Here is a 57671-nt window from a genome sequence, read left to right as displayed (position 1 = left end):
GCACCCAGACAAAATGCCAACAGTCTTGGGTGCGCCAAAGCCACCGGAACCAGCCTAAGCAAGATGTTCTCCCTTTCCCCTCATGGGGAGAGGGCCGGGGTGAGGGGTGGTCTAGCCAGGATCCGCATCAAGCGGCGCCTTCGGTTTTATCCATCACAATGGCCGTTGAAGTGCGAGGATCCGGAATTCGTGAGGCTGCGTTTTCCGGAAAATCAACCACTTATCAGTGAATTCGGCCAGCGCTTTCCCGTATTAGAAGCGGAAATAGCGAGACTGCACTGACTTGAGCGCGAATTCGTTGGACTGGTTCGCGCAGGTGCTCACTGTCCCTTGCCCGAGACGACGAGAACCCGTACACGTTGACGGGGGTATGCCGGATCCGGCGTTTCCTCTGGCATGCACGAGAAGTCAGCACTGGCGCGGGTTGACGCAACGGGCTTCTGATTCGGCAGTGCGGGAGTCCATCGTACACGAACGGCCATGGGGCGGCGGTGAACGGTGCATTCGGAAATGGCAGAGGCGGGCAATCCGATTAGCGGCGATCATGCAGTCTGATCCTGTCCGCATCCCGAGCCACCATGCACGTCCATCTGCAGTCCCACATGCACGTCAGCCTGCAGCGGCTGTTGCTGGCTTTCCCGCTGGCGGTCTCTGCGGCCCACGGCAGGCTGGTGCTCAGGCGCCGCGGCTATGAGCGTGTGCTGCTGCCGGGCCAGCAGCTCACCATCGAACCGTTTGAAACCTTTGCGCTGCACCTGGATGGCAGCAGCACTCAGCCGGCCGCGTGCACCCTCGAAATCCAGCGCATGATCCCCGCGGCGCAGCAGGAATGCCTGCACCACCGCATCTGCAAGCGGGTCTTCCTGCAACCCCATTACGCCTGGAATGCCGCGTTTATCGCGGAACGGCTGGGCATGTCCACGGCACAGCTGCGCCGCATGCTGTTTTCGCAGGGCACGGCGCTGACCGAGCTGTGCCGCACGCAACGGCTGATGCGGTTGCTGTTCGAGGTCATGGCCGGTGATGCCGGCATTGGCGATGCCCGGCGGCGCGTCGGCTGGCCAGCCAGCAGTGATCTGGACTGCGCTTTCTACGACCGCTTCGGCTTATCGATGGAAGCTGCCAGCCGGTTGGCGGTCGCGCGCGCAGCGCAGCGGCGGCGCTCCGTCGCCTGACTCGTTCCCAAAAATCTACCGGACGTTCGCAAGGATCCGGGATCAGGTCCCGGATGCGAGGGTGCCGGCCACTGCGAATTGCGCCCGCCAGAGTGTACTGAACGCCGCGCTTTGCGAGATAATCCGCCCTTACGCTGCGGAATGATGTCATGCGCTTTGATCTGGTCGACCTGAAACTGTTCACGCATATTGCGGAGGCCCAGAGCCTGACCGGCGGTGCGCAACGCTCGCACCTGTCGCTGGCCGCGGCCAGCACGCGCATCAAGAACCTCGAGGAACACGTCGGCGTCAAGCTGCTGAGCCGCAGCAGCCAGGGCGTGAAGGTGACCGGGGCGGGGGAGACCCTGCTCGCCCACGCGCGCCGCGTGCTGCGCCAGCTGGAGCAACTGAGCGGCGATCTGCAGGAATATGCGGCGGGCGTGAAAGGCCATGTGCGCGTGTTCGCCAACACCACCGCGATGAGCGAATTCCTGCCGGCGGTGCTGCGCAGTTATCTCGTCAGCCATCCGGACGTGACCATCGACATGCACGAGCGCCTGAGCCCGGATATCGTGCGCGCGGTGCAGGAGGGCATGGTGGATATCGGCATCATTGCCGGCAACGTGCGCACGGAAGGGCTGGAGGTGATGCCGTACCGGCGCGACCGCCTGGTGCTGGCCACCGCGCTGAGCCATCCGCTGGCCGAGCGCGGCAGCGTGGATTTTATCGATACGCTGGACTACGACTTCATCGGCCTGCCCGAGGCCAGCGCGATCCACAATTTCCTGTTGCGGGCCGCGACCGACCTGCAGCGCACGCTGCGCTGGCGCGTGCAGGTCAGCAACTTCGAGACCGCGTGCCGGATGATCGAGGCCAATGTCGGCGTCGGCGTGTTGCCGGAGACTACCGCCAGCCGCCATGCGAAGACGATGGCGCTGCGCATCGTCCAGCTCAACGATGAATGGGCCGAGCGCAAGCTGCAGATATGCGTGGCCGACCTCGGCGCCTTGCCGCTGTTTGCGCGCAAGCTGGTGGACCTGCTGGTCGAGGACGGACTCGGGCGCCAGGACTGAGGGCGCCCGGCGGACTAGGCCTTGTCCGCCAGCATCTGCCGTAGCTGGTGCTTCAGCAGCTTGCCGCTGGCCGTGGTGGGGATCGAGGCAACGCGCAGGATCCGCTCCGGGCGCTTGTACGGCGACAGGCGGTCGACCAGGTAGTCGTGCAGCGCCTGCGCGTCAAATTTCTCGCCATCCCTGATCTCGACGAAGGCGATCACTTCCTCGTTGCCGTCCGCGGTGGGCTGCCCGATGACGGCTGATACGCGCACGGACGGATGCGTGTTGATGACCGATTCGACTTCGATCGGGTAGACATTGAAGCCCGAGCGGATGATCAGGTCCTTGGTGCGGCCGACGATGAACAGCGCGCCGCCGAGGTCCAGCCGGCCGATGTCGCCGGTATTGAGCCAGCCGTCGGGCCGCAGGGCCTCGGCGCTCAGGTCCGGTGCGCGGTAGTAGCCGCGCATCACGCCGGGCCCCCTGATCCATAGCTCGCCGGGTTGCCCCTGCGGCACCGGCTTGCCCTCCGGCCCGACTACCCGCAGCTCTGCACCTTCGACGATCTCGCCCGCCGAGCAATCGGTGCGCGGCCGGTCCATGCGGGTCACGAACAGCGACCCCGCATATTCGGTCATGCCGTAGCCATGGTGCAGCGGCTGGCCGAACATCGCCTCGACGTCGTGCTTGAGCGTCGGATCAAGCGGCCCGCCGCCGGTGTAGAGATAGCGCAGCCGCGGCGAAGCCTGCAGGGGCGTGCCCGTTGCCCGCACATGGGCGACGATGCGGTTGAACATTGTCGGCACGCCCTGCAGCAGCGTGATCGCACCCTGCCGGATCGCGGCGGTGACATCAGCGGCATTGAAACGCGCGCTCAGGTACAGGCTGGCGCCGGCCTGCAGGGTCGAGACCAGCAGCGTCCCCAGCCCGAACACATGCGACATCGGCATGACCGCATAGGCGCAGTCGTCTGCCTGCATGCGGCGCGACTCGACCGTGACGCGCGCAAAGTGCAGCAGGCCCCGGTGGGTGACCATCACGCCCTTGGGCTGTCCGGTGGTGCCGGAGGTATAGATCAACGCGGCGACATCACGCGCGAGCGCTTCAGGCTCGCGCTCGCCGGCCTCGTCGACAGCGCCCGCCATCAGCGGGCCGAGGCCGGCCGGGGCAATCTCCCTGGCCCGGTAGCGCACGCCGTGCCGCAGGGCATCGGGCGACACCGCGTGGGTGAACAGCATCAGGCGCGGCTGGCAGTGGGCGCGGATCACCTCGATTTCCCGCTCCGACAGGCGGGCGTTGACGACGACCGGCCACGCGCCCAGTTCCGACAAGGCGAACACCAGCGTGATCACCGCCAGGCAGTTCTCGGCCGTGATCAGCACCCGATCGCCGGTGCCCACGCCCTGCGCTTGCAGGTAGCGCTGCGCATCCTCGATGCCCGCCCACAGCTGCGCATAGGTGGTGGTCCGGCCTTCCTCGAAGACGGCCACATGGCCGGGGGTCTCGGCGGCCCAGCGGCGAGGGATGTCGCTGATCCGTGGTGGGGTGTCTCGGTCCGGTGGCATCTCGCGGGAATCCTTGTGCTGGAAAAACCGTTCGGCGAGGCGGGGGCCAGCCGAACGGCGCCAGTGTATGTGCGCCCGTTGCACGGTGCAATCGGTAATCGGCAAAGGCGGATTTCTTGTCTGCCGAAAGCCGCCTGGCCGCTTACACCACGCGCCTGGCGCGCAGTGCTTCCAGTTGCTGCGGGCTCAGCTTCAGGTAGTCGCGCAGCACCTCGTCGGTGTGCTGGCCCAGCGCGGGCGGGGCGTAGCGCAGCGTCGGGGGCGTCTCTGACAGGCGCAGCGGGCTGGCCGTGGTGACCACGTGGTTCACTGGCTCGCCGGCGGGCGGCTGGGCTCCCGGATAGCGCTCTTGCTCGACGCGCAGGCCACGGTGTTGCACATGGGGGTCGGCGTGGGCCTGGGCGATATTGTTGATGGGGCCGCAAGGCACGGAATTGGCTTCCAGCAGCGCGACCCATTGCGCCGTGGACCGGGTGCGCGTGAGCTCCATCATCATCGCGATCAGCGTCTTGCGGTTGTTGACGCGGCCGGTATTGGTGGCATAGCGCTCGTCGCGCGCCCAGTCCACGCCCGCGGCGTCGCAGAAGCGTGCGAACTGCCCGTCGTTGCCGATGGCCAGCAGCATATTGCCGTCGGCGGTCGGGAAGTCCTGGTAGGGCACCACGCTAGGGTGGATATTGCCTTGGCGCCGCGGCACGTCGCCGGCGTTCAGGAAGCCCGCGCCCTGGTTGGCCAGCACCGCCATCGCCACATCCAGCAGGGCGATGTCGATATGCTGGCCGCGGCCGGTGAAGTGGCGCGCTTCCAGCGCGCTCAGGATCGCGGTGGTGGCGTACATGCCGGTGAACAGGTCGATCACGGCCACGCCTACCTTCATCGGGCCGCCGCCGGGCTCGCCGTCGGCGTGGCCGGTGATGCTCATCAGGCCGCTCATGGCCTGGATCAGCAGGTCGTAGCCGGGCCGCGCCGCGTAGGGTCCGGTGTGGCCAAACCCCGTGACCGAGCAGTAGATCAGGCGCGGGTTGAGCGCGCTCAGGCTGTCATAGTCCAGCCCGTAGCGCTTGAGGCCGCCGGTCTTGAAATTCTCCACCACCACATCGCTCTGCCGGGCCAGCTCGCGGATCAGCTCCTGTCCCTCGGGCGTGGCCATGTCCACGGTGACCGAGCGCTTGTTGCGGTTGGCGGCGGTGAAATAGCAAGCCTGCCGGGTCGGCGCGCCGGCCTCGTCGGCGAGGAAAGGGGGCCCCCAGTGGCGCGTATCGTCGCCTTCGCCGGGTTTTTCGATCTTGATCACGTCGGCGCCCATGTCCGCCAGGTTCTGGGTTGACCACGGTCCGGCCAGCACGCGCGAGAGATCGAGCACGCGCAGGTGACTCAGGGCGCCGGTGCGGGCGGAGGGGGGAGGAAGGCCAGCGGCCGGCGTAGCGGTGGAATCTGTCATGTCAGGTCAGGCGGTCTCAAGGCAGGCTGCCCGTCCTGGGGACGGGCAGCGTTGCACGCGGGCATGGTTCAGGTGTATTGGCGCGGGGCGCGGTGCTTACGCGCCGCGGGCCTCACGGATCATGTTGCGCGCGATGATGACCTGCTGGATCTGCGTGGTGCCCTCATACAGGCGGAACAGGCGCACATCGCGGTAGAAGCGCTCGATGCCGAACTCGGAAATATAGCCGGAACCGCCGAGAATCTGTACCGCGCGGTCCGCCACGCGGCCCACCATCTCGGTGGCGAACATCTTGCAGCACGAGGCTTCGGTGGAGACGTTCCTGCCTTCGTCGCGGCGGCGCGCGGCGTCGATCACCATGCATTCGGCGGCATAAAGCTCGGCCTGGCTGTCGGCCAGCATGGCCTGGATCAGCTGGAACTCGCAGATCGGCTGGCCGAACTGCTGGCGCTCCAGTGCGTAGTTCAGCGCGTCGCGCAGCACGCGCCTGGCCACCCCGACGCTGACCGCCGCAATGTGCAGCCGGCCCTTGTCGAGCACCTTCATCGCCGTCTTGAAGCCCTGGCCTTCCTTCAGGCCGATCAGGTTCTCGGCCGGTACGCGCACGTTGTCGAAGATCACGTCGCAGGTATGCGCGCCTTTCTGCCCCATCTTCACGTCGCGCTTGCCGAAGCTGATGCCGGGCGTCCTGGCATCGACGATAAATGCCGAGACGCCGGCCGAGCCCTTGATTTCAGGGTTGGTACGCGCCATCAGCGTGAACATGCCGGCCTGCGGCGCGTTGGTGATAAAGCGCTTGGTGCCGTTGACCACGTAGTGGTCGCCATTCCTGACCGCGGTGGTGCGCAGCGAACCGGCGTCCGAGCCGGCATCCGGTTCGGTCAGGGCAAAGGAGGCCAGGATCTCGCCGGTGGCCAGGCGGGGCAGCCACGCGGCCTGCTGCTCCGGCGTGCCATCCATCAGGATGCCCTGCGAGCCGATGCCCACGGTGGTGCCCAGCAGCGAGCGGAAGGCCGGCGAGGTCTGGCACAGCTCCATGACCACGCGCACTTCCTCCTCCATGGTCAGCTCCAGGCCGCCAAAGCGCTCGGGGATGGTCATGCCGAACAGGCCCATCTCGCGCATGTCCTGCACGATATCCTGCGGGATTTCGTCGGTCTCGGCGACCAGCGCCTCGGCGGGCACCAGGCGCTCGCGCACAAAGCGGCGCACGCTGTCGAGCAGGGCTTCGAGGATGTCGTTATCGCGGATCATGTCGGTTCTTCCTGGGTGTCGGGTCGGTGTCGGTTCGAGGGGGCGGGACCATCAGTCCAGCGTCACGCCCTTGAGCACGCTGGCCCACTGCGTGCGCTCGCGCGCGGCGGTGTTCACGACATCCTGCGTGGTGCCGCTCCACTGTTCGTAGCCCAGTTCGGCATAGCGCTTCCTGAGCTCAACGTCTTCCACGGCCTGCCGCACTGCTGCGGCCAGCTTCTGGGTCTGCTCGGGGGTTACGCCCTTGGGGGCGTAGATGGCGTACCAGCCGCCGGCTTCGTAGTCCTTGAGGCCGGCAATCCCGGATTCGCGGAAGGTGGGCACGCCGGGCAGCGATGCGCTGCGCTTGGGCGAGCCCACGGCGATGGGCTTGACCTTGCCGCTCTGCACATAGCCGCTGGCGGTGCTGATGATATCGAACATCACGTCGATCTGGCCGCCGATGGTGTCGGTCATGGCCGGGGCATTGCCCTTGTAGGGAATATGGTTCAGCTGGACCTGCGCCTGCCGGGCGAACAGGGCCATGGCGACGTGGTTGGAGCTGCCGACGCCCGAGGAGCCGTAGCTGAGCTTGCCGGGATGCGCCCTGGCGTAGGCAACCAGGTCCTGGGTGCCCTTGAACGGCTCCTTGACGTTGGCCACCAGCATGTTGTAGTAGCGCGCCACCGGTGCCACCGGGGCGAGGTCCTTGGCCGGGTCGTACGGCAGGCTCTTCATGATGTTGGGCGCGACCGTCAGCGCCGCGCTGGCGGCGAACCACAGCGTGGCGCCGTCGGGCCTGGCGCGGACCACTTCATAGCCGGCCAGCGTGGCATTGGCGCCGGGCTTGTTGTCGACGATGACGTTGGCGTTGAGCGCCTTGCCCAACGCCACCGCAAACAGGCGCGCGGCCTGGTCGGCGGGGCCGCCGGCCGCGTAGCCGACCACGAGGCGCACCGGCTGGCCGTTGGGCTGTGCCGAGGCAGGGGGAGTAGCCAGGGTTGCGCCGCACAGAGCCAGGGCGGCCAGCATGGCGTGGCGGCGTGAGGTGGAAATCAAGATACTTCTCCTACGTAAAGCAAAGAGCCGATGGCAAAAGCCGAAAAGCAAAAGGCAAAAGGCAGGCTCAGCCCCCGCCGTCGCGCACGGGGGCTGTACGGTGAATGGAGTGGGTTTTCTCAGTAGCGTTCGAAGACCGCGGCAATACCCTGGCCGCCGCCGATGCACATGGTTTCCAGGCCATAGCGGCCGCCACGGCGCTGCAGTTCATGCAGCAGCGTGGCCAGGATGCGCACGCCGGTGGCGCCGATCGGATGGCCCAGCGAGATGCCCGAGCCGTTCACGTTCAGCTTCTGCTCGATCGCATCCTGGTCATGCCATTCCCAGCCCTTGAGCACGGCCAGCACCTGGCAGGCGAAGGCTTCGTTCAGCTCGACCAGGTCCATCTGGTCCAGCGTCAGGTTCAGGCGCGCCAGCAGCTTCTTCACCGCGGGCACCGGGCCGATGCCCATGTGCGAGGGCTCGCAGCCGGCCGCCGCCCAGCCCACCAGCGAGGCCATGGGGGTCAGGCCCAGTTCGGCCAGCCTGTCTTCGGCCACGATCAGGCAGGCGGCCGACGCGTCATTCTGCTGGCTGGCGTTGCCAGCGGTGACGGTACCGTTCGGCATCAGCGTGCGCAGCTTGCCAAGGCTTTCACGCGTGGTTTCCGGGCGGAAGCCTTCGTCGCGCGCGAACCGCACCGGATCGCCCTTGCGCTGGGGCACCTGCACGGGCACGACCTCGGCATCGAAGCGGCCGGCCTCCCAGGCTGCCGCGGCGCGTGCGTGGCTGCGGGCGGCGAAGACATCGGCCGCCTCGCGGCTGATGCCGTAGTCGCGCGCCAGGTTCTCGGCCGTCTCGATCATCCCGGAGATCTTGCCGAAGCGCTCGACCGGCTGGGAGCGTTCACGGCCACGGTCGAGGCGGTCGAAGAAGCGCACATTGCCCGAGCGCGCGCCCCAGCGCATGTCGGTGGTGTAGTACTCGATATTGCTCATGCTCTCGACGCCGCCCGCGATCACCACGTCGGCGGCGCCGCTTTGCACCATCATCGAGGCCGTGACGATGGCCTGCAGGCCGCCGCCGCAGCGGCGGTCCAGCTGCATGCCCGGCACCTCGACCGGCAGGCCGGCCTGCAGCGCGGCCCAGCGGCCGACGCAGGGCACTTCGCTGTTGGCGTAGGACTGGGCAAAGACCACGTCGTCGATACGCGCGGGATCGATGCCGCTGCGTTCCACCACGGCGCGCACGGCGGTGGCGGCCAGTTCCTCCACAGGCACCGGGCGCAAGCTGCCGCCGAAGGTGCCGACGGGCGTGCGGAGGGGAGTGACGATTGCAGCTCTGCGCATGGAAGTCTCCTTGGAACTCTGTGTTGGGATGAACAAGTAAGTCAGTTGGCCAGCGTGTGCCCGGGAAGGGCCACGAAGGCCGCGCCGCACTGACGCAGCAGGGCGTGGGCCTGGCGTTCCAGGTCCGCGCGGTGTTCGGGTGCGGCAATGTCCAGCATGCGGCGCACGCGCTGCGACAGCGTCTGGCCGCGCAGGTCGGCCACGCCGTGTTCGGTGACGATCAGGCCCGCGTCCGAGCGGGGCGTGCTGACCGGGCCGGACAACTGGGCCACGATGCGGCTCGCGCCCTTGGCGGTTGCTGGCAGCGCGACTATGGGCAGGCCGCCGCGGCTGCGCGCGGCGCCGCGCAGGAAGTCCACGGCACCGCCGACGGCGCCGACATAGACGCCGGCGGCAACTTCGGCGTTCACCTGGCCGGTGAGGTCGACCTCGATGGCGGAGTTGATGGCGGTCAGCTTGTCGACGCTGGCCAGCACCTCGGGGTGATGGGTATAGGCGGTCTCGCGCAGCTGCAGCTGCGGATTGCGGTGGGCCCAGCGCCGCAGCCGTTCGCTGCCCATCAGGATGCCGGCGATGCCCACGCCCGTATCGATGCTCTTGCGTGCGTTGGTCAGCACCCCGGCTTCGGCCAGCGCCGCAATGCCGTCGCCGATCGCGCCGCTGTGCAGCCCCAGGTCGCGGTGGCCATTCAGCGCAGCGACCACGGCCTCTGGCAGGTTGCCGATGCCCATCTGCAGGGTGGCGCCATCCTCCACCCAGCCGGCGATGTGGCGAGCGATAGCCTGTTCGGCCGGGCCGGGCGCGCTGCGGTCAAGGCTGATCGGCGGGTGCAGCGCTTCGACCTGCAGGTCGATATCGTCCGCGCTCAGGTAGCGGCTGCCGTGGGTCCACGGCACCTCAGGGTTCACCTCGGCGATGATGACGCGGGCGCGGTCGAGCGCCGCGGGGAGGTATTCATGCACCAGCCCCAGGCTGTGGCGCCCCTGCTCGTCGGCGGGCGAGACCTGCACCAGCGCCACGTCCGCCCGCAGCGTGCCCTGGCGGATCAGCCCGGGCAGGTGCGAATAGTGGCTGGGCACGATGTCCAGCACGCCGGCCCTGGCCAGTTGCCGGTGCGGGCCGCTGGTGGCGTAGCCGAAGAAGTCGAGCACATCCGCCTGGGCCGGCTGCAGCGTGTCTGACTGCCCGATGCCGACAAAGACACTGAGCCGTCCGCCCTGGGCGATGGCGTGGCGGTGCTCCACCAGTGCGCGCGTCAGCGTCAGCGGCTCGGCGGTGGCTTGCCCCCACCAGATATGGTCTCCGGGGCGGATCAGGGCTTGCAGGCGGGAGGCGAGGGTGTGCATGTCCACGGGGCAGCGGTCAGTCGGCGCATGCGCCGGATAGCCCGGAGCATGTTCCCAAAGCGTGGTTTGCGCTATTTGACAATGCCAATGGCGGACTTTGGCGAAAGCGAAAGGCCTTAACCGTCGCCAGGACTTAACCCCGGTGGAAGGCGCGCTTTCGGAAAGGCTGATTGTCCAACCGGCCGAACGCCGCGACTATTGCGGTTATCACAAGGAGGCGGCCGTCCGCCAGAGACCGAACGCAAGCCAAGCGCCATGATCGAACAGACCCAATCGAACAACTTCCAAGAAATCCGCGACGCCATCCGCGCGCTTTGCGCGGAGTTTCCCGATGAGTACTTCCGCAAGGTGGACGAGCAGCGCGCCTATCCCGAGGCCTTTGTCAATGCGCTGACCGCGGCGGGCTGGCTGGCGGCGCTGATTCCGCAGGAGTACGGTGGTTCCGGCCTGGGTCTGACCGAAGCCTCGGTCATCATGGAAGAGATCAACCGCTGCGGCGGCAACTCCGGCGCCTGCCACGGCCAGATGTACAACATGGGCACGTTGCTGCGGCACGGCTCCAGGGCACAGAAGGACAAGTACCTGCCGAAGATTGCCTCGGGGGAATGGCGCCTGCAGTCCATGGGCGTGACCGAGCCCACCACCGGCACTGACACCACCAAGATCAAGACCTCGGCGGTCAAGAAGGACGGACGCTACGTCGTCAACGGCCAGAAGGTCTGGATCAGCCGCGTCCAGCACAGCGACTTCATGATCCTGCTGGCGCGCACCACGCCGCTGGCCGACGTGAAGAAGAAGAGCGAGGGGATGTCCATCTTCATGGTGGACCTGCACGAGGCGCAGAAGAAGGGCCTGACCGTGCGCCCCATCCCCAACATGGTCAACCACGAGACCAATGAACTGTTTTTCGAGGACCTGGAAATCCCCGAGGAAAACCTGATCGGTGAAGAGGGCAAGGGATTCAAGTACATCCTCGATGGCCTGAACGCCGAGCGCACGCTGATCGCGGCCGAGTGCATCGGCGACGGCTATTGGTTCATCGACCGCGTGACCAAGTACGTCAGGGAACGCGAGGTCTTCGGCCGCCCCATCGGCCAGAACCAGGGCGTGCAGTTCCCGATCGCCGAGTCCTTTATCGAACTGGAAGCGGCGAACCTGATGCGCTGGAAAGCCTGTGAGCTGTTTGACAAGCACGAGCCCATGGGGGCCCAGGCCAACATGGCCAAGTACCTGGCCGCCAAGGCGAGCTGGGAAGCCGGCAACGCCTGCCTGCAGTTCCACGGTGGTTTCGGCTTTGCCTGCGAATACGACGTGGAGCGCAAGTTCCGGGAAACGCGGCTGTACCAGGTGGCACCGATCTCCACCAACCTGATCTACTCTTTCGTCGCCGAACACGTCCTGGGCCTGCCGCGCTCATTCTGAGCGATGGACGGCGCGCCAGCCCCAACAATCAAGGGGCTGGCCAGATGGAACCCCGGCAGCAACGGCGCCGGGGTTCCTGCTTCGCCCAGGCCCCGAATTCCCCTCCCTGTCTCCTCTCTTCGCCCGCGCAGCCGGATCCAGCCCGATCCTCAAATCGGAAACTGCGTCGTCGACAGCACCTGCTTGAGCACCATGAACGAGCGAATCTGCCGCACGCCCGGCAGGTAGAGCAACTGCTCCGCGTGGAGGCGGTTGAAGCTCTCGCTGTCCTTGGTCCTGAGCATCATGATGTAGTCGAACTCGCCGGTGACTTCATGGCATTCCATACAGCCTGATACCTTCTGCGCCGCTTTCTCAAAGGCGGCGAAGGACTCGGGCGTGGACCGGTCCAGCACGACCCCGATGATGACCAGCATCCCCGCGTCCAGGGGAGCCGGGTTCAGCAGCGCCACGACGCCGCGGATCAGGCCATCCGCTTTCAGGCGTTCCACGCGGCGCAGGCATGCGGGCGGGCTGAGGCTGACCTTGCCCGCCAGGGCCAGGTTGGAGATGGACGCATCGCGCTGCAAGGCGCGCAGGATGGCCTTGTCCGTGCGATCCAGCACCGGCGCGGGCTGTGCGGAGGTCTCGGATTTCGAACGAAATTTTATTCTGCTTGTTGCCATTTCTACGAAATAAAGAGAATTTCTGGGTGCTTGCTGTCTATTTATCGTGCAAGAAGTCGCAGATCTTTGCAAGCACCTTTCGCCCCAGCCTTCTTATGATGATTCCAGATGCGGCGTCGCGCAGCGTCCGTGCGAATGCCGGGCTTTGCGGCTGCAAGGCGCCCGCATGCCAACCGCAACCTGGAGCCAGTCATGAACCTGAAGCAATTTCCGCGTCATTCCCTGACCTTCGGCCCGACGCCGATCCATCCGCTATCGCGGCTGAGCGAAAGCCTGGGTGGCAAGGTCGAGCTCTATGCCAAGCGCGACGACTGCAACAGCGGGCTCGCCTTTGGCGGCAACAAGACGCGCAAGCTCGAATACGTCATTCCAGACGTGCTGGCGCAGGGCGCCGATACGCTGGTCTCGATCGGCGGGATCCAGTCGAACCACACGCGCCAGGTTGCCGCCATCGCGGCCCACCTGGGGCTGAAGTGCGTGCTGGTGCAGGAGAACTGGGTCAACTACTCCGACGCGGTTTATGACCGCGTGGGCAACATCCAGATGTCGCGCATCATGGGGGCCGACGTGCGCCTGGTCAGCGAAGGCTTCGACATCGGTATTCGCCCCAGCTGGGAAGAAGCCATGGAGAGCGTGCGCAAGGCGGGCGGCAAGCCCTACCCGATTCCGGCAGGCTGCTCGGAGCATCCGCTCGGCGGTCTCGGCTACGTAGGCTTCGCCGAGGAAGTGCGGGAGCAGGAAGCCGGACTCGGCTTCAGGTTCGACTACATCGTGGTCTGCTCGGTCACCGGCAGCACGCAGGCGGGCATGGTGGTCGGATTCGCTGCCGACGGCCGCGCGGACCGGGTCATCGGCATCGATGCATCGGCCAAGCCGGAACCGACGCGCGCGCAGATCCTGCGCATCGCCCGCCATACCGCGGAGCTGGTCGGCCTCGGCCGCGACATCACTGAAGCGGACGTGGTGCTGGACACCCGCTATGGCGGACCCGAATACGGCCTGCCTTCGGCCGGCACCCTGGAAGCCATCCGCCTCAGCGCCAGGCTGGAGGGCATGATGACGGACCCGGTCTATGAGGGCAAGTCCATGCAGGGCATGATCGACATGGTCCGTCGCGGCGAGTTTCCGCAAGGATCGAAAGTCCTCTTTGCACACCTGGGCGGGGTACCGGCATTGAACGCCTACAGCTTCCTGTTCAAGGACGGGTGATTCCATGCGCAGGTGCGCAGCCGGGATTCCCCGGATGCCCGGTTAATCGTTGCCCGCCTGCGCGCCCGCCCCAAAGCGCAGGCGCAGGCTCCGGTTGGCATCGTGCAGCGAACCGTCCGCCGCTTCCACCACGCGGTGCAGGTAGTCTTCGCTGGCGTCTAGCAGCGCCCCGTACAGGGTGTGGCACAAGCCGCGCGCGGTGCGGCCGGGCCAGTCTTGCGGCAGCATCGCTTCGGGCAGGTTGGGGTCGCGCAGCAGCACACGCCGGTATTCGTGCACCAGGAGCGTCCGCACGAAGAAAGCATCGGCCGGAGCAAGCCCGGCGGCCTCTTCGGCCAGCGGCGCAAAGCGGCGCAGCAGTGCCTGCCAGGCAGCGGCCACGTCGCCGAGCTTGAAGGTCTGGTGCATCAGCGCCTGCAGTGGCCGGATGGAAAACGCCTCGAGGCTGCTCGCTTCCATCACCGCCACATCGTCCTGCGCGCGTGCGGCCTGGAGGATTTCGCGCAGCGAGGCGAGGTCCGCTTGGGGGTGGGCCATCACCCCCGGCGCGATGGCGCCGAAGCCCTCCCACAGCAATTCCCGCTTCAGCTTCTGCCGGACCGTGGCGCGTACGTCACCGCGCACCATCACCAGGGTCCAGCGGCCGTCCCATTCGGATGCCTCACCCGCATAGATGCGCTTGCCGGCGTGCAGTACACGCTGCAAACCGGCGTCTGACAGCCCGTAGTAGCTGCGCCGCCCCATCCTGGTCGCGGCCAGCCAGTCGTCGGCGGTAAGGCGGAAGGTGGCGGTGCGCACCAGCCGGTCATTGATGCCGAACGGCGCCGCCAGCCGGATCAGGCTGCCCAGCCAGATGGCCTGCGGCCGCGGCGCCACCACATCGCCGAACAAGGTCACCAGCATGGAATTGGCGCCCAGCTTCAGCCCGCGTGCCAGCCGCGCCACGCGGGGAGAAACCGGATCTGTGCCTGGCGTCGCCATCGGCCCGCTCCCTGAAGTGATACACAAATGCAGATTGATTGAATCAAATTGTATCACTACCATCCGTTGCAACTGACGATGTTGATGCAGGTCAAGACCCCGATTCAGAGCAACCAAGAGCGGAGCAAAGGATGTACGCACAGCTGGTGGAGACAGGAGCGACGAGGCTTCGCGCCATGGAAGAAATGGAGCCGCAGGAGCGCGAGTTCCAGGCGCGCGTCGATGCCGGGATCAAGATCGAGGCCAAGGACTGGATGCCGGAGGCCTATCGCAAGACCCTGGTCCGCCAGATCTCGCAGCATGCCCATTCCGAGATTGTGGGCCAGCTGCCGGAAGGCAACTGGGTCACCCGCGCGCCGACGCTGGAGCGCAAGGCAGTCTTGCTGGCCAAGATCCAGGATGAGGCCGGCCATGGCCTGTATCTCTACAGCGCGGCCGAGACCCTGGGCGTGTCGCGCGACCAGATGCTGGGCGACCTGCACACCGGCAAGGCCAAGTATTCCAGCATCTTCAACTACCCGACGCTGAGTTGGGCCGACATCGGCATGATCGGCTGGCTGGTCGACGGCTCGGCCATCATCAACCAGGTGCCGCTGTGCCGCTGCTCGTTCGGGCCCTATGCGCGCGCCATGGTGCGCGTGTGCAAGGAAGAGTCGTTCCACCAGCGCCAGGGCTACGACATCCTGCTGTCGCTGTGCAACGGCACCCCCGAGCAGAAGCAGATGGCGCAGGACGCGCTCAATCGCTGGTGGTGGCCGGCGCTGATGATGTTCGGCCCGTCCGACGGCGATTCGCCCAACAGCGCGCAATCCATGCAATGGCGCATCAAGCTGTTCTCCAATGACGAGCTGCGCCAGAAGATGGTCGACCAGACCGTGCCGCAGGCCGAGTACCTGGGCCTGGCCATTCCGGATCCCGAACTGAAGTGGAACGAGGAGCGCGGCCACTATGACTTCGGCGAGATCGACTGGTCCGAGTTCTACAACGTCATCCAGGGCAACGGCCCCTGCAACCGCGAGCGCCTGCGCACCCGCGTCAAGGCCTGGGAAGAGGGCGCGTGGTTCCGCGATGCCCTGGTGACCCACGCCGACAAGCAGGCCCAGCGCGCCGCCGCGTGACCCCGCGGCGCCCGGCGCCGCCATCCATCCAACGCAATGACACAGGAGGTTGCCATGAAAGAGTGGCCGCTTTGGGAGATCTTTATCCGCAGCCAGCACGGCCTGGCCCACAAGCACGTGGGCAGCCTGCACGCGCCCGACGGCGAAATGGCGATCAACAACGCGCGTGACGTCTATACGCGCCGCAACGAGGGCGTCAGCGTCTGGGTGGTGAAGGCCGGCGACGTGGTCGCCAGCAGCCCCGGCGACAAGGGCCCGCTGTTCGAGCCGGCCAACAGCAAGGTCTACCGCCACCCGACGTTCTTCCCGATGCCGGAAGCCGTCAAGCACATCTGATACGGCCCGCATGATGGACAACCACAAGCTCGAATACCTGCTGCGCCTCGGCGACGCCACGCTGGTCCTTGGCCAGCGCTTGTCGGAATGGTGCGGCCGCGGCCCGGCGCTGGAAGAGGACATCGCGCTGACCAATGTCGCGCTCGACCTGATCGGCCAGACCCGGCTGTGGCTGGGCTACGCCGCGGAAGTGGAGGGCGCCGGCCGCAGCGCCGACCAGCTGGCCTACCTGCGCGACGCGCACCAGTTCCGCAACCCGCTGCTGGTGGAGCAGCCCAACGGCAGCTATGCCGATACGCTGGCGCGGCAGTTCCTGTTCGACACCTGGCACTACTTCCTGCTCGACGGGCTGCAGCGCTCGACCGATGCCCGCATCGCCGAGATCGCCGCCAAGTCGCTCAAGGAAGTGACCTACCACGTGCGCCGCAGCGCCGACCTGGTGGTGCGCCTGGGCGACGGCAGCGAAGAGAGCCACCGCCGCATGCAGGATGCCTTCAACGACCTGTGGATGTTCAGCGATGAGCTGTTCGAGTCCGACGCGGGCGACGCCGCGCTGGTGCAGGCCGGCCTGGTGCCGGATCCCGCATCACTGGCCGAACCGTGGCAGCGCCACGTGGCCGCGGTGCTGGAAGAAGCCACGCTGCAGCTGCCTGCGGGCACGTGGTCGCAGAGCGGCGGCCGCCACGGCCGCCATACCGAACACCTCGGCTACCTGCTGGCCGAAATGCAGTTCCTGCAGCGCGCCTATCCGGGCGCCAGCTGGTGAACGCCATGACTGCGCAAGCGATCGCACGCCCGGCGCTCGGGCAGGTCTGGACCTGGCTCGATACGGTGCCCGATCCCGAGATCCCGGTGATCTCGGTGGTGGATCTCGGCATTGTGCGCGACGTGGCATGGGAGGACGACGCCTGCGTCGTCACCATCACCCCGACGTACTCCGGCTGCCCGGCCATGACCGTGATCCGGGAGGAGATCGAGCGCACGCTGGCTGCGCAGGGCATTGCCAGCGTGCGCGTGCGCACGCAGCTGGCGCCGGCCTGGACCACCGACTGGATGACGCCGCGCGGCAAGGCCAGCCTGGGCGGCTACGGCATTGCGCCGCCGGCCCAGCAGGTGATCGACATCAGCGGCATCAGCCGCAAGGCGGCGCCGGCGCTGGTGGTGGCGTGCCCGCACTGCGGCTCGCAGCACACGCGGCTGGTGAGCCAGTTCGGCTCGACCGCCTGCAAGGCCCTGTACCGCTGCGGCGACTGCAAGGAACCGTTCGATTACTTCAAGGCGCACTGAGCCTGACCGGGGTAGTGAGATGAGCAAATTCCATGAACTGACCGTGGCCTCGGTCACCCGCGAAACCCGCGATGCCGTGGCCGTGACCTTTGCCGTGCCGGATGAACTGGCCGACACCTACCGCTACATCCAGGGCCAGCACCTGACGCTGCGCACCGGCATCGGCGGCGAGGACGTGCGCCGCTCGTACTCGATCTGCTCGGCGGTGCAGGACGCGCAGCTGCGCGTCGCGATCAAGCGCGTCGACGGCGGCCTGTTCTCCAACTGGGCCAACGAACAACTGCAGCCCGGCATGAAGCTGGAAGTGATGCCGCCATCCGGCCACTTCCACGTGCCGCTGTCTGCCACGCAGGCGAGGCACTACGTGGCCTTCGCCGCCGGCAGCGGCATCACGCCGATGCTGTCGATCATCAAGACTACGCTGGAGGCCGAGCCCCAGAGCCGCTTCACGCTGTTCTACGGCAACCGCGCCTCGTCTTCGGTGCTGTTCAAGGAAGAGCTGGAAGACCTGAAGGACACCTACCTGCAGCGCTTCAACCTGGTGTTCGTGCTCAGCCGCGAGCAGCTGGATATCGACCTGTTCAACGGCCGCATCGACGGCGAGAAGGTCAATGCCTTGCTCAAGCACTGGGTCAAGCCGCAGGACATCGACATCGCCTTTATCTGCGGCCCGCACTCGATGATGGAAGAGGTGTCGCAGGCGCTGCTCGACAACGGCGTGGACAAGGCCCGCATCAAGCGCGAGCTGTTTGCCACCAGCATTCCCGCGGCCCGCCCGGCGGCGCATGCGCACAAGCAGGTGGGGCAGCAGCAGTGCGAGGTCACGGTGATCCAGGACGGCCGCACGCGCTCCTTCACGCTGGAGAAGAACAAGGAGACGGTGCTGGATGCCGCGCTGGCGCAAGGCATCGAGCTGCCTTACTCATGCAAGGGCGGGGTCTGCTCGACCTGCCGCTGCAAGCGCATCGAAGGCGAGGTCGACATGGACGTCAACTTTGCGCTGGAGGACTACGAAGTCGCGCGCGGCTTCATCCTCAGCTGCCAGAGCTACGCCGTCAGCGACAGGCTGGTGATCGACTTCGACCAGGAAACCTGAAGCGCTTCCCGCGGCAATCCCTTGCCGCCATCCCGAACCATACGCAAACCATTCTGCCCCCGGAGCAAGCCGTGTCCCATCCGTTTTTTGAACGCCACCAGGCGCTGCTGGAACAAGCCACCCAAGCCATTGCCGAGCGCGGCTACTGGAGCCCGTTCAGCGAAATGCCGAGCCCCAGGGTCTACGGCGAAACCGCCAACGCCGACGGCAAGGCTGCCTTCGAGGCCCGCCTGAACCGCCCGTTCGCGCTGTCGCAGCCGGGCACCGTCGGCCAGGCCGGCAAGGAAGTCTCGCCCTACGGCGCGGAACTGGGCATCACCTATCCGAAGCCCGACCTCGACCAGCTCTTTGCCGGCATGGCCGAAGGCATGCCGGCCTGGCGCAAGGCCGGGCCGGAAGCCTGGGTCGGCGTGTCGCTGGAAATCCTGCAGCGCCTGAACCGCCGCAGCTTCGAGATTGCCTACGCGGTAATGCACACCACCGGCCAGGCCTTCATGATGGCCTTCCAGGCCGGCGGCCCGCACGCGCAGGACCGCGGGCTGGAAGCGGTGGCCTACGCCTGGGACGAGATGCGCCGCATTCCGAAGCAGGCCATCTGGGAGAAGCCGCAGGGCAAGAACGAGCCGCTGCGCATGGAGAAGCGCTACAGCGTGGTGCCGCGCGGCGTGGGCCTGGTGATCGGCTGCTGCACCTTCCCGACCTGGAACGGCTATCCCGGCCTGTTCGCCAGCCTGGCGACCGGCAACGCGGTGGTGGTCAAGCCGCACCCGGGCGCGATCCTGCCGCTGGCGATCACCGTCGAGGTGGCGCGCGAGGTGCTGCAGGAAGCCGGCTTCGACCCCAACCTGGTCACGCTGGTGGCCAACGACCCGACCGAGCGCATGGCGTCCACGCTGGCGCTGCGCCCGGAAGTGCGCCTGATCGACTTCACCGGCAGCAGCGCCAATGGCAACTGGCTGGAGCGCAACGCGCACCAGGCCCAGGTCTATACCGAGAAGGCCGGCGTCAACCAGATCGTGATCCACTCCACCAGCGACTTCAAGGGCATGGTGCGCAATATCGCGTTCTCGCTGGCGCTGTACTCGGGCCAGATGTGCACGGCACCGCAGAACATCTATGTGCCGAAGGGCGGCATCGACACGCCGGAAGGGCACCTCAGCTTCGACCAGGTGGCCGCGGCGATCGGGGAGGGCGTGGTCAGGCTCACCAGCGATGCGGCCAAGGCGGTGGAGCTGCTCGGCGCGATCCAGAACGACGGGGTGGTTCAGCGCATCGAATCGTCGCGCGCACTGGGCGAGATCGTCGCCGACAGCCGCGTGCTGGAGCACCCGGAGTTCCCCGGCGCGCGCATCCGCACGCCGCTGGTGCTCAAGGTGGACGCCAGCGACGAGGACAAGATCATGCAGGAATTGTTCGGCCCGATCTCGTTCATCGTCGCCACCGACAACACCGCGCACAGCATCGCGCTGGCGCACCGCGGCGCGAAGGAACATGGCGCACTGACGTTGTCGGCCTACACCACCGATGCCGGCATGGCCGAGGGCATCCGCGAAGCCGCCGAGGACGCGGGCGTGGCCCTGTCGCTGAACCTGACCGGGGGCGTGTTCGTCAACCAGTCGGCCGCGTTCAGCGACTTCCACGCCACCGGCGCCAACCCGGCAGCCAATGCCTCGCTGTCGGATGCGGCTTTCGTCGCCAACCGCTTCCGCGTGGTACAGAGCCGTTCCCATATCTGATGCAGTCGCAGTACCCGGCGCCGGCCCCCAATAGAAATGCGGCGCAATCATAACGATGATGGAGTAGACAATGGTTCAACGCATCCCCAACCCCAACGAGCTGGAGCCGATCGAGCGCGCCAGCCGCGACGAACTGCAGGCGCTGCAGCTGGAACGGCTGAAATGGAGCGTGCGCCATGCCTACGACAACGTGCCGCATTACCGCAAGGCCTTCCATGCGGCCGGGGTGCATCCGGACGACCTGCAGTCGCTGTCGGACCTGTCGAAGTTCCCGTTCCTGACCAAGCAGGACCTGCGCGACAACTATCCCTTCGGCATGTTCGCGGTGCCGCGCGAGAAGGTGGCGCGCGTGCATGCGTCGAGCGGCACCACGGGCAAGCCGACCGTGGTCGGCTATACCGCGAAGGATATCGATACCTGGGCCAGCGTGGTGGCGCGCTCGATCCGCGCCGCCGGCGGCCGCGCCGGCGACCTGGTCCATGTCAGCTATGGCTACGGCCTGTTCACGGGCGGCCTGGGTGCCCACTATGGCGCCGAGAAGGCCGGCTGCACGGTGATCCCCATGTCCGGCGGACAGACCGAGAAACAGGTGCAGCTGATCCGCGAGTTCGAGCCCAACATCATCATGGTGACGCCGTCATACATGCTGAACCTGATCGAGGAGATGGAGCGCCAGGGCATGGATCCGTCGGAAAGCTCGCTCAAGGTGGGCATCTTCGGCGCCGAGCCGTGGACGGATGCGATGCGCGCCGAAATCGAGGCACGTGCCGGTATCGACGCGGTGGACATCTACGGCCTGTCTGAAGTCATGGGGCCGGGTGTCGCTTGCGAATGCATCGAGAGCAAGGACGGTCCGGTGATCTGGGAAGACCACTTCTACGCCGAGATCATCGATCCGGTCACCGGCGAGGTGCTGCCGGATGGAGAAGAGGGCGAACTGGTGTTCACGTCGCTCACCAAGGAAGCGCTGCCGGTGATCCGATACCGCACGCGCGACCTGACGCGCCTGCTGCCGCCCACCTCGCGTTCGATGCGCCGCATCGGCAAGATCACCGGCCGCTCGGACGACATGCTGATCATCCGCGGCGTCAATGTGTTCCCGTCGCAGATCGAGGAGCTGATCCTGAAGACGCCGGCGCTGGCGCCGCAGTACCAGCTGGTGGTGACCCGCGACGGCCACCTGGACAAGCTGGAAGTGCGCGTCGAAGCGCGGCCCCGAAGTTCGGCACCCCTCTGCGCGGACGACCGCGCGATGCTGGAGCGCGAGCTGAAGGACCAGATCAAGACCTACGTGGGCGTGACCACGCGCGTGCAGGTGGTGGATGCGGACGGCATCGAGCGCACCACTGTGGGCAAGGCGCGGCGGGTGCTCGATATGCGGCCGAAGTTCACGCACGAGCAGCCGGTCGGGGCGATCTGAACGTATCGCATGAACTGACAAGCCGCTGCATGTGTGCTCCCTCTCCCCATGCGGGGAAAGGGAGCACACCGCCGGAAGAGTTCAAGTCTCAACGAATCACCCAACGATGGCACCCACCCAGAGGCGCCACGCCCACCCTTGCGCCAAAGGAGACCACCATGGACGCGCGACAACTGGAAACCATCCAGAACCACCCCGATTTCATCCGGCTGACCAACGGGCGGACCCGCCTGGGCTGGTCGCTGACGCTGGTCATGCTGGCGATCTACTTCGGCTTTATCCTGCTGCTGGCGTTCTCGCCGGCCACGCTCGGCACACCGCTCGGCGCGGGTGTGATGACGGTGGGCATTCCCGTCGGCGTGGCGGTGATCGTCTCGGCCGTGCTGCTGACCGGGATCTACGTGTACCGGGCCAACCGCAACCTGGATCCGCTCAACGAACGCGTGCGCAAGGAGTGCCGGGCATGAAACCCGCCAACCGTTACCTGTGCGCGGCCCTGCTCGGGCTTGCCAGCATGGCCGCCGCGGCGGCCCCCGCCATCCAGGGCGATGCCGCGCCGCGGCCGCTGAACTGGAGCGCCATCGTGATGTTCCTGCTGTTCGTGCTGTTCACGCTCGGCATTACCCGCTGGGCCGCGCGCCGCACGCGCTCGGCATCCGACTTCTATGCCGCCGGAGGCGGGCTGAGCGGCTTCCAGAACGGCCTGGCCATCGCCGGCGACATGGTCTCGGCTGCCTCCTTCCTCGGCATCTCCGCGATGATGTTCGACAAGGGCTATGACGGGCTGATCTACGCGCTGGGCGTGGTGGCGGGCTGGCCGATCATCCTGTTCATCGTCGCCGAACGGCTGCGCAACCTTGGCCGCTATACCTTTGCCGACGTGGTGTCATACCGGCTGGCGCAGAAGCCGGTGCGGATCACCGCCGCCTGCGGCACGCTGACGGTGGTGATCATGTACCTGGTGGCGCAGATGGTCGGCGCCGGCAAGCTGATCGAGCTGCTGTTCGGCACCAGCTATGAGTCCGCCGTGGTGATCGTCGGCCTGTTGATGGTGCTGTATGTGATGTTCGGCGGCATGCTGGCCACCACCTGGGTGCAGATCATCAAGGCCGCGCTGCTGCTGGGCGGCGTGACCTTCATGGCGGTGATGGTGCTGGCGTACTTCGGCTTCAGCCCGGAAGCCATGTTCGCCGGCGCGGCGAAGGTGCATGACAAGGGGCTGGCGATCCTGTCTCCGGGCGGGCTGGTGTCCAATCCCATCGATGCGATCTCGCTGGGGGTGGGCATGATGTTCGGCACCGCGGGCCTGCCGCACATCCTGATGCGCTTCTTCACGGTGGCAGACGCCCGCGAGGCGCGCAAGTCCGTGCTCTACGCCACCGGCTTCATCGGCTACTTCTACGTGCTGATCCTGGTGGTGGGCTTCGGTGCGATCGTGATGGTGGGCGCGGATCCGGCCTACCGCGACGCGGCCGGCAAGATCATCGGCGGCAGCAATATGGTGGCGGTGCACCTGTCGCACGCGATCGGCGGCGATTTCTTCCTGGGCTTTATCTCGGCGGTGGCGTTCGCGACCATCCTCGCGGTGGTGGCGGGCCTGGCCCTGTCGGGCGCTTCCGCGGTCTCGCATGACCTGTACGCCAACGTGTTCCGCCGCGGGCAGGCCAACGAGAAGGACGAGATCCGGGTGTCCAAGGCGGCCACCCTGGTGATCGGCGTGCTGGCCATGGTGCTGGGCGTGATGTTCGAGAAGCAGAACATCGCCTTCCTGTCCGGCCTGGTGCTGGCGATCGCGGCCTCGGTCAACTTCCCGGTGCTGTTCCTGTCGATGTTCTGGAAAGGCCTGACCACGCGCGGCGCCGTGGCCGGCAGCCTGGCCGGGCTGGTGTCAGCGGTGGCGCTGCTGGTGCTGGGCCCGACGGTCTGGGTGGGCTTCCTGCATCATGACAAGGCGATCTTCCCGTACGCCAACCCGGCGCTGTTCTCGATGACGCTGGCCTTCGCCAGCGCCTGGCTGGCGTCGGTGCTGGACCGCTCCACCCAGGCCAGCACCGAGCGCCAGCGCTATGGTGCGCAGTTCGTGCGTGCGATGACCGGGATCGGGGCTGCCGGGGCGAGCCAGCATTGATCCGGGGGGCAGGGCCGCGTAGCAGCAACGCTATTCGGTCAGTGGTTTCTGCGGCAGCCGCGCCGGCGGGCGCGGCTCTTCCCCGGTAATGGCGGTGAACTCGCCGCGGGTAAGGTTCTGCTTGTCGCCATTCGACAGGTGCAGGACTGCATAGACGTCGCCTTCCTCCTCCGGCAACACCCGCACGCTGATAATGTGGTCGGGGTTGAGAAAGAAGCCCGGCCTCAGCTCGATAAGATGCCCGGGCATGCTCTGTTGAGGCGGCGGAGTCTTCGCCGCTCGCGCAGCGGAGCCGTGCCCTCGGCGTGGGAGGTCCGTGTTTTCATCAGGTGGGGGCTTCTTCTCCATTTGCCAACTCCTGCTATGGCCCGGGCACGGGCATTACTTCAACAGACCGTCATGCAGTCGCCGTCGCAAGCCGGCAGCTTCGGCAAGCAGCGTTCCGGCGGACCGGCCTCGTACGAGCACACCAGATAGGCACGGTGTACCACACCGGCGTCTTCCGGGAACAGGAAGTCGCCGATCACGACCGGTCTCTCGTCGCTCAGGTACGGGAACGGGTACTCGATCACACCATGGAAGAGGCACGGCCAATCCTCGCTGGCCACGCAGGTCAGGAAGAAGCGGTCGCAGCACGCTTCGCCGTCGTCCTCGCATGTGCAGTCGCGATCTGGCACGAACTCGATCTCATGGTTGCGCGCGCCGCTGCAGCCTTGGGCCTCGAACCACAGTTCGACGCGGCGCATGCGCACCGGCCGCTGGCCCGGCAGGTACGGGAACATGCCGCGGCTCATGCGCAGCGTGAGCGCACGCGTGCAGCCGGGCATTTCTGCCGCCGGCACGGCTGCCTTGAACCGCTGCCACGCATCGGCGAAGTCCTGCTTCCAGTCAAAGAAGCGCAGCCCCGCGCCGGGCAGCAGGCAGGACGCGGCGGCCCAGCTTGCCTTGCGCAGCAGCGCTCCGCCTTCGCGAGCGGTGTAGCTCAACTGGACGATCAGGTCGCTTACCGTGTCAATGTCGAACGCGTTGGTCTCGATGGGCAGCTCGATGCGCCAGCGGCTGACCGCCCCGGCGTATTCGAACGGCAGGTAGCGCTCGTCGCGGAAATTGAGCTCGAACAGCCCCGAGTCGTTCTGCCCGGTGGAAGTTGCGATCGCTTCGGTTGCGCCATAGCGCTTCACGATGCGCGGATCATCCCTGGTCGCCTCGTAGCGCCGGCGCTCGCAGCAGCCGCAGGTGCATTCGCCAGGGCAGCAGTCTTCGACGTCGAGCAGCGTGGGCTCGATGCGGGTCGCGCTGCTCAGCAGCGTCAGCTTGCAGTGCACGCCCGTGTAAGGGCCCACGACAGAGGGGATGGTCAGGCTGACGCTCTTGACGCGGCGCAGGTAGTGTCCGGGGTATTCGCGGTCGAGGCGCCATTCGGGAATCTCGATCTCGCACATGCCTGTCGCCTTCAGCTGCAGGAACGCGAGCGGAAAATCAATCCGCAGCGACAGCCGCGTCACCAGCTCCTGCTCGCGCCGGTTCTGGTCGTAGTACGCCTTTTCCATTGCGCGCAGCGACGTCGACAGCCGCTCGCCGGCCAGCAGGCCTTCGTGCAGACCGTCCCAGATATCCGGTGGCAGTTGCGTCTGCGTGGTCAGCTCGCGTTCCAGCTGGAACGCGCGTTGTGCCTGGCGTGCCCAGCACCAGGCGATCTCGAACATCTGGTGGTGCAGCGCCGCTGTCTCCTGCTGCAGGAACAGGTAGAGCGCGTGATTGGTGAACTTGTCGCGCAGGAAGTCCTGCAGCTCCGCCGCCTGCTGCTTCTGCTGCACCAGGTTGTTCAACTGGCGCAGCGCCACGCCGCGGCGCCGCTCGGCGCCAAGGATCTGCCGCTCGATCTGCTGGATCTCGATATCGAGCACCGTGACCTGGAGGATCCAGTCCGCCTCGCGACGGTCCCATCCACCCTCGGTCAGTGCCAGGCCGGCCTGCGTGCCGTTGATATCGGCAACCGTGTAGAGAATCCTGGCGGCCGCGGCGAACGCGTGGGCCAGCTTGGTGCCGATCGGCATCTGGAACACCGACACCGGGGTGGACGCGATCCCGGCAACGCCGGTCGTATTGTCCGGAATCAGGTTCATGACCTGGCCGACACCTTCCACGATGTTGCCGGCGGCGCGCGTGGTCATGGAAACGCCGGTCAGGTTCTGGTAGGCCTGCTCCTTCGGGATCAACCCATTCGCGATCAGGTCGCTGTAATATTGCCGCCGCGCCTGCGCCCCCTGCTTGGTCTTCTGCAGTGCCTGCACCTGCCAGTCCGCTTCGCGGAATTCCATGCGGCGGATCTCCTCGGTCAGGTTGAGGAGCTGGCGTTCGTGCGCGGCACGCATGGCCGCGAGGAACTCGGCATCCCCTTTCTCGAATGCGGCCTGCAGCTCGGCGCCAAACGTGCGGACCTCGTTCGCCGTCTCCACCGCGCGCTGGATGAGGAAGGGGAAGCGGTACGGGCTGGGCGGACAGCAGCAGCCGTCGTCGTCAAGGCAGTTCGCGGCCGCGGTCTTCCATCCGCGCCGCACCGGATTGTCGCCCCAATATGAGGTATCCAGATTGGGGACGCCGCCCGCCAGCCGCGCCTTCGTCAGGCAGCGGTGCAGGGCGTCCAGCTGGTCGGCGACGCGGTCGTAGATCTCCATCAGGCGCGGGTTGAGCGGGGCGAACCGCGGGATAAACGCGGTTACCGTCTGCGCTTTGGCGCCATCATCCTGGCCGAAGATCGTGCGCGGCCGCTCGCCGAGGAATCTCGAGAGCGTGTCGAGGCGCAGCCGCGCCATGGCGTAGCCCTCGGGGGAATGCCGGCACATTGCCGCCTGCGCATGCTGAAGCAGCGTCTCGAGATACGCCAGGACGACGCTTCGCTGCCGGGACGCAAGCTCCGTCCTCACCAGTGTGTCGCAGCACGGATCCTGGCCGGTGCGCATGCGACCGCGCGTCGACGCCGCCGCGCGCGGGGTCGATGCTGCGGCAATGCCGCGGCCAGCGGGCTGTGGGGTATTGGCCGGGGTATTCGGATTTGGCTCGTTCGAGCCACCGGGAACGTTGGTCCCGGGGATCGTCCCGGTCGACGGCGGCTGCGGCGTGCGGCAGGTCGCCCAGCGCAGGTCCTTGTCGCCAGGCGCGAAGTAGAGCTCGTACCATTTCAGGGCTGCCTCGAAGCGGCAGTGGGCGCGCAGCGTTCCGGCGACCGTCATCGCGGTCGAGTAGAGCGAAGGCTCAAGCGGGGCGCCGGAGGTGAAATAGACGAAGAACGGATATGCCTGCAGCAATGGAGCGAGCGGTGCCGGCGCCAGGGGCGTCGCGATCACCTCGGGCGTTACGACGGCGGTATCCGGCGTAATGTCGTAGCGGAAGCCCCACGGCGACGGGTCCGTATGGCCCGGCGGGAGCGCCGCCGCGTTCGTGATCCGGAACCGAAGGGAGTCAACCTCGCGGCCCAGGAATTCGAGCTGTGGCTCGCCGCCGGCAGGATCGACATGCGCGCCGTCGTCGATGATGCGCGGGGTCTGGAATTCTCCGTTATGCACGCGGCACCATGCGAGCTTCACCATCGGCCGCAGCGGCCAGGCCAGCAGCTGCGGCAGGCGGTCACGGCGATGCCAGTCCGAGGTCATGTCGGGCGGCACGACACCCCAGTCCGGGTCCTGGAACAAGGATGGATCGGCGGGATTCAGAACACCCGGATCGTAGTACTCGGAGTTCACCAGCCAGAAGTAGTACTCGTCCATGACCGGCGCATGCACGCGTCCGCACTCGGCACAGCACACCGAGCCCGACGTCTCCGGCAGCATGAACGCCGACGTGGCGGGCGGCTCCCCGGCAGCGGCAATGCGCAGGAACCGCGTGCCGAGGCGGACCGCCGCCTGCAGCCAGAGCGGAAGCTGCGGAGACTCAGCGCCGGGCGGTGTTCCTGTGGACGCGTTGGCAGGCACCGTAGCGGCGAGCATGCCGCGAGCGGCCCCCGGGACATTGTTCGTCGTGCCCGGGGTCGGGCCGGCAGACAGCTGGAGCTGCGACGGCGCCAGCCAGCTGGGTCTCGCGTGGCGCTCGGGCCGCCCCATCAGCCCGAGGTTCTCGGGCTGCGGCACCTGCTTCAGATGCGACGGGTCGCGATGCTGCAGCGCGGTCAGTGACGGATGGGCCGGCCAGTAGGGTCCGGGCCAGTACTCCATGCCGCCGGGTTGCGGCGCGGTCAAGGTGGCGCGCCGCAATTCGGATTCGAGGAAGCGGAACGCTTCGGCCTGGAGCGCGCGTTCGTGCTCGGTCCACTCGACGTAGTTCTCCTGGTACAGCGTGCGGCGGCGGCAGGCCTGCCAGATGTGGAAGGTCACAAAAAGCCTGTCCCATGCCGACGCAAACGCCGGGGTCACCACGAAGGTCGGCTCCTGCGCCAGGCGTGCGCGTTCCACGAACGACTGCACCGCCGTAACCGCCTCTTCAATGCGGCTGATCTTCTGGCAAATGCCAGCATCGACGTCGACCAGCAACAACGCGCTGAGATCCTTCGCCGACGTCGCGAACGCGCCTGGCACAAACGGAAGCGGGACCCGGTTCATTCCGGTGAGATACGCGACCAGCGCGGTGCGTCCCCGCTCGCGCAGCAGGTTGTTGAGGTGCTCGATGTCGGCGTAACGCAGCGGGTTGCCGCGCTCGATCATGCCGTCGCGGTAGAACCTTGTCAGGTTCGCGTTGCCGCTGGCCATTGCCGCCGGCGCGCTCGCTGCCCAGGCATCGGGCTGTGCCTGGGCGAGGTCGCGCGGAACGAACGCCTTCAGCAGCCGCCTCACCCACGACGCGGCATGCCAGACGCGGATTGCCCAGCGATCGTCCGACAGCCTGGCCCAATCGACGGATACGCCGTCGTGGAATTCGAGGACAAGCGCGGCATGATCCATGTCGACGCCAAGGTCCATCAGCAGCGGCACGGGATCGGCGGGCTGCTGGTTCGACGCCTCGACGAAGCAGAGCCACGCGAGGCGCTCAGCCCGTTGCTGGACCGCCCGCCGCATCACCGTGTAGTCATGGACGCGCTCGAACCAGTCGAAGAGCGCCTGCCGGCGCTTGACCGACGGCGTCGCGCGCTGGTCGAGCGGCGCCGGTGGCTTGCGCTCCGGATCGCCATTGTAGGTGTCGCCAACCGGCAGGAAATTGAAGTCCAGATACGCGCGGTGCGATGTATACGGGGTGCCGGGAACGTAGGTGAAGCCGGCAAACAGGCCTGGCGACGACAGCATGTACTCGGCCTCGGAAACGTTTGCCCGCGCCACCAGGCGTGCCGACAGTCGCAGCCGGTGGCAGAACAGCAGCGCCTTGAATGCGCGCTGGTAGGTGCGGCGGATGTCGCGCAGGCTGCTGGTGTACTGCAGGGCCAGATACGCCTTTGCCGACGGCACCGCCGCCTGCGCGCTGGTCAGCTCACCCGGTGAGACATCGCGATACAGGCGCTCGGCCGGCAGCTCCGCAATGCAGTCATCGGTGTCCGGGCCCTGGTACTTCACCGTGAAGCCGGTGCGGGCGCGCGCCAGCTCCTGCTTCTCGTCGAACTCGGGTGGCGATTCCTCGAAGTCGATATCGATGAAGTAGGCGCCGCGCTTCAGATGCAGCGGGCCGGACGCACGGTCCGCCGCCGGCTCGTCCGCCCAACCGTAGTTCAGCAGTCGGAACGTCTTCTGGCCGCGCCGCAGATTGACGCGCCATTTGTTGTGGCTGCACGCCTCGAAATCGGGCGCATCGCAGTCCGGTGCCGGTGCGCCGGCGAAGAATGTGTACGTGCCCGATGTCTCGACGATGAGCACGCCGGTCCAGCGTGCGGTGTAGCCTTCGGCGCCCGCCAGCGGCTGCCCGTCTGACTCGCGGATCGCCAGGCCGTTGCGCAATACGGCGAACTTCAGTGCCGCCGGCGGCAGCGTGAAATCCAGGTCCGGCACGACCCCGGGAAGCGGCGCATTCCAGGCGTTGCCCGCCTGCGAGAACGCCGTCATCGGTCCGCGCAGTTCGGGCCATGAACTCCCGCTCGCGCCTTTCACCTCGCCGAGCAGTCCGGTGCCGGTAAGGCCGGTCAGGGCGGCAAAGGCACCGCCCGCTGGCAACGGCCATGAGAAGCTGGCGGGCGGCTTGCCGTTATCCTGCTCCCACGCCGACGCTGCCTTGTTCTCGTCGCCGAGCAGGCGGCGGAGGATCAGCCACGCCAGATCGGCTTCCGCGTCGGTGCCGTCGGAGGCGTAGCCCACATGTGCGGCAAGGTGCTCCGCGACGATGTGCGCGCGGCGTGAGAACTCCACGAACGCGCAGCGGAAGTATTCCCAGCGCCGGGTCTCATCCGCTTCCTGGACCAGCGCTTGTTCAGCGGCGGCGAGGCTGGGGAACAGGAACGAGAACCGCGCGAGCTCGGCACGCGGGGCGAAGTACAATTGCTGCACCGCCTTGCGCTCGGCGTCCGTCAACTGTTCGATCGCATTGAGCTTGAACAGCACGTCCTGGTCGAGGAGCGGCAGGGACGTCGCCAATTCCTTGGCGACGGCATCGTACTGGAACGGTCCGGGATGCGGGTGGTTCCACATGCTCGCGACGGTGGCCCCGAGGGCTGAGCGATACTGGCGCGCCTGCGGACTGACCGGAAATCCCGCGTCAGCAAGCATTCCTGGGAAGAAATGCTCCCCAAGCTCGCGCAGCGGATCGGTGCCCGGCGCAGGCTCGTACCCGAAGTCGGTCCGCATCGCGGTGACGAGAGCGGTCCAGGTCAGCGCGGCGATTTCCTCTTCCGTTGCGTGGACGTCCAGCAGCTTGCGCCGCAGGCACCACAGGTCGTGCGGATGCCCTTCCTCCGGGAAGTCGAACGGCTGATCGAGCGCTTCGTTCTTGTCCTGCTGGCAGAAGGGATCGTCGCCGTCGAGATGCTGGTCGACCGAGAACAGGTACAGCAGCTCGCCGGTGGTGAACCACGAGCCATAGACCTTGGCCAGGATTTCCGTGAAGCGCAGGGTGCCCGACGGTTGTGCATTCCACGGCCTCGCGACCGGATCGAAGCCGCTCAGCAGCGACAGCGTGTCGAGGTTGTCGCGCAGGATCTTGATGAACTCGGGCGGACGATGGCGGCGGTGGCTGCCCGGACGCCGGCCGGGCGCGTGCTCGCGCTCGGCGCGGTCCTCGATACGCCCGAGCAGATGGTCCACGGCCCAGTCGAACGACGCGGCGGGCGCGGCGGCCCACAGGCCAAGCAGGCGTGTGCGAGCCGATCCGGTTGCGTCCGGTGCCGCGTCCGGGTCGGTGCCCAGCGCGAGCCGCCAGTCGTCTCGCAGGATCTGGAAGGCGGCCAGCTGGCGGATGAACACCGGGTTGACGTTCGCACCCTGGAACAGGCCGAGCACCAGACTGATGTCGCGCAGATCCGCAAAGCTGTAGCCCGCGCCGGGCAGGCACCTGAGCGATCGCCACAGGCGGATGAAGACGATCAGCCGCCGCAGCGCATCTTCAGGCGCCTGCGGATTGACGAACTGGATGACGAGATCTTCCGGGCAGCACGGTTCGCAATCCGGGAATCCGGCATTCGGCGTCGTCCCCGTGGCGCCCGTGGTCCGCCCGGCAGCGGTCCCTGACGCGGCCGGTTGCCGTTCAAACTCGACAAACCTGGCTTTCCAAAGCTCGAGGAACTCGCAGTAATCCAGCCCTGTGCGCCTGAGGAACTCCGGCACATGCACGACGATCGACTTCCAGTCGACCCCGTTGATCGTGGCCGACGGGAAGCCGTACATCTTGAGCAGGTCGGCCGGGCCGATTGGATCGACGTACAGCGTCTGGTACTCGTCCGGGGACAGGCGCAGGTACTCGATTGCCAGCTCGATCCGCACCGGATACCGCCACAGATGCTTCTGGAAGTCCGCCGCCTCCTGCTTCGCGTCGATCGCGAACTCGGTGATCTCTTCGCGGAACGCGCGCATGGTCGCGAACCGCGACGTTCCCATGCCGCACAGGTACGTGCGCGAAATGTCGAGCGGCTGCGAGTAGGGCAGCAGCGGCGAGGAAAAATCGCCGGCGAGCTTCACATAGGCGCCGGGCTTCTTCACTGGCGTTGCCGGCGTCGAATGCTCCGGCAGCGCGGCGAACAGGGTATTCGGCGCGTGCCCGGTGCCGTCGTCCGCGTCGGCGGGTCTTAGCGCGTGCCCGCCCAGCGTCGTGGCGCTGGTGTCATAGACGACGCCAGGAGCGCCGTTGTCGGCGAGGTCCTCGAGGTTCTCATTGACGATATCGATCAGCGGCAGCGTGGTGTGGACGTTTGCGGCGGTGGCGTGAAGGCTGCCGAGCGCACCACGGCGCGGCGCGACCAGGTCGGCGAGCGTGGCGCCGGTTGCCGCCGGATGCTCGCATGTGGCGCCGATGCCGGTCGCGAGCAGATCCTGCAGATACGTCACCGGCCCGAGCGGCGACAGGTGCCATGGCGGGATGCAGTTGATGAGCGATCCGTCCGGATTGACTGGCGTGAACGGACCGGGAAGCGCCGGCGGTGCAGCGCCCGTCGCGCCGCCGGCCGCGGCCTGGATTGCCGCGGCAAATGGATAGACCACCGTTCCCGTCAGCGCGTACTCGAACTCGGCGGCCGACAGCGCCTGGATTTGCGCCCGCGAGGTGAATCCGCGCGCGTAGAGCGCTTCGAGCAAGGAGAACTGCAGCGCCGCCGGCCCGACACCGGTGGTCGCGCGCAGCAGCTCGTCGATGGTCTTGAGCGCGTCAAGCAGCCACGCCTGCGCGGCCGCATCGCTGGGGAACACGGCCTGCAGCGCGTTCACGATGGCGGGCGCGCCCCAGTTCGCCACCGGAAATGCAAAGCCGGGGGCGGCCGCGAGGAACGCAGCGAAGGGATCGCCGGCGGCGAGCGGAATCGACTGCGCGTTTGCGATCGCGCCCACAGACGGCGCCGGCGCGATCGACAGCACTTCAAAATACTTCCGCAACTGGCGGATGAACGCCTCGACCCGCTCCGCGGGCGTGCCAGGGTTGGTGAAGTCCGGAAGCAGGCCAACGTTGGCGGGGAGGAAGAAGGCGTGCCACTGCTGGACCGTGCGTGCCTTGAGCTGGGCCACGTTGGCGACCGGGATGCCCTTGATCGCGGCGATCAGCGCGGCCGATGCCGGCGTGACCGCAGTCTGCTGCGTGATGACGGCGAGTACCAGGTCGAGGTGCCCGGGTACCAGCGCGGCCGGGAACGGGCTCTGTTGCCAGAACGGGTCGATCGACGGCACCATCTGGGCCAGCCATGCCGTGACCAGCGCGTTCACGTTGGCGTTGAGCGGACAGAGCGGGGCGCGCTGCACGCGGCCCCGGCCGATTGCGGCGAGCCGGCGCGCCGCGTTTTCGGGCGTCGTGGCCGGGGCGGCGATGATATTGGCGTCCAGCGCGGCCTTGATGGACGCAACGATGCGCGATTCGTCATCGTCGGTGGCCATCCGGTAGCGCTCCTGGGCGGTGACGTTCGTCGCCAGGACCGCCGAGAGCGCATAGAAGTATTCGGCAGGAACCTGGAAATCCAGGACCAGCCCGCCATCGTTCACGATCACGACGTCTGCCCGACGGAACGTTGCGCCCGGGGCCGGCGGAGGGCCGGGTTCCACCGGGAAGCGCAGGCCAACGCGTCCGGGGTTCGCGCTCTGCTGTCCGGACCACACCGCGGCTGACGCGGCGAAGACGTACTGCGCCAGGCGATCCGCGTTGGCGTTCTGTAGTGCGTAATACCCGAGCAGGCTGGCTTCATACTGCTTCCGGTCCATGTCCGCCTTGTCGCGCTCGTCGGCGCTCCACGACGTGTCGGTCGGCGGGCGCGTATACATGTCCTCGAGCCGGCGGTTGTTCGGCCGCTCAGGCGGAGGCGCGATCTGGCGGTTCCAGATGATCTCGCGCGAGACCTGGCGCGACTGCGCCGCGGTCAGCGGGCTCCGGTTGGCGAGCGTGGCGCCGCCGCCCGGGTCCTGCGCCAGCACCTTGTTGATCGCATTGCGCAGCGGCACGAACTTGGGCGGCGTGCCGTCGGGCGGCAGCTCAACGAAGGCGGCATTCGGATCGAGCGCGACCGCGGGGTCCGGCAGCGTCAGCACGACCGCGGGGGGATCGACGCCGATGTAGGTCAGCGGATTGTTCGAGAGCGGTGCGTTCGGCTCGACCTTCACGTTGAAGTCGAGCCGCTCGTAGGCAACGAGTTGCGTGCCCTGCCTGATCTCGAGGCGCAGATCGGTCGTGTTGAACTCCGCCGCGGGCGGGGTCAGCTCGATGATCGCCGTCGCCACCGCTTCAAGGCGTACGTCCGGGAATGGCGGCGCGGGCAATGGGTTCACCTGCACCGGATATACGGAGAAGTGCTGCACGATCCGCTGGTTGGCGGGATTGAATGCCGGGCCAACCGCATTGATGCCCGCATTCGGGATCCAGGCGCCCTGTGCCTGCCCGACCAGCGTGCCATCGGTGGAGTTGCCGAACGACAGGTCGAACGCACGGATCGTCAGGTTGTTGAGATAGCTCGTGAAACTGGCGCCGCTGGTCGGCTTCATTGGCACGAGGCGGACGAGGATGACTTGTGGCATGACGCATTCCCCCTATAACACTTCACCGATCCGCGTGTTCCGCAGAACGTCACGGCGAAGCCGTATTCGTTTGGGGCCCGGAGCCCCACAGCATTTGCCAAGCGCGGTCGACCAGAGGCACAGCAAGGCGCTCAGCAAGGGCCCTGAGTTGATGTAGTGGGCTTGGAGGGGGAGGCCAGACCGCTATCGCCGGACCCAGACTAAAGTCCGGCAGTTCGTTTGATGGTCCAGCAAACGGATCAACGAGGCCTGCCTTGGGGATGTTGCCCGGTTCAGAACCAATGAAAGTCTTGCCCGGTCCTATGCCGATGCCTGCCCCCTCGGGCAGCCAGGTGAGCAGCGCGCCCGGCAGCAGGATGGAGAAAAAGTCCATCGGGCCGATAAAGAACTCGCGAGGAACTGGTTTCATACATTTCCGTTCACAAATCTGTATAGATTAGGATGCGAGCAATAGTCGGAATTTCATTACGGCTTCTCGCTCGTTTTGCGAGTCACGACATTCAAATATTTTCCTTTCAAGCTCTCCGTTTTTATGGTGTTGTTCTGTTGCGTGAATCGATGCCAGCCAATGTCGCTACGGCGCAATGGCGTCGATGTTCGCTTGTCGTCGCCGTATGATGAAACACCTTCGCTGCCGAAAACTTCAAGGCCAGTAATTTTTGCTAGCCGATAAGCGAAGGTATCCTCAATCGGTCCGGTCCATGTGGACGAACCGACATGCGTACCTTCTTTGCCGCCAGCGGTTCTGCACATTCCCAAGACAATGGTCGCGTCCTTTTCGAACGCGATCTTCTTGTCATTGATCATTTTCTCCAAGTCTGAAAGTTTGGCCGCACGCTTGGCGTCGAACGTGGCACCGCCCGGCGGCTTGTCGGTGTATAGGCCGGCGCCAGGTCCTTCACCGCCCAGTCCAAAGGGTGTGCCATGCGATAGGACCACGAGTTCCTTGATCGACCCGGCGTTCTTGAGTGCATCGAGTAACGCTTTGCCGGAATCGACTTGCACGACATCATAGCCTTCGGCTTTCAACGCGGCCTCAGACGCCTTATACTCGTTTTGAGACTGACGATAAGCACTCCACAACTTTTTATTTGCTTCGTATTTTTTCAAATCAGAAGAATATTTCTTTTTTGCTTCTTCATACTTTTTCATGCTTTCCACAAATGCTTTCTCAGCTTTGTTCTTATCTTTTTCGTATTTCGCCTTCTCTTTATCTGAAGCATTTTTTCCGGGGGCTTTGATCGTCGGCTTCTGGGGCTTTATGGGCTCCTTAGGTCGGGGGAGTTCCTTTCCCGCCGGCTTGGATTCATTGTGCATGACAATGGCGAGCTTTTTGCCGCTCTGGCCGTCAGGATCGACGAAGCCCGTCGGATTGCCGAAGCAGTATTGGTAGAGGTTGGGACCCTCCTCCTCGCCTGCCGGATCGCAGGCCGTCCATCGCCCGAGCCACGGCGCGTAATACCTCGCCCCGTGGTAGTACAACCCGCTCTCCTCATCCTGCTCCTTGCCGGTATACCGATACCGTTTCGCTGTCTCGGTCTGGCTGCGTACGGCCTGATAGGTCGAACTACCGTAGGGTGCGTATTCCTCGTAGGAAATGATCTGCGCCTGTTCATCCAGTTCCAGGCTGGCTGAGCCGAGGTGGTTGCCGAACTGGTAGCGGATCAGTTGCCGGGGTGCGTGGTCGCCGCCCGCCGAGTCAAACGTCCGCGTCTCCACCACCGCAATGCGCTGCTTGTCGTCCATCACGTGCAGCGTCTCGCGCTCCAGGGTGGCGGTGTTGGCGTCAATGGGGCCGACGTGCTTGCGGAAGATCTCGAAGCCGCCGAGGTAGATGCGCTCTTCGGTAAGGCCCGGCGCTTTCTCCCACACCTTGCGCACGCGCTGGCCTGAGGCGTCGTAGACGTACCAAGCCGCGCCGCCACCGCCCAGGTCGGTCTGGCGCAACTGATCCTTGTAGTCCCAGTGCATGTTGGGCCCGAGCAGGCCGCCGCCCAGGTGCGGCATGCGCAGCATGTTGCCGTGAACGTCGTGCAGGTAGGTTTCCGGCTGCGGCGTGTTACCCGCCGGGTTCAACGTGGTACGGGTCAGGCGGTTCCTGGTCTTGAGCAGCGCACCGCCGTTGCCGTCTTCGATCAGACTGGCTTCGAGATAGTCGTAGGCGCGTGTCCAGCCCGGATGCGCCGGGTCGTTGCCGCGATGCTGCATTTGCAGGAAGTTGCCGACGGCGTCGTACACATAGCGCTCGATGTACGTGCCCATGGCGTTGCCGTTGCCGGGGTGGTCGAGTCCTGTGTGGAAGGCGTTGGATCCATCGGGTGCCGTTGGCGGCTTTCGCTCGCCGCTTGCCAATTGACCGAGGTGTTCGCGGCCGGTGGCCTGGATCAGGCGGTAGAGGGCGTCGTAGACGTAGTCGTTGCTCGGTTCGACGCGCTTGTTCCGGAAGTAGATGGTCTGCTGCGCGTCGTCCTGGATGTGGGTGATGTTGCCGGCCGGGTCGTAGGTGTAGTGCAGGTTCTGCACCTGCTTGCCCGGCCAGCCGGCACCGGGCTGCTGCGGATCGTCGCCAGGGAAGTCCGCCGCCTTGCGCTTGGTCAGCAGTTGGGTGAGGCGGAAGGTGAGCGGGTCGTAGCGGTAGAAGGTGCTGGCGCCGTTCTTGTAGTCGATGAGCAGGCGCTGGCCCTTTGCGTCGTAGTCGATGTCGGCGACGCCGACCAGCGATGGGGCCTCGTTGGCCGGGTCGAGTAGTGCAGCAGGTTCGGCAGCGCGTTCCAGCCACACGTCCACCCGCTCCAGCAGGTTGGCCTCGTTGAACACCGGCTGGATGACGTTGAACTTGCCGCGCCCCAAGCTGCTGCGCGGCGCGATGGACTGGGTGGGACGGTTGAGTGCGTCGTAACAGGTGCCGGCCTCGAAGGTTTCGACGTCGAGCTTCGGGTCGCGCAGCCAGTCGGGGATGGCGGTGTAGTCGCTGACCAGTTGCCGCGTGCTGTACAGCAAATTGCCCTTGAAGTCGTACGCATCGGTCGGATTGCTGTTGGCATCCACTCGCGCATTGGTCGCGACGTGGGCCGAATCGAAGTGGCGATAAATGCGGGTGCGCAAGTTGAGCACTTCGGCGTTGCCCAGTGTCTCCCCGTACTCGATCTTGTCGACCAGGATCTCGCGATTCAGGGTGCGCGGATCGGACTCGTTGGTCGTGCCGCGCACGGTCTGCTCGACGGGGCGGCGCAGCAAGTCGTAGGCAGTGGTGAAGTTGTGGCCGCGGCTGTCCCAGGCTCGGATGGGTTTGCCGCCCACCTCGTTGAGCATCCAGAGCGCGCCGGCTTCCATGCTGAGCTGGTGGATGCGGTTGCCAAGCATGTCGTAGGCGTAGCGCATGACGATGCGACCGAGCGGGTCGCCCGCCTGCCGGATGGCGTCGCGCATGGCGCGCTGGTTGCCTTCGATATCCAGCTCGACGCGGGTGGCGAAGCTGTCCTCGCCGCCGTCGAGGTCGTGACCGAGGCACACGACGCGGTTGCGCGCCACGGTGAGAAAGGGGCGGCCGAGCACATCGAAATGCGCGGTGGTGGGCGTGTCGGCATGTGCTGCAGCCCGTTGGGCAGCGTTACGCTCGTCCGCTCCCAGGGCGCCGCCAATGCGTTGTACATACCAGGTTTGCCAAGGCTGCGCGGGATTGGCTGGCGGGGCCTTGAAGAACTCGGCGACGTAGCCGCGGATATCAGCGTCGGTGCGAGGGTCACCGGTCTGGGCGTTGCGCGCGGCACAGGTGTCGTTGACGTCGTAGGTGGTCTGCTGCCAGGGGTCGAATACCACCTTCTCGTAGGTGTGGTTCGGGTGCAGCGTCGCGATGACACGCTCGGCCGGGTCGTAGAACAGCACCGGGCTGACGCCGACCATGATGCCGAATTCGTAGTCATGCGTGGCGCTGAAGAAGGGCTCGTACTGGCGGACCGGCTTGCCTTTGTTGTTGAAGATGGCCCAGCCGCTGCCAACCCAGCGTGGATTGACGATGGGCGCGGCTAGGTTGCTGACATCCAGCGGTCCCGGCTCGGCCTGGATCTTCTTCTGGATCTCACGGCCGAAGCCGTCGGAGTAGGAGAAGCTGAGCTGGATCTTCAGGCCCTGGGGCGGCAGCGGGCTGCTCGCGTGGGTTTCGCGCGCGAGCGTCGCGGCGCAGGCGGGCTGCCACTTCGTCGGGTCGTTGGGGTGGGCCAGCCGCGTGCGGCGGAAGCGGTCGAGGTCGTAGACGATGCGCGTGGTAGCGTCTTTCAGCAGCGCGGCTGCGACGGCGTGCGGATCGGCAGCACCAAAGCCGTCGAGCTGGGCTTGCGTGAGGTCGGTGACAAAACCAGCCAGTGTGTCACCTTCCATCTGTGCGGGCAGCGGCTTGCCCATCACGGCAGTGCCGACCACCATGCCGAGCGTGTCAAAAGCGACTTCGGTCTGGTTGCGGTTGGGATCGCTGACCAGGCGCGGCTGCAGGACGCGGCAATCGTTGCTGTCCACCGTGACGCGGTTGCCGAGCGCGTCGCGGGTTTCGACCATCAGCAGGTCGTGGGCGTCGAAGTCGACGAAGGCGTTCTGGCCGAAGGGGTCGCGGTAGCGACGCGGCCGAAAGAAGTGCTGCCGCGCCTGCGCCAGTTCGGTGGCGGCGTTGTCGGCAGGATCCGTGCTGAAGAAGGCCTGCCCCGAGGGCATCCACCAGTGATCGTCCGCGTCGCTCGCGGGGAAGCGGCTGTCCGTCTTGAGGGTCTGGCTTCGAAGGTAACCGCCCCGGTTGCCGGCCTGTCCGCCAAGGACGGCCGCCGGATCGGGCAGCAGGGGTTCGGCCGCCTGCCCTTGGCGCGGACGCTGAAAGGCCTGTTCGATCAGGCCCGGGGTGAAGGCGAGCTTGTAGCTTTCGCCGGGCAGGCCAAACGACTGCGATTCTCCGAGCGGCAAGAGGCCGTTTAGATTGTCGCGCCGGTAGAGGGTGCGCAGCCATTCGATCGGGCGGCGGCGCTGGCTGCCGGCGGCTGTGGCCTCGTAAGCGACATCTGGTGCGGTGACCTTGTGGCGTAGCCGGCCGGCAGCGGCAGGATCGGGCTCGACGAAGTCCGTGGCTTGGTAGCGACCGTCCGCACCAGTGGCGGCGTAGCCCGTCAGCTCGAACGTGATCGCCTCGCAAGGCAGTGGGTTACGGCGCGTGTCGGATGACTCAATGGCATTGGTGACACGGCTTTCGGTGTAGGTGAGCAGCGATGTTGTCTGCCGTTCGCGATCCCACTGCGTCGACAGCGGTGAAGCGCGGCGTCCGTAGCCGATAGCCGCTTGCTTGAGCACGTTGCCGTAGTCATCGACCTCCAGCGTCAGCGCGTGCTGGATGCGCGGGTCGGCTGGGTTGCGCTCGTAGTGGTAGCTGAGGGACTCGCAGGGGTGGGTGAAGAAGACGGCGTGGCGATTGGCGCCACGGGGCTGCAAGGCGCGGATGCTGAAGTTCTGCTCGGTGACGGTGTAGGGCGTACGGGCACGCTGGACCTGATCCGGCGTGGCGCCGGGGTGATCGGCGTCATCGGCATAGACCTCCTGGCGCAGCATCGAGCCCTTGAGGGTGCGGCAGGCTTCGCGCTCTTCTTCCAGGGTCAGGCCAGGCGGGACGATGGTGTCATCGAGCAGAAGCGGCCGCGCGGTTTCGACGGTCAGTCCGGGCTCACGGAAATACTCATTCTCGAAGTGGCGCGAGACGCGTTCCCGACCGAGGTAGACGCCGGTATGGAACCAGCTCTTGGTGTGCACGGGCGGCACGTGCGATGCGGCGGCGATGTTGTCTGCCGGGACAGTGCCACCGGCGAGGGCGGCGAACTGCTCCGTGTCCCATTGCTCGACCATCCCGAAGCCGCGGAACTCTCGTTCCTCGCCGTCGAAATAGCCGTGGTGGTAGGCGTAGCGGGTGACGAAGCGGTTGCGGCTGATATGGTCGCAGGTTTCCACGCGCTCGACCACGTGGACCGGAAACGGCAGCCGGGTGATCCACGGCTTTCCGTCGCGCTTGTCCTGCAGGTAGAACCTGGTGGAGGGGGCGTAGTCGACGCGGGTCTCTGCCCCGAGGTTGTTGACGGTCCTGACCAGCAGATGCGGCTTGTGCCCGCCCATGAGGTTGACGTAGCGCATCGAACGCCGCGCGTCGCCCGGCAGCGCCGATGACCAGACCAGGCAGGCCGTGCCGTTGCCGAGCAGGTCGGTGGCCAGTATGCTTGCCAGGTCATCGATGCGCGGGAACACCTTCAGCACGTGTGGCTGGCTCCAGCCGTTGCCGGACTGGTTGAAGTACAGCCGCACGCCATCGCGGTGCAGGTAGATGATGTCGGTGGTGCCGCTGCCGTCAATGTCGGCCAGGCGGAGATAGCGATGGTCGAACTGGCCCGGATGGTCGAACCAGGGCGCGTTGTCCATCGTGATCTTGGCGCCGAAGCGGCCATAGCCCAGGTTCGGCCAGTAGCAGACTTCCCCGTTGCGGATGCGGACGATGTCGGTCAGGCCATCGCCCGAGAGATCGGCCAGGTAGAGCAACTGGGTGCCATCGGCAAAGATGACGCGCGGGCCTTGCTCTTCATCGAGCGCCTGCGCGACGTGCCGGGCCGGGCCGAAGCCATCTTCCCCGAGCAAGGCATGCCAGACAAAGGCATTGTCTTCGGTGATCAACACGTCGGCACGGCCGTCGCCGTCCAGGTCCACGAACCTGAGGTTCGGATCGCGCAGATTGCGGTTCAGGCCCGAGGCGAAAGGACGGAAGGGTTGCCAGCCTTCGGCCTCGTCATGCTCGTACAGGCCGGAGGCGGCGCCTTCCATGACAACCACGTCGGGCTGGCCGTCGCCGGCGAGGTCCATGAACTCCGCGCCGCCGGACAAGCTGGCACCGGGCTTCATGGCGACGGCTTCGAGCGGCGCGAATTTCGCCCTCACTTCCTGCTGGCCGCCCGGCAGCCTTTCCGGTATCGGGCTGAGATTGCGCTTGTAGTACCAGGCCCCAGCCTGCTCGGTGAGGATGCCGGCAAGCCCCTCGCCGTGCAGGTCGGTCCAGCGGTAGCTGCTGCCGTCCAGGCCGATGGGCGCGCTCTCCAGGCTCTCCGGGTCCACTTCCTCCACCACATCCTGCACCTCCGGCGCGGTGTACTCGAACTCCAACGGCGGAAAGCTGCGCCGGTCGTAGCCGCCGTTGTGCCGACGATAGCCGGTCTGGGTGACCGCGCGCAGGAACGCGTAGATGGGGTTGTGAACGTCAGTGGGGGCGCCGTCCGAATAACTGAAGTCGGTGGAGCGCACCAGGCAATCGCGCTCTACACCCGCTTCGCCCGGGAAGTGGTGGAACATCAGGACACGCCGGCAGATCCGGTAGGTGCGCAACTCGAAGCCGGCGCGGTATGCGGAAAATGGATCCTGGCGCGCGGGCCACGTGCCCGTTTCGGCCGGCGTCGGCGCGCTGGCGTCGTGCTCGCCGTAGTCGAAGACGACCTCGAAGAGCCAGGCGTTGCTTGCGTCGCGCGCGCACGAATCAGAGGGCTCGGGCCAGGGGGCATCGTCCGTCAGTATCGGGAAGTAGGGCGAACGATGGCCATAACGAATGCGCTTGAGGTAGCGCTGCGCGGAACGGGACGCATCCGTGCGGTTGCGCTCATGTGCCCTGGCAAGTCCGTTGCCGGCCGTGTCCTCAAAAATCCGCGCCGAGTCCTCGGGCTTGTAGCCATAGACAATGACGTTGCCCTTGTCATCGTGGCTCTGGCAGATCAACCAGCTGAAGACGCGGCTTGGGTCCGCTGGATCGGCAATGCGGCTTTCGGCTGTCCTGCCGTACCAGGTAGTGACGTTGCTCTTTGAAATGGAGCGCCAGAACACGTCGCTCGCATCGGCGAGGTTGGTCCAGCGCTCAATGCGGGCGAACAAGCCCTCGATGCGCGGCCGGAAACGGTCTACCCGGTACGTCATTCCATTGACGGTGCGCGCGGGCAACTGCTCCCGCTCCCATTTCCCTTGCGCATTCGTGAGCACCGGGACCAGGTCCTCGGTGCCAGAGATCATGTAGACGTCGGGTGCGTCCACATGGTCGAGGTAGGTCGGAAGCCCCCGATCGGTCTTGCGAGTGATCGCAGGAAGCGACAGGTTCCAGCCGAAGCCGAACGGACCGTTGCCCGCGCCTGAATCGTAGCTCAGAGAAAGCTGGGGGCCAAAGCCCGAACGGCCCGGGCTTGTTGCGATCGGCACCGAAATCGAGGCGGTGCCGGTGACCGGGTTGGCCCCGAACTTCTCGCCGAGACCGCGGATCGCGCCGCCGCCCCTGGGCAGCGAGATCGACGGCGCAGCCTGACCCTGAGTCCCCTGGTTGCCTGAACCCTCGCTCGCTGCCGTGCCTGAAATCATGACAGGCGCTCCCGGTGTAATGCTTTTGTTCTTGGCTCCTGCGCGGAGACGCACGTGAAGGCGGCCCTTGCAATGGGTGCAGCGTAGAAGACCGCGGCCAAAGTGCAACTGCGAGCCGTTTAACTCTGATCTGCACATTCCCGGGTTCGATGGCACCCGGATACCCGGATGAGCTTGCTGCCTTCGCAAGCATCGCGAGGGAGCAAAGCTTCAGGGGCGCAGCAGCAAAATTGGGGGTGGTTCAGCCTGCACTCAGCCAGATGGTCCGAAGCGATCGGGGCGGTCTAGAATCAAGGAGCGTACTACCGTTCTGGAGCTTGCCATGGCCAGATCCCTCCGTCTGCTGGCTGCCTGCGCGGCAGCCCTCGCTTTGAGCGCTCTTGCTGCGCCGCCGGCCGGAACCCTGATCCTTAGCTTCAATCATCCCGAGACATACACGGATGCCGCCTATCGCAGCGCGTACGGCAGCGACAAGGAGAGGGCGCAGGTGATGAACGATATCCGCGCCCACTTCCACGAACTGGCCGCCCGCCACCTGCCGCCTGGCTATACGCTGAACATCGAAGTGCTCGATGTCGACCTGGCCGGACATTTCGAACCGTGGCGTTTTCCCGGCTATGACTTGCGCGTGGTGCGCGATGTCACCTGGCCGCACATGAAGCTGCTCTATGAACTACGCGGCAGCGATGGAGCCGTGATCGGCAGGGGCGAGCAGCGTATCGCCGACCAGACCTTCAATATGGGTGTCAACGTCTACAGTCCCACCGACAGGCTGCGCTACGAGAAAGCGATGATGGACCGTTGGTTCGACGAAGCCGTGACACGCAAGATCCCGGCGCGCCAGAGCGATCACGCCTGATTGGCTGCCTTCCGTTGCGCCAGCGCCGACAAGACGGCCTGGCTCATTGCGCCGACCCCGGCCTTGATCGCGGGCTCAGGCGCCGGCGCAAAGAATGGCGAATGGTTCGATGGCAGCGCCGCGCCGCCGGTCTTGCCCGGATCGGGTGGACGCTCCGGTAGCGCGGGCAGGGCGGCTGACGCGTTCGTGGCGGCCCGTTCATGACAGTGTCAAAAGCGGTCGCCCCGAGAAGACCTGCTCGGCAATCTGCACAGTTTTTTGGAATAGGGGTATCCAAGTGCTGCCAACCCGCGTATATTTCGCCCCGCGGGGTGGAGCAGTTGGCAGCTCGTCGGGCTCATAACCCGAAGGTCGCAGGTTCAAGTCCTGCCCCCGCAACCATATTCGCCCAGGCCCCGCCGGAGCTATCCGCGCGGGGCTTTTGCTTTCATGCCGGAAGATGGTGAGGGAGGCGTCCGCACACCCGGCAAGCTCCCGACCAGACGCAGGCCCCGGACCGCTCAGCGCAGGTGCCCGCCAAACAGTCCGAGCAGGCCGATGACAATGAGGTAAATGGCGACGATATAGTTAAGCAGCCGCGGAATGACAAGAATAAGGATGCCGGCGATCAACGAGATTAGCGGGCCGGCGCTGGTAATGAAGTCCATGATGGGCCTGTGTGATTGGGGTTGATCTGTCGGGCGCTCCTGGGGGCGGCTGTTGGTGGTTACATGGCAGCCAGCTTCGTGACCTTAGTGGCTTCGAGGCTGATGCCTGCCATCAGTCCGCCATGATTTGCTCCGGTGCTCGAGGTATGAAAACGGTGGCGCAGAGAGGCAAAGCTCAGCCGAACACACGCGATCGCAGGTCGTCCTCGAAATCGACAGTCCATTGCGCACCCAGGTTTCCGTTGTATTGGCGGATTTCCCTCCCGAAGCCTACCGAGACGGTGCGCCTGCGTGGCGGCCCAGCGCCTGCAGCGTCTTCAACCGCTGTTACGGTAAATCCGTCGGGTGCGACCCCGTTACGCAGACAGGTCTCGCGGAAAGCTTCCTGCTCCAGCGGAGGGAACTGATTCAGCATCGTCTCCAGCATGGGTGTCTCCTGATGCCGACATGTAACGAGGAAAGGCCGAAGCGGCCAAAGGCGGCCCGTCGGCTGGCCGCCTTTGCCATTTCGCCCGCGGTGCGATGGCTCGGGTGCTGACCCTCTTCAGGGCGGAGGACTGCCGCTCGGGCGGAACGCGTTGTCGATGGCCTGCCATGGAATCCTGAACACCGATTCGAGGGATTCGCTGTAGTACTCGTTGCTGCTCCTTCGTATCGACAGGAACATCCATACCTATGCCCAGAGGATAGTTTATTTACGCACCGGAAGGGCGCGTTTCGGCATCGGTCACTAGTGGCGGGGCGTAGACATAGGGTCAGGGGTCGCGAGTGCTCCAACTTAAATGCATACACACCAGGTCAGTCTTGCAACGGACGCCTGTTCTGGGTCTCGTACAACGCCACGATAACCGTGTACATCATTCCGACTAGACATGGGGTGCCCAAAAGGGTCTGCGCTTGTCCCATTAGCGCAGTAGTCGGCACTGGGTGACGACGGCCGATTATAAACACAATGAAATGCACGATTGGACAGTGTGGCTAGAGTGTATCGCTCGTTAGAACAAAATGGCTTTCCGATCTTTGGCCGTGCATTGGTAGATGCGATTTGTGTGTGGAGTCTCATTCAGTCGAAAACTATTCTCACGACGGAACTTCGAGAACGACCAGCCGCCTGCACTAGTTGATATATCGGGAGTGATTCGCCGATAGGGGCTGAAAAGCTAGCTTTCATCCAGCGAGCCAGGTTGGGCCTCCACGGGAGGATGCGGCACATCGTCTTGCACCTATAGGGACCGATAGGGGACGCTGATGCACCTTGAGTCGGCAAATGATTCCTGTTTCTTCGGTGGCTGAGAGGCCAGGCCACCTTTCTATCCGCAACCCATCTCAGTCATCCAGACTACCTTGCAATTAAGACCGGTAAGCGATCTGGAACGGCCATCCAGAATGCTCTTGTTTGCAGCGGTGCCTCAAATTAACGGACGGGATCAAGCGTTGTCCTCACGAAGAAAGAGCGAGGAACGCCTCGCGACGAGGGACCGGAGAATGGTCTCTCGCCGCCAGAGGCGTTATCACGGTTTGCGCAGGCAATTTAATCATGCGCCCGAGCAGACGAAGTCCATGATGGTGTGAGGACTAGCGCGCACCCGTACTCTGCACTTCTTCCAGTAACGCGCGCGCAGCCAGTTTGCCAAGATTGTTGCCAGCGAATGGACTATCGCCTGTGAGGAGCTTCCGGTCACGGAAAGTACTCCCATCAATTTTAGTATTGACGATCTCTACTCCCATCGCTGCGAGTTTCTCTCCAAAGAACCAACGCAATGGGCCGGGCATATAGCCAATATCTGGCGTCTGCTTGTCCATGGAATCCGGGAATGCGCAGATGCGGTAGCCGCGGAACAGGTCTCCCCCGTTAGGTTCGTCGACGCCGGCGGAAAGCAGGGCCGCAGGCCCATGACACAGCGTGATGATGAACCTGTCGTTTTGCATGGCCCACTGAAGGGTTGCCTTCATATCTGCGCTGAAGGGCAGCCCCATCAGGGCGCCATGTCCCCCAGGGATAAAAACGGCAATGTAGTTTGCGTCCTTGTCCAACGAATTGACTACGTCAGCAAGCTTAAGGGGCTGTTGAAATTTTTGCTCGTACTTCGCGTAGAGGGACTTTATCTCGGCGTCCTCAGAAGGGAACGCCCACCATTCGAACTTGGTCGGATTGCCCGATAAAGTGGCAATGTCGAACTCGAAGCCCGCGCGGTCCAGGTGATACATCGGCAGCAGGGTCTCGACGGGATGGTTGCCAGTAGAAAAGAAGGTACCGTTTCCGGTCAGGAGATAGCGCTCGTCCGCAGCGACGAGTAGTACTTTCCAGCGACCTCCCCGATAAGCGTCCGGATAGTCGGCGTCGGAGAGGTTCGACTTTGGCGATGTGAATTGTGAGAGCGAGTATGGGGAGGGAAAGAACGCCTTGTGCTCGGCTGGGTCAGGCGTCGGCTGCTTGCTGTCGGTCTGGGACGTCATGATAGGCTTCCTTCTAAAAATCAGTTCTAGAGCTTAGTTTTCACCGGCTTTTTTTACATCAAATGGGGAATTCCCCCGATCACCAGCAAGGACCATGCATTCCGGCGCCTTGCTATGTGCACTTCACCTTCCCGCTCGTATCAATGTTTTTTTCGCACTTGCGGGCAACCACGGTTCGGACGCAGGTCGATCGCTTAATCGGCGGGCGGCAGCTTCGCGGACAGTTCAGGAAAATGGAGTTCGCCTTCGTAGGTCTCAGCGCCAGCTTTGAGTATCGCCTTGACCCGCGCCTGTATCGCTTCGTTGGCTACGCAAAGGTCGGCCTCATGCGCTTCCATCAACAACCCTTCGGAGAACGATACGTCCGACCCCATGTCCACGGCCTTTTTCAGATGGGCAATCGTGGTGGTGGGGAAGGTTGCAATGCGGCGGGCGAGCTTGTCCACGAATTGCCCCAGTTCTCCTGCCGGCAGCGCTCGATTGATATAACCGTAGTGGTCGGCCAGTTCTGCCGAGAAGTCTCCGCCGACGAGCAGCACCTCAAGGGCACGTGCGCGCCCCATGCGCCGCGGCAGGCGCTGTGTGTTGCCCCCGCCGGGGACGAGTCCGCAGACGACTTCCGGCTGGCCGAACACAGCCTTGCCGATCGCGGCGAAACACATGTCCGCGGCCAGCGCGATCTCGCAGCCACCACCACGAGCGATGCCTTCGACCTTTGCGATCACGGCTTTTGGCATGTTGCGCAGGCGCTCTCCGAGCATCTGGGTCAGACGGAATGTGCGTGTATTCGAAGTCGTCTTCGGCGCCGAGCCGACACGGTGCAGGCCCGAGTGTGCGATAAAGAATTTCGGCACAGCGCTCTGCAGGATGATGACGCGTACGCTCGCATCCTGTTCCAGTTGTCGGGTCACCCGATCGAACTCATCCGACAGTACCTCATCGAGCAGGTTGAGCGGCGCATAGTTCAATGTTACGGTGGCGACGCCGTGGTCTTTGGTGACCTGGATATGTTTGTAATCGGCGTAGTTTGCGCTGGCCCCTTGGGGCGAAGCGGAGCTTTCGGACGCGGCCCCAGTTTCGGCCGAGACGAGCAACATTCCCGGCGCGAGTGTTGCAGCGCCGACGGACTGGACAAATGAACGCCTGGAGATAGTCGACATGGCAGGTCCTTGGATTCATCTACCGCTTGCCGAGCCAGGCTTGGCCCGTAGTTCGCGGCGGGTCGAGTGATGCGGTTGCCCTCCACCGGGGCGTCGCGGTTTCCCCCAGGCGCCGCGGAGGAAGGTGGCTATGTCAGCAATTTCGGAATTGACGCGGCGGCGATCGAAGGTCAGCATCCCGAATGGCGTGAGTACGCCTTCGGTTGACTCCGCTCCACCACCATTACAGTTCAAGTCGAGGAACATGATTTTGCTTGGTGCGCCGACGACGAATCGCATGACATTCTTTCGAAGTGCTTTAGGATGCACACTCCAATCCAATGGCCTTGCGATTCCCATTAGCGAGTAATTGTTCGTGGAAACGCGAGACACGCTGTTCGCATCGTTAACGCAATCATTCCCGTATCGCTGCGGTGTTTGCAAGGAGCCTCCCTAAGTGGGGGGGTACCCAGGTCAGGTCTTGGCAATGCTGAAGTCGGCGCTCGGATTAGTCCAGGAGGCTTCGGTTCAGCACAAAGCAACGCCCGGAAACAGTGAAGAGTTGGCAGCGCCGGTCATGCCCCCCACCTCCCCCCCCTATGACGGTATCCTATGCCCTTGTGGCTTGATTTCCGTTTCCGCGATCATCCGTTACAGTCGTATCCAGCCCTGCTCGGGTGATCCTAGTGAAGAAAAGTTAGACGCGAGGGGCAAGAAGCGCGAGGGGTAGCTAGTTGGCATTCCGGCGACTGCGGATAGCAATGCTTGTAGTAGCGCCGGGTACACCAAGGTACCGACCATGGCGGAGGTGGGCGGTGAAAGGCGTCGGCGTACTCGGCGTCCGGTGTTGCGGTGGGCGAACCTGCTGCTGGCAAAGCTGGAGCAGTAAGGGCACACCCCCGCCTAGTCTGCGACTCAGGAGCGTAGTATGGGGAAGACTGTATTGGTGACTGGCGCCGGCAGCGGCTTTGGCAAAGGGGTGGCGCTGGGACTCGCGCGCAGCGGGCATAACGTTATTGCAGGAGCGCAAATCTGGCCGCAGGTGACGGAATTGCGCAATGCGGCGGAGCTCGAGGGCGTCCGGCTGACGGTAATCAAACTCGACATGTTGGACGCGATCGACCGGCAGCGCGCGTTCCAGCACGAGATCGACGTGCTGTTTAACAATGCTGGCATCATGGAGGCGGGGCCGGTGGCGGAGATTCCTATCGCGCTGGTGCGGCGGGTATTCGAGACCAATGTATTCGCGGCACTCGAGATGGCGCAGGGGTTCGCCCGACAGATGATCCGGCGCGGCAGCGGCAAGATCGTCTGGACGTCTTCTGTTGCCGGTCTGGTCAAGGTCCCCTGGGTGGCGGCGTATGCGGCATCCAAGCATGCGGTCGAGGCGCTGTGCGCGTCCATGCGTGAGGAGCTGAAGCCTTACGGGATACAAGTCGCGACCGTGAATCCTGGCGCCTACCGGACGGGTTTCAACGACACCGGCATGGAAAGCATGGACCAATGGTGGGAAGACGGAAAGCAAGCGATGCGGCCACGCATGAAGCGTCCGCTGAATAACCAACATGACCCGCAGGAAATGATTGATGCCATGATCGATGTCATCACCGCCGCGTCGCATCGCTACCGAACCATCAAGCCTGATTCCGCCGCTGAGATGGTGCGCCGGGAGCAGCGTGATGAATGGGATGTGATCGTCTAGTGTGCTGCATGCTGTCAGGAAGAGTCACGAATGACGCAATCATCTCCGGTCGCTGCTGCGCAACTGCCCCAATGGCGGCCAGCCTTGATCCTGACAAAGCTGGCGCCACCGCGAACGCGCCACTATATCCATCGTGAACGCTCCATTGGGCTATTGCGGCCTGGCATGGAGCGCAAGCTGACGGTCCTGGTAGCCCCCGCCGGCTTCGGCAAGACGTCGCTGTTGAGTGAATGGAAGAAGGTCTTGGCGCAGGAAGGCTGCGCCGTTGGCTGGCTCAGCATCGACCGCGATGATGATGACCTCTTCCAGTTCGGCGCTTATCTGCTCGCCGCGGCAAGGGAAGCTTGCACGCAGGCCGGCGAGCCGATCCCTTGCGGCCTGAAGCCCGACCCGCTAGCGCCGGCGGACACGATGTTTGCGGAACTTCTCAATGCGGTCTTGGCCCTGCCGCGCCAAATGGTGTTGGTGCTGGATGATTTTGACCGGCTGGCATCGCCAGCCATTCACGAGGCGGTGTTCAGGCTGCTCCGATATGCGCCGGAGAACCTGCATCTGCTCGTCGCGGGGCGGGGCGAGCCGGGCTTTCCGCTGAGTTACTTCGAGGCCCGGGGCCAATTGCTGAAGCTGGATGCGGAGGCCCTGCGCTTTGACAGCGCCGAGGCGCAGGCGTTTTTTTCTGCCGTTTCCGGCCATGCCCTGAGCGCTGCCCAGATCGAGGTGCTGCTGCGAGCGACAGAAGGCTGGGCGGCTGGCTTGCAATTAGCGACGTTTGCATTAAGCGCAACCGACAAGCCTGACGTCTTTGCTGAGCGCTTGCCATTCGCCCGGCGCAGCGTTGAAGCGTATCTGAACGAGAACGTATTTGTTCACGTCCCCGAGCCGCTACAGACTTTTCTCCTACAGACCTCGGTGCTGGACCGGATGTCGGTGCCCTTGTGCGATGCAGTGACAGGCTCCAGCGAGTCGCATGCCACTTTCGAGTGGCTGATGGCTCGGAATTTGTTCGTCAGACCCTTGGACGCCGAGGGCCAGTGGTATCGCTATCACGCGCTGTTTGCCGAATATCTGAGAAAACGCCTGGTGAGGGAGCGTCCCCACGAAGTTGCCGAATTGCATCGCCGGGCCAGTGAATGGTTTGCGGCGCAATCGCTGTGGCAGGAAGCGGTCCGGCATGCCTTGGCCGCGGGGGATGTCGATCGCGCCGCCGGCTGGGTCGAGCAATGCGCGATGACCCTGGTCGAGGCCAGCGACGTGCGGACGGTGCTGAGCTGGGTTGCCAAGCTGCCCCCCGAGGCGGTGCATGGCCGGCTGCGCCTGCGCCTGGCGCAGGCTTGGGCGCTCGCGTTGACGATGCAGACAGTGGCGGCCAAAGCGGTGTTGCAGGCGGTCGAGGATGACATTGGCCACGGGCGGCTGCCCTTGACCGAGGTAGTGCGCGTCGAGTTGCAGGCGGTCACGGCGCTAATCGCGGGTCTGTCCGATGAAAGCGAACTTTCATTGGAAATGGGCCGCAAGGTGCTTGCGCTCGGCCCCGACACCGGCTCATGGGAGGAGGGCATCGGGCTGACCACACAGATCTTCGGGCTCAGCTATGCAGCGGGATTTGACGAGGTCGAACGCCTGCGGCGCACGCTCACCCTCAATACCGGCGCTGATACGCCGATCTACGCCAAGGTGTACCGGCAAAGCATGGTTGGGCTCAGCTTGTTCGTGGAAGGCAGGCTGGGCGAGGCCGTTCAGACCCTGGAGGATGTGCTGCGCGAATCCAACGCGCGCGCCGGCCGGCAGTCTGCCGCATCGGTGCTCCCGGTCGGATATCTGGCCGCAATCCACTATGAATGGAATGACCTCGACAGGGTCGCGGAACTGCTGGACGAGCGGCTCGAGATGGCGCTGCAATCTTGCTCGCTGGGACCCCTGATCGGCTTCTGCGTGACGCTGGCCCGTCTGCGGCTGCTGGCGGGGAAGCAGGATGAAGCCTATCGGATCGTGGAAGACGCGGAAGCCGTAGCCAGAAGCCGCCAATGGCTGCGCATGCAGGTCGCGTGCAAGGCCGAGGCGATCCGGATCAGTATTGGTGCCGGAGATATCGGCCGTGCCGCGCGCATCGGGCACGACCTGGATGGGCTGGTCGGGCAGAAACCGGCGACCTTGCGTGGCAGCTACCTGGAAACCTGGCAACGCTTCCAGGTGGCGCATTGCCGGCTGCTAGTGGGGCGCGGCCGACCCGCGCTAGCTGTTCCCATCCTGCAGGGGGTGCAGGCTGAGGTCCGTGCGGCGGGCATGCAGTACCTGTCCGCCCAGATTTCAGTGATGCTGGCGGTCGCCCTGCACAGTGCGGGGCAGCGTGCGGAGGCTGTGCAGGCCATGCGCGCCGCGCTCACCTATGGCCAGGCGAACGGTCTGCAGCGGGTGTTTCTCGATGCCGGCCCTGCGGCCCGGGAAATCCTTGACGCGCTGTGTCTGCAGCAAGACCGCCTGGCCGAGGTTGAACCTTGGTATGTGAGGAGGCTATGCGCCGGGTTCGATGCGCCGGCAAGCGAGCCAGACGCCGCGGATGACCAGGCGGAGCCGGTGGCCGCCAGCAGGCTAAGCGCCCGTGAAGTGGAAATTCTCGACTACGTGGCACGAGGACTTTCCAACAAGGAGATTGCCCGGGCCATTCGTGTCGCCCCGGAAACCGTGAAATGGCATCTGAAGAATATTTTTGAGAAGCTGAAAGTGAACTCCCGCATCCAGGCGGTCCGCAGTGGCCTGGGCCGGGACCTGCCACGGGTCGCGGAGCGTCCCGTGGCGCGAAGCTAGGTTCCCGCGGGCGCTATCCGATCGCGAACCCATCAACACGCCCCATGTTGTTCCTGACCACCGGGGCGCTGTCCGACTATGTCGCCGGCGTCCAGTCATTCTCACCGCGATGGCGCTGCGATCCTACCGTTCCTTATCGCTAATGGTGTCGCCACGCTGATGCTCGCACGCATCATCCGGGGCGTTTCCACCGGCGTGGCCTCAAGCGTGCTCGGCGCCGGGCTGCTCGACCTGGACACCGTTCGCTGCGTGATGATCAACGGGCTGGCGCCGGGGCTGTGTCTCGCAATGGGCGCGCTGGTCAGCGGCGTGCTGGTCCAGTATCTGCCTTTCCCTCTACGCTCGGCGCATTTCTGTTGCTGCTCGCGATGCGCTGCTGCAAGGTATCCTGGCACTGCGCTTGCCGCAGACCATTGCACGCCGCGTCGGCGCTCTAGGTTCTCTGCGTCCGACTATCCGTGTCCCTTCGCAGGCGAGGTCCGCGCTGATCCTCTCGTCGCCGATCAAAGTCGCGGTCTACTCGATGAATGGTTTCTGTCTTTCCCTAGGGTCCGACCCTCGCCCGCGATGTCACGGCTGGGCAGGCACCGTTGACGGGTAACCCACTGGTTTGGCGGTGCGCTGATCCTGTTGTCGATGGTAGCGACCGTCGCCACTGTGTTCCGCCGTCCACCTTCATCGCAGCGTTAACGGGCACCTCGGTTTGGAATGCGTGCAAATGGGGCAGGCATACCGAAACGGCCGGGGCGCACGGCATCGCTCGCACCCCTGTACTTGCCGCCCTGTGCCGTTACTGGCCCATCGTGAGCACGATCTTGCCGATATGGGTGCCGGAGTCCATCAGTTCATGGGCTGCCCGCGCCTGTTCCAGTGCGAATGTCTGGTAGATGAGCGGCTTGACCGCGCCAGATGCCATCAGCGGCCAGACCTGCGCCTCGAGCTCGCGGATGATCTCGGCCTTTTCTTCAGGCGTGCGCGAGCGCAGGGTCGAGCCCATGTGGGTGAGGCGCTTGGTCAACATCGGGAACAAGTCGACTTCCTTGGCGACGCCCTTGATGACACCGATCTGCACGATGCGCCCGTTAATGCCCGCGGCAGCGTAGTTGCGCGGGACATAATCGCCGGCGATGATATCGACAATGACATCGGCACCTTTGCCTTCGGTGACGCGCATGACGGCCTCGACAAAATCCTCTTCCAGGTAATTGACCGCGTAATCGGCGCCAAGTGCGAGGCTGGCGTCGCGTTGCGCGTCCGAGGCCACGGTGGTGATGATCTTGGCCGCGCCAAAGGCCTTGCTGAGCATGGTGGCTGTGGTGCCGATCCCAGACGCGCCGCCATGGATCAGGATGGTGTCCCCCTTGGTGAACTTGCCCCGCTGGAACAGATTGAGCCAGACGGTCATAAAGGTTTCTGGCATCGCGGCAGCTTCCACCAACCGCAGACCATCGGGCAGGTGCAAGGTATTGTGCTCGCTGGCGACACTGTACTCGGCGTATCCACCCCCCGGAATCAGGGCGCAGACGAGGTCGCCGACTCTGAATCCGGTGACGCCCTGGCCGAGGGCCGCGACTTCGCCCGCGACCTCGAGTCCGGGGATGTCGGAGGCGCCGGGAGGCGGATCGTACAGCCCCTTGCGCTGGAATACGTCGGGACCATTGACGCCTGCCGCATGGTGGCGGATCAGCAGCTCGCCCGGGCCGGGCGCGGGCACTGGCCGCCGTGTGGGCACCAGCACTTCCGGGCCGCCGGGATGCTTGATTTCGATGGCCGTCATCGTATCGGGGATGTTATGCGAAGGCGAAGGCATGAAATTTCCTGATTAACTCGTGGAGCGCGGCGCAGATCTCCGTCGTGGGAATTGCTGTCGCGGTTGAGGCAGTATAGGTTTCTGCGATTCAATGATGTGATGCAGGGTTTCATGGCTGACATGCAGAATCGCATCGGACTATTTGTGCGGTTGAGAGGGGATATGAACTGGGACGATGCCCGGGTTTTTCTCGCGCTGTATCGGGATGGCACGCTGCGCGCCGCGGCGAGATCGCTTGGCGTGGACCAGGCCACAGTAGGGCGGCGCCTTACGGCATTGGAAAGCGTGGTTGGGGCAACCCTGTTCCTACGCACGTCAAGCGGCTATGTGCTGACCATGGCGGGCGAGAGCGTGCTCGATGCGGCGGAGCGCATGGAGCAGTCTGCCAATGACTTCCAGCGGTTGACGCAGGGACTCGACGACCGGCTCGCGGGCGAAGTGAGGATCACCACAACCGATTCGCTGGCGATGGATTTTCTGATGCCAGCGCTTGAGGCGCTACACGTAAAGTACCCTGAGGTCGTATGGCAGATTGATGCATCGACCCGGATGCTGAACCTGGCAAAACGGGAAACGGATATCGCGATCCGCACGGCCAGGCCGGACAACCCCGACCTGATCGCACGCCGTCTGGCCCAATGGCCGATGGGGCTGTTCGCCTCACCAGGCTACCTTCGCGTGCATGGAGAGCCCCAGGCCGGTACGGCCTTTTCCGGCCATGACCTGGTGGTGTACCAGCCTTATGTGCTTGGGTCGAGGGAGCCAATGTTGGTGGGCGAACCCATTTCCGGCGGGCGTATCGTGGCGGCCGTCAATTCCAGCCTGATGTTGCGCAGTGCCATCAAGGCGGGGTTGGGTGTGGGCGAGATTCCTGTCTACATGGGCAAGGCCGACGACCTGGTCAGGCTCTGGCCTGAGCGTTGCCGCGACGTGCCCTATGAGGTGTGGCTGGTGACCCATAAGGACTTGCGCCACACCGCGCGGATACGCGCTGCGATCGAGGAGATCGCGCATGCCTTCGAACGCCTTCGGTAGGAGGAAGGAGACAGCCAGGCCATTCCCGGCTGCCGGCGTTGGCGCAGCCCCCCGTTCGGGGAGGGGCATTGACAGGGCTCGGCGAAGCGAGATGATGATGACTGCACGGGCGTGGCGGACCTATCGGGCGCCATGCCGGCCTGCCCCATGATCCATTTCCAGGGAGATCTGTGATGAGCCAAATCGAGATCGTCAAGGCGTTCTTCGCGCGCTACCGTGAGCATGACATAAACGGCATGCTCGCCATGTTTTCGCAAGATGCGCGTATCGATTATGTCCCCATGAGGCTCGAGGGGCCGGCCGGCGATGCCGGCAGGACAATCTGGCGCGCCCTGATGGATGGTTTCCCGGATTTGAGCAACCAGGTCACTGCGGTCTATGGTGACGATGACCAGCGCACCGCAATTGCCGAGGTCACCATCACGGGCACGCAGGCTCGGGACGTGCTAGGGATCGCAAGCCGAGGCCAGTCCTTCTCGCTGCCGCACGTCTTTATCGTTCGTATGGACACGGATGGCAGGATCGAATTCATGCGCGCTTACTGGGACAACGCGGCGTTCTATGCCGCGCTGACGCCTGCAGCGACCTAGCACGGAGCTACCGCAGCGGGTTGCACGTCTGTGTGGCGCGCTACCCGCGCCGGGTCATGCGCCAGGGGTCAGTGGCTGGATGGTGCCGCCGCCCCATGGCCGGTCTGTGCGCGGACCAGTTGCGCGTCGAAGGCCTGGCGCTCTGCCTCGGCCCTGGCGCTCCGGTCGAAGCGCGAGCACAGGTATGTGACCAGGAACGCGAGCGGGACTGTGAACAGCGCCGGGTGGTCGTACGGAAAGATGGCTGAGGGGTGCCCCAGCACGTTCTTCCAGACGGCAGGGGAAAGTACCACCAGCGCGACCGACGACGCCAGGCCCGACGCCACGCCCCAGACCGCGCCGCGGCTGGTCAGGCCGCGCCAGTACATCGACAGCACCAACACCGGGAAATTCGCCGAGGCCGCTACATTGAAAGCCAGCGCGACCAGGAACGCCAGGTTCTGCCCTTTGAAGGCAATCCCCAGCAGCACCGCAACGATGCCGATGGCCAGCGTGGCTTTTTTGGTGACGGCGATCTCGGCTGCCTCGGTGGTAGTGCCGCGCCGTAGGACACCGGCGTAGATGTCGTGCGAGATCGCCGAAGCACCGGCCAGCGTCAGGCCCGACACCACGGCGAGAATCGTGGCAAAGGCGACGGCCGCCAGGAACCCGAGGAACAGGTTGCCGCCGGTCGCGCTGGCCAGGTGCATCGCGACCATGTTGCCACCGCCGAGCAGCTTTCCGCCGACATGGCCGCCTTCAAAATAGCGTGGATCGGTACCGACGATCACGATGGCCGCAAGTCCGATGGCAAACATGGCGAGGAACATGTAACCGATGCAGGTGCTGGCTACCAGCACGCTCTTGCGTGCTTCGCACGCATTCGGCACCGTAAAGAAGCGCATCAGGATATGCGGGAGTCCCGACAGCCCGAGCACGGTGGCCACACACAGCGAGAGCGCCGAGACCGGATCGGCGAACAGCGTGCCCGGCGCGAGCAGGGCGGGGCCGCTGCGGTGCACCGCGATTGCCCTGGCAGCCAGCGCTTCAAGGCTGAAGCCGAAATGCCCCAGCGCCAGGAGCATCAGCAACGAGCCGCCGAACAGCAGCAGCACTGCCTTGACGATCTGCACCCATGTCGTCGCGATCATGCCGCCAACAGTCACATAGATCATCATCAGCACGCCGACCCCGATGACGGCATAGACATAGTCGATGCCGAACAACAACTGCACCAACTCGCCGGCGCCGACCATTTGCACGATCAGGTAGAGCAGCACCACCACCAAGCTACTGGCCGCTGCAATGCAGCGCGTGCTGACGGGATCGAGCCGGTCCGAAATAATGTCGACGAAGGTGAATTTGCCGAGATTACGCAGTCGTTCGGCCATCAGGAACAGCATGACCGGCCAGCCGATGAAGAACCCGACGATATACAGCAGGCCGTCAAAGCCGCGCGCATAGACCAGGCTGACCACGCCGAGCAGCGTGGCCGCCGACATGTAGTCGCCCGCCACGGCCAGGCCGTTCTGCATGCCGGTGATGCCGCCGCCTGCGGTAAAGAAGTCATTGGCGGTCCGGGTGCGCGAGGAGGCCCGGTACGTGATGCCCAGCGTCAGCGCGACGAAGAGCAGGAACATGGAAATGGCCTGGAGATTCATTGTCCGGCCTCCGACAGGATCTGCTGCACCATCGCTTCCAGCTCGCCGTTGGCCCGGCGCACGTAGAACCACGTCGCCCCCCACCCCAGCAGCATGATTCCAATGGCAAGGACGATGCCAAGGTTGAACAATGTTTCCGGATGAAGCCGCTCGGCCAGGCGCTGGGGCTGCATTGCAACCGCGAGCATCAGCGCGAGAAAGGGGGCGAGGACCAGGGCCAGCAAGGCCCGCGAGAGGCGAGCGCGTCGGCGGACCAGTTCGCCGAACCTGGGATGGCGCCTGATGCGCTCTGTTGTGGTGAAAGCTTGCATTGCTTTGTCTCCTGAAGCGGGTTTTCTAGTGAGAACGCACTTGCCACGCCGGCATTGGCTACCGGCTCATGGGTGGGTGCCGGAATTGGG

Annotated in this window: 38 protein-coding genes and 1 tRNA gene; 20 read left to right on the top strand and 19 right to left on the bottom strand. The window is 65.1% G+C overall.

The features are described 5' to 3' along the window. Window positions 1-578: 578 nt before the first annotated feature. Both AC3WRI_RS03595 and AC3WRI_RS03590 read left to right on the top strand, forming a co-directional pair. Window positions 579-1175 (top strand): helix-turn-helix transcriptional regulator, encoded by a 597-nt coding sequence (locus tag AC3WRI_RS03595; protein ID WP_011617193.1) that lies wholly within the window; start codon window positions 579-581, stop codon window positions 1173-1175. Window positions 1176-1324: 149 nt separating this feature from the next. Further along, a complete protein-coding gene (locus AC3WRI_RS03590) occupies window positions 1325-2227 on the top strand; it encodes a LysR family transcriptional regulator (protein WP_011617192.1) in 903 nt (300 codons plus the stop codon). A gap of 14 nt (window positions 2228-2241) precedes the next feature. On the opposite strand, the gene AC3WRI_RS03585 is transcribed toward AC3WRI_RS03590, so the two are convergent. From AC3WRI_RS03585 to AC3WRI_RS03560, 6 genes are all read right to left on the bottom strand, one after another. Further along, window positions 2242-3774, bottom strand: a complete 1533-nt coding sequence (locus AC3WRI_RS03585; protein WP_492292595.1) for a class I adenylate-forming enzyme family protein — start codon at window positions 3772-3774, stop codon at window positions 2242-2244. Window positions 3775-3916: 142 nt separating this feature from the next. Then, window positions 3917-5215 carry a CaiB/BaiF CoA transferase family protein gene (locus AC3WRI_RS03580; protein WP_011617190.1) on the bottom strand — a complete coding sequence of 433 codons (1299 nt, stop codon included), beginning with the start codon at window positions 5213-5215 and terminating at the stop codon, window positions 3917-3919. Between the two features lie 96 nt (window positions 5216-5311). Next, window positions 5312-6469 (bottom strand): acyl-CoA dehydrogenase family protein, encoded by a 1158-nt coding sequence (locus AC3WRI_RS03575; RefSeq protein ID WP_439671818.1) that lies wholly within the window; start codon window positions 6467-6469, stop codon window positions 5312-5314. A 51-nt stretch (window positions 6470-6520) separates the two neighbouring features. Next, window positions 6521-7507, bottom strand: a complete 987-nt coding sequence (locus tag AC3WRI_RS03570; protein ID WP_011617188.1) for a Bug family tripartite tricarboxylate transporter substrate binding protein — start codon at window positions 7505-7507, stop codon at window positions 6521-6523. A 119-nt stretch (window positions 7508-7626) separates the two neighbouring features. Then, window positions 7627-8835, bottom strand: coding sequence for an acetyl-CoA C-acetyltransferase (locus tag AC3WRI_RS03565; RefSeq protein ID WP_492292594.1), 1209 nt, complete (start codon window positions 8833-8835; stop codon window positions 7627-7629). A 41-nt stretch (window positions 8836-8876) separates the two neighbouring features. Further along, on the bottom strand, window positions 8877-10181 hold the full coding sequence (locus AC3WRI_RS03560; RefSeq protein WP_492292593.1) for an acetyl-CoA hydrolase/transferase family protein: 1305 nt from the start codon (window positions 10179-10181) through the stop codon (window positions 8877-8879). Between the two features lie 255 nt (window positions 10182-10436). Between AC3WRI_RS03560 and AC3WRI_RS03555 the strand changes: the two genes are divergently transcribed. Beyond that, window positions 10437-11603, top strand: a complete 1167-nt coding sequence (locus tag AC3WRI_RS03555) for an acyl-CoA dehydrogenase family protein (protein WP_010809316.1) — start codon at window positions 10437-10439, stop codon at window positions 11601-11603. A gap of 149 nt (window positions 11604-11752) precedes the next feature. Here AC3WRI_RS03555 and AC3WRI_RS03550 read toward each other — a convergent pair whose 3' ends face one another. Then, window positions 11753-12268 carry an Lrp/AsnC family transcriptional regulator gene (locus AC3WRI_RS03550; RefSeq protein WP_081050152.1) on the bottom strand — a complete coding sequence of 172 codons (516 nt, stop codon included), beginning with the start codon at window positions 12266-12268 and terminating at the stop codon, window positions 11753-11755. 192 nt (window positions 12269-12460) lie between these two features. On the opposite strand from AC3WRI_RS03550, the gene AC3WRI_RS03545 reads away from it, so the two are divergent. Continuing rightward, entirely contained in the window at window positions 12461-13477 is a 1017-nt protein-coding gene (locus tag AC3WRI_RS03545) for a 1-aminocyclopropane-1-carboxylate deaminase (RefSeq protein ID WP_010809318.1), read from the top strand. Window positions 13478-13519: 42 nt separating this feature from the next. On the opposite strand, the gene paaX is transcribed toward AC3WRI_RS03545, so the two are convergent. Beyond that, window positions 13520-14458: a phenylacetic acid degradation operon negative regulatory protein PaaX gene (gene paaX, locus AC3WRI_RS03540; protein ID WP_011617184.1), complete on the bottom strand. Its 939-nt coding sequence runs from the start codon at window positions 14456-14458 to the stop codon at window positions 13520-13522. 131 nt (window positions 14459-14589) lie between these two features. Here paaX and paaA point away from each other — a divergent pair, with 131 nt between their 5' ends. The 9 genes from paaA to AC3WRI_RS03495 all read left to right on the top strand — a co-directional run bounded on the left by paaA (window position 14590) and on the right by AC3WRI_RS03495 (window position 23579). Beyond that, window positions 14590-15576, top strand: a complete 987-nt coding sequence (gene paaA, locus AC3WRI_RS03535) for a 1,2-phenylacetyl-CoA epoxidase subunit PaaA (RefSeq protein ID WP_010809320.1) — start codon at window positions 14590-14592, stop codon at window positions 15574-15576. Window positions 15577-15630: 54 nt separating this feature from the next. After that, window positions 15631-15912, top strand: coding sequence for a 1,2-phenylacetyl-CoA epoxidase subunit PaaB (gene paaB / locus AC3WRI_RS03530; RefSeq protein ID WP_010809321.1), 282 nt, complete (start codon window positions 15631-15633; stop codon window positions 15910-15912). 10 nt (window positions 15913-15922) lie between these two features. Then, complete coding sequence (gene paaC / locus AC3WRI_RS03525; RefSeq protein ID WP_454749261.1) at window positions 15923-16678, top strand: 1,2-phenylacetyl-CoA epoxidase subunit PaaC; 756 nt, start codon at window positions 15923-15925, stop codon at window positions 16676-16678. 5 nt (window positions 16679-16683) lie between these two features. Further along, a complete protein-coding gene (gene paaD / locus AC3WRI_RS03520) occupies window positions 16684-17199 on the top strand; it encodes a 1,2-phenylacetyl-CoA epoxidase subunit PaaD (protein WP_492292591.1) in 516 nt (171 codons plus the stop codon). 19 nt (window positions 17200-17218) lie between these two features. After that, window positions 17219-18295 (top strand): 1,2-phenylacetyl-CoA epoxidase subunit PaaE, encoded by a 1077-nt coding sequence (paaE, locus tag AC3WRI_RS03515; protein ID WP_010809324.1) that lies wholly within the window; start codon window positions 17219-17221, stop codon window positions 18293-18295. A gap of 71 nt (window positions 18296-18366) precedes the next feature. Further along, complete coding sequence (gene paaN / locus AC3WRI_RS03510) at window positions 18367-20031, top strand: phenylacetic acid degradation protein PaaN (RefSeq protein ID WP_010809325.1); 1665 nt, start codon at window positions 18367-18369, stop codon at window positions 20029-20031. 70 nt (window positions 20032-20101) lie between these two features. Further along, entirely contained in the window at window positions 20102-21451 is a 1350-nt protein-coding gene (paaK, locus tag AC3WRI_RS03505) for a phenylacetate--CoA ligase PaaK (RefSeq protein WP_492292590.1), read from the top strand. Window positions 21452-21609: 158 nt separating this feature from the next. Then, window positions 21610-21918, top strand: a complete 309-nt coding sequence (locus tag AC3WRI_RS03500) for a DUF485 domain-containing protein (RefSeq protein WP_492292588.1) — start codon at window positions 21610-21612, stop codon at window positions 21916-21918. Next, window positions 21915-23579, top strand: coding sequence for a cation acetate symporter (locus AC3WRI_RS03495; protein ID WP_011617181.1), 1665 nt, complete (start codon window positions 21915-21917; stop codon window positions 23577-23579). Before AC3WRI_RS03500 ends, AC3WRI_RS03495 begins: the two co-directional genes overlap by 4 nt. A gap of 30 nt (window positions 23580-23609) precedes the next feature. On the opposite strand, the gene AC3WRI_RS03490 is transcribed toward AC3WRI_RS03495, so the two are convergent. Genes AC3WRI_RS03490 through AC3WRI_RS03475 form a run of 4 tightly spaced genes read right to left on the bottom strand, consistent with a single transcriptional unit; the run spans window position 23610 to window position 42586 of the window. Further along, a complete protein-coding gene (locus AC3WRI_RS03490; protein WP_011617180.1) occupies window positions 23610-23927 on the bottom strand; it encodes a hypothetical protein in 318 nt (105 codons plus the stop codon). Window positions 23928-23965: 38 nt separating this feature from the next. Further along, a complete protein-coding gene (locus tag AC3WRI_RS03485) occupies window positions 23966-34186 on the bottom strand; it encodes a Tc toxin subunit A-related protein (RefSeq protein ID WP_492292586.1) in 10221 nt (3406 codons plus the stop codon). A 49-nt stretch (window positions 34187-34235) separates the two neighbouring features. Continuing rightward, complete coding sequence (locus AC3WRI_RS03480; RefSeq protein ID WP_136227862.1) at window positions 34236-34595, bottom strand: hypothetical protein; 360 nt, start codon at window positions 34593-34595, stop codon at window positions 34236-34238. 56 nt (window positions 34596-34651) lie between these two features. Further along, entirely contained in the window at window positions 34652-42586 is a 7935-nt protein-coding gene (locus AC3WRI_RS03475; protein WP_011617178.1) for a SpvB/TcaC N-terminal domain-containing protein, read from the bottom strand. Window positions 42587-42735: 149 nt separating this feature from the next. On the opposite strand from AC3WRI_RS03475, the gene AC3WRI_RS03470 reads away from it, so the two are divergent. From AC3WRI_RS03470 to AC3WRI_RS03460, 3 genes are all read left to right on the top strand, one after another. Next, the gene (locus tag AC3WRI_RS03470) at window positions 42736-42960 is read left to right on the top strand and encodes a helix-turn-helix domain-containing protein (RefSeq protein WP_081050151.1); all 225 of its coding nucleotides are present in this window, start codon (window positions 42736-42738) and stop codon (window positions 42958-42960) included. After that, window positions 42909-43445, top strand: coding sequence for a DUF3016 domain-containing protein (locus AC3WRI_RS03465; protein WP_011617177.1), 537 nt, complete (start codon window positions 42909-42911; stop codon window positions 43443-43445). Before AC3WRI_RS03470 ends, AC3WRI_RS03465 begins: the two co-directional genes overlap by 52 nt. A gap of 305 nt (window positions 43446-43750) precedes the next feature. Beyond that, window positions 43751-43826, top strand: a tRNA-Met gene (locus AC3WRI_RS03460). Window positions 43827-43945: 119 nt separating this feature from the next. On the opposite strand, the gene AC3WRI_RS03455 is transcribed toward AC3WRI_RS03460, so the two are convergent. From AC3WRI_RS03455 to AC3WRI_RS03440, 4 genes are all read right to left on the bottom strand, one after another. Further along, entirely contained in the window at window positions 43946-44092 is a 147-nt protein-coding gene (locus AC3WRI_RS03455; RefSeq protein ID WP_010809333.1) for a DUF3096 domain-containing protein, read from the bottom strand. Between the two features lie 175 nt (window positions 44093-44267). Next, window positions 44268-44519, bottom strand: a complete 252-nt coding sequence (locus tag AC3WRI_RS03450; protein WP_011617176.1) for a hypothetical protein — start codon at window positions 44517-44519, stop codon at window positions 44268-44270. Window positions 44520-45667: 1148 nt separating this feature from the next. Further along, window positions 45668-46549, bottom strand: coding sequence for a glyoxalase III HchA (gene hchA / locus AC3WRI_RS03445; RefSeq protein ID WP_010809335.1), 882 nt, complete (start codon window positions 46547-46549; stop codon window positions 45668-45670). A gap of 194 nt (window positions 46550-46743) precedes the next feature. Next, entirely contained in the window at window positions 46744-47709 is a 966-nt protein-coding gene (locus AC3WRI_RS03440) for an enoyl-CoA hydratase/isomerase family protein (protein WP_011617175.1), read from the bottom strand. A 907-nt stretch (window positions 47710-48616) separates the two neighbouring features. Here AC3WRI_RS03440 and AC3WRI_RS03435 point away from each other — a divergent pair. Continuing rightward, window positions 48617-49390, top strand: a complete 774-nt coding sequence (locus AC3WRI_RS03435) for an SDR family oxidoreductase (protein WP_011617172.1) — start codon at window positions 48617-48619, stop codon at window positions 49388-49390. A 165-nt stretch (window positions 49391-49555) separates the two neighbouring features. Continuing rightward, window positions 49556-52195 carry a winged helix-turn-helix domain-containing protein gene (locus AC3WRI_RS03430; protein WP_231881437.1) on the top strand — a complete coding sequence of 880 codons (2640 nt, stop codon included), beginning with the start codon at window positions 49556-49558 and terminating at the stop codon, window positions 52193-52195. 790 nt (window positions 52196-52985) lie between these two features. Here AC3WRI_RS03430 and AC3WRI_RS03425 read toward each other — a convergent pair. After that, complete coding sequence (locus tag AC3WRI_RS03425; RefSeq protein WP_011617169.1) at window positions 52986-54005, bottom strand: NAD(P)H-quinone oxidoreductase; 1020 nt, start codon at window positions 54003-54005, stop codon at window positions 52986-52988. A gap of 162 nt (window positions 54006-54167) precedes the next feature. Between AC3WRI_RS03425 and AC3WRI_RS03420 the strand changes: the two genes are divergently transcribed. Together AC3WRI_RS03420 and AC3WRI_RS03415 are read left to right on the top strand one after the other, a co-directional pair. After that, the gene (locus AC3WRI_RS03420; RefSeq protein ID WP_011617168.1) at window positions 54168-55040 is read left to right on the top strand and encodes a LysR family transcriptional regulator; all 873 of its coding nucleotides are present in this window, start codon (window positions 54168-54170) and stop codon (window positions 55038-55040) included. A gap of 173 nt (window positions 55041-55213) precedes the next feature. After that, window positions 55214-55630 (top strand): nuclear transport factor 2 family protein, encoded by a 417-nt coding sequence (locus tag AC3WRI_RS03415; RefSeq protein WP_011617167.1) that lies wholly within the window; start codon window positions 55214-55216, stop codon window positions 55628-55630. Between the two features lie 68 nt (window positions 55631-55698). Here the strand turns inward: AC3WRI_RS03415 and actP are convergent, their stop codons facing one another. Further along, window positions 55699-57270 carry a cation/acetate symporter ActP gene (actP, locus tag AC3WRI_RS03410; RefSeq protein WP_011617166.1) on the bottom strand — a complete coding sequence of 524 codons (1572 nt, stop codon included), beginning with the start codon at window positions 57268-57270 and terminating at the stop codon, window positions 55699-55701. After that, window positions 57267-57581 (bottom strand): DUF485 domain-containing protein, encoded by a 315-nt coding sequence (locus AC3WRI_RS03405; protein ID WP_010809344.1) that lies wholly within the window; start codon window positions 57579-57581, stop codon window positions 57267-57269. The genes actP and AC3WRI_RS03405 overlap by 4 nt, the downstream gene beginning before the upstream one ends. Window positions 57582-57671: the final 90 nt, after the last annotated feature.

The organism is Cupriavidus sp. FW305-27, from assembly GCF_058787995.1.
The sequence above is the reverse complement of the archived record's forward strand: the minus strand, read 5'-3'. Positions and strand labels throughout refer to the sequence as shown.

Bases quoted from the DNA above. Each gene is read 5' to 3' on its own strand.
- AC3WRI_RS03595 (WP_011617193.1), top strand. From the start codon at position 579: ATGCACGTCCATCTGCAGTCCCACATGCACGTCAGCCTGCAGCGGCTG.
- AC3WRI_RS03590 (WP_011617192.1), top strand. From the start codon at position 1,325: ATGCGCTTTGATCTGGTCGACCTGAAACTGTTCACGCATATTGCGGAG.
- AC3WRI_RS03585 (WP_492292595.1), bottom strand. From the start codon at position 3,774: ATGCCACCGGACCGAGACACCCCACCACGGATCAGCGACATCCCTCGC.
- AC3WRI_RS03580 (WP_011617190.1), bottom strand. From the start codon at position 5,215: ATGACAGATTCCACCGCTACGCCGGCCGCTGGCCTTCCTCCCCCCTCC.
- AC3WRI_RS03575 (WP_439671818.1), bottom strand. From the start codon at position 6,469: ATGATCCGCGATAACGACATCCTCGAAGCCCTGCTCGACAGCGTGCGC.
- AC3WRI_RS03565 (WP_492292594.1), bottom strand. From the start codon at position 8,835: ATGCGCAGAGCTGCAATCGTCACTCCCCTCCGCACGCCCGTCGGCACC.
- AC3WRI_RS03560 (WP_492292593.1), bottom strand. From the start codon at position 10,181: ATGCACACCCTCGCCTCCCGCCTGCAAGCCCTGATCCGCCCCGGAGAC.
- AC3WRI_RS03555 (WP_010809316.1), top strand. From the start codon at position 10,437: ATGATCGAACAGACCCAATCGAACAACTTCCAAGAAATCCGCGACGCC.
- AC3WRI_RS03550 (WP_081050152.1), bottom strand. From the start codon at position 12,268: ATGGCAACAAGCAGAATAAAATTTCGTTCGAAATCCGAGACCTCCGCA.
- AC3WRI_RS03545 (WP_010809318.1), top strand. From the start codon at position 12,461: ATGAACCTGAAGCAATTTCCGCGTCATTCCCTGACCTTCGGCCCGACG.
- paaX (WP_011617184.1), bottom strand. From the start codon at position 14,458: ATGGCGACGCCAGGCACAGATCCGGTTTCTCCCCGCGTGGCGCGGCTG.
- paaA (WP_010809320.1), top strand. From the start codon at position 14,590: ATGTACGCACAGCTGGTGGAGACAGGAGCGACGAGGCTTCGCGCCATG.
- paaB (WP_010809321.1), top strand. From the start codon at position 15,631: ATGAAAGAGTGGCCGCTTTGGGAGATCTTTATCCGCAGCCAGCACGGC.
- paaC (WP_454749261.1), top strand. From the start codon at position 15,923: ATGATGGACAACCACAAGCTCGAATACCTGCTGCGCCTCGGCGACGCC.
- paaD (WP_492292591.1), top strand. From the start codon at position 16,684: ATGACTGCGCAAGCGATCGCACGCCCGGCGCTCGGGCAGGTCTGGACC.
- paaE (WP_010809324.1), top strand. From the start codon at position 17,219: ATGAGCAAATTCCATGAACTGACCGTGGCCTCGGTCACCCGCGAAACC.
- paaK (WP_492292590.1), top strand. From the start codon at position 20,102: ATGGTTCAACGCATCCCCAACCCCAACGAGCTGGAGCCGATCGAGCGC.
- AC3WRI_RS03500 (WP_492292588.1), top strand. From the start codon at position 21,610: ATGGACGCGCGACAACTGGAAACCATCCAGAACCACCCCGATTTCATC.
- AC3WRI_RS03495 (WP_011617181.1), top strand. From the start codon at position 21,915: ATGAAACCCGCCAACCGTTACCTGTGCGCGGCCCTGCTCGGGCTTGCC.
- AC3WRI_RS03490 (WP_011617180.1), bottom strand. From the start codon at position 23,927: ATGGAGAAGAAGCCCCCACCTGATGAAAACACGGACCTCCCACGCCGA.
- AC3WRI_RS03485 (WP_492292586.1), bottom strand. From the start codon at position 34,186: ATGCCACAAGTCATCCTCGTCCGCCTCGTGCCAATGAAGCCGACCAGC.
- AC3WRI_RS03480 (WP_136227862.1), bottom strand. From the start codon at position 34,595: ATGAAACCAGTTCCTCGCGAGTTCTTTATCGGCCCGATGGACTTTTTC.
- AC3WRI_RS03475 (WP_011617178.1), bottom strand. From the start codon at position 42,586: ATGATTTCAGGCACGGCAGCGAGCGAGGGTTCAGGCAACCAGGGGACT.
- AC3WRI_RS03470 (WP_081050151.1), top strand. From the start codon at position 42,736: ATGGCACCCGGATACCCGGATGAGCTTGCTGCCTTCGCAAGCATCGCG.
- AC3WRI_RS03465 (WP_011617177.1), top strand. From the start codon at position 42,909: ATGGCCAGATCCCTCCGTCTGCTGGCTGCCTGCGCGGCAGCCCTCGCT.
- AC3WRI_RS03455 (WP_010809333.1), bottom strand. From the start codon at position 44,092: ATGGACTTCATTACCAGCGCCGGCCCGCTAATCTCGTTGATCGCCGGC.
- AC3WRI_RS03450 (WP_011617176.1), bottom strand. From the start codon at position 44,519: ATGCTGGAGACGATGCTGAATCAGTTCCCTCCGCTGGAGCAGGAAGCT.
- hchA (WP_010809335.1), bottom strand. From the start codon at position 46,549: ATGACGTCCCAGACCGACAGCAAGCAGCCGACGCCTGACCCAGCCGAG.
- AC3WRI_RS03440 (WP_011617175.1), bottom strand. From the start codon at position 47,709: ATGTCGACTATCTCCAGGCGTTCATTTGTCCAGTCCGTCGGCGCTGCA.
- AC3WRI_RS03435 (WP_011617172.1), top strand. From the start codon at position 48,617: ATGGGGAAGACTGTATTGGTGACTGGCGCCGGCAGCGGCTTTGGCAAA.
- AC3WRI_RS03430 (WP_231881437.1), top strand. From the start codon at position 49,556: ATGGAGCGCAAGCTGACGGTCCTGGTAGCCCCCGCCGGCTTCGGCAAG.
- AC3WRI_RS03425 (WP_011617169.1), bottom strand. From the start codon at position 54,005: ATGCCTTCGCCTTCGCATAACATCCCCGATACGATGACGGCCATCGAA.
- AC3WRI_RS03420 (WP_011617168.1), top strand. From the start codon at position 54,168: ATGAACTGGGACGATGCCCGGGTTTTTCTCGCGCTGTATCGGGATGGC.
- AC3WRI_RS03415 (WP_011617167.1), top strand. From the start codon at position 55,214: ATGAGCCAAATCGAGATCGTCAAGGCGTTCTTCGCGCGCTACCGTGAG.
- actP (WP_011617166.1), bottom strand. From the start codon at position 57,270: ATGAATCTCCAGGCCATTTCCATGTTCCTGCTCTTCGTCGCGCTGACG.
- AC3WRI_RS03405 (WP_010809344.1), bottom strand. From the start codon at position 57,581: ATGCAAGCTTTCACCACAACAGAGCGCATCAGGCGCCATCCCAGGTTC.